This window comes from Pseudomonas sp. SA195 (genome assembly GCF_054131565.1).
The window spans coordinates 2113281-2170951 of sequence record NZ_CP096392.1 but is presented as its reverse complement, the minus strand read 5'-3'; the positions used below and the strand labels follow the sequence as shown (position 1 = coordinate 2170951).

At 62.3% G+C, this 57671-nt stretch carries 54 protein-coding genes and 2 pseudogenes (2 of these 56 cut by a window edge); 38 read left to right on the top strand and 18 right to left on the bottom strand.

Going from position 1 to position 57671, the window contains the following annotated elements:
* Positions 1-250 carry the 5' end (the start) of a pectate lyase family protein gene (locus M1D78_RS10085; RefSeq protein WP_437419394.1) on the bottom strand. The gene continues 1106 nt to the left of window position 1, outside the view, so 250 of the gene's 1356 nt are visible here — the first part of the coding sequence; the start codon lies at positions 248-250; its stop codon lies off the left edge, out of view.
* A 255-nt stretch (positions 251-505) separates the two neighbouring features.
* Between M1D78_RS10085 and M1D78_RS10080 the strand changes: the two genes are divergently transcribed.
* The 5 genes from M1D78_RS10080 to M1D78_RS10060 all read left to right on the top strand — a co-directional run bounded on the left by M1D78_RS10080 (position 506) and on the right by M1D78_RS10060 (position 3669).
* Positions 506-1138, top strand: coding sequence for a 3'-5' exonuclease (locus M1D78_RS10080; RefSeq protein WP_437419395.1), 633 nt, complete (start codon positions 506-508; stop codon positions 1136-1138).
* 86 nt (positions 1139-1224) lie between these two features.
* The gene (locus M1D78_RS10075; RefSeq protein WP_437419396.1) at positions 1225-1764 is read left to right on the top strand and encodes a DUF421 domain-containing protein; all 540 of its coding nucleotides are present in this window, start codon (positions 1225-1227) and stop codon (positions 1762-1764) included.
* Positions 1765-1780: 16 nt separating this feature from the next.
* Entirely contained in the window at positions 1781-2209 is a 429-nt protein-coding gene (locus M1D78_RS10070) for a VOC family protein (protein WP_437419397.1), read from the top strand.
* A 143-nt stretch (positions 2210-2352) separates the two neighbouring features.
* On the top strand, positions 2353-2673 hold the full coding sequence (locus M1D78_RS10065) for a PAS domain-containing protein (protein ID WP_457933561.1): 321 nt from the start codon (positions 2353-2355) through the stop codon (positions 2671-2673).
* A gap of 201 nt (positions 2674-2874) precedes the next feature.
* Positions 2875-3669 (top strand): methyl-accepting chemotaxis protein, encoded by a 795-nt coding sequence (locus tag M1D78_RS10060; RefSeq protein WP_457933588.1) that lies wholly within the window; start codon positions 2875-2877, stop codon positions 3667-3669.
* Positions 3670-3676: 7 nt separating this feature from the next.
* On the opposite strand, the gene M1D78_RS10055 is transcribed toward M1D78_RS10060, so the two are convergent.
* From M1D78_RS10055 to M1D78_RS10045, 3 genes are all read right to left on the bottom strand, one after another.
* Complete coding sequence (locus M1D78_RS10055) at positions 3677-4678, bottom strand: potassium channel family protein (RefSeq protein WP_437419398.1); 1002 nt, start codon at positions 4676-4678, stop codon at positions 3677-3679.
* Between the two features lie 87 nt (positions 4679-4765).
* Complete coding sequence (locus tag M1D78_RS10050) at positions 4766-5080, bottom strand: EthD family reductase (RefSeq protein WP_437419399.1); 315 nt, start codon at positions 5078-5080, stop codon at positions 4766-4768.
* Positions 5081-5195: 115 nt separating this feature from the next.
* On the bottom strand, positions 5196-5633 hold the full coding sequence (locus M1D78_RS10045) for a cupredoxin domain-containing protein (protein ID WP_437419400.1): 438 nt from the start codon (positions 5631-5633) through the stop codon (positions 5196-5198).
* 153 nt (positions 5634-5786) lie between these two features.
* Here M1D78_RS10045 and M1D78_RS10040 point away from each other — a divergent pair, with 153 nt between their 5' ends.
* The 6 genes from M1D78_RS10040 (at position 5787) to M1D78_RS10015 (ending at position 10915) form a co-directional block, all read left to right on the top strand.
* Positions 5787-6986, top strand: coding sequence for an ABC transporter substrate-binding protein (locus M1D78_RS10040; protein WP_437419401.1), 1200 nt, complete (start codon positions 5787-5789; stop codon positions 6984-6986).
* A complete protein-coding gene (locus M1D78_RS10035; protein ID WP_437419402.1) occupies positions 6983-7465 on the top strand; it encodes a tetratricopeptide repeat protein in 483 nt (160 codons plus the stop codon). The genes M1D78_RS10040 and M1D78_RS10035 overlap by 4 nt, the downstream gene beginning before the upstream one ends.
* Positions 7466-7496: 31 nt before the next feature.
* Positions 7497-8474, top strand: coding sequence for a YVTN family beta-propeller repeat protein (locus tag M1D78_RS10030; RefSeq protein ID WP_437419403.1), 978 nt, complete (start codon positions 7497-7499; stop codon positions 8472-8474).
* Positions 8471-9199, top strand: a complete 729-nt coding sequence (locus M1D78_RS10025; RefSeq protein ID WP_437419404.1) for an ABC transporter ATP-binding protein — start codon at positions 8471-8473, stop codon at positions 9197-9199. The genes M1D78_RS10030 and M1D78_RS10025 overlap by 4 nt, the downstream gene beginning before the upstream one ends.
* Before the next feature lie 35 nt (positions 9200-9234).
* The gene (locus M1D78_RS10020) at positions 9235-10026 is read left to right on the top strand and encodes an ABC transporter permease (RefSeq protein ID WP_437419405.1); all 792 of its coding nucleotides are present in this window, start codon (positions 9235-9237) and stop codon (positions 10024-10026) included.
* 223 nt (positions 10027-10249) lie between these two features.
* Entirely contained in the window at positions 10250-10915 is a 666-nt protein-coding gene (locus M1D78_RS10015; protein ID WP_437419406.1) for a response regulator, read from the top strand.
* Between the two features lie 550 nt (positions 10916-11465).
* Here the strand turns inward: M1D78_RS10015 and nahK are convergent.
* The 5 genes from nahK to M1D78_RS09990 form a co-directional block, all read right to left on the bottom strand.
* Complete coding sequence (nahK, locus tag M1D78_RS10010) at positions 11466-14114, bottom strand: hybrid sensor histidine kinase/response regulator NahK/ErcS' (RefSeq protein WP_437419407.1); 2649 nt, start codon at positions 14112-14114, stop codon at positions 11466-11468.
* Positions 14032-15186: a nitric oxide-sensing protein NosP gene (gene nosP / locus M1D78_RS10005; RefSeq protein WP_437419408.1), complete on the bottom strand. Its 1155-nt coding sequence runs from the start codon at positions 15184-15186 to the stop codon at positions 14032-14034. Before nosP ends, nahK begins: the two co-directional genes overlap by 83 nt.
* 219 nt (positions 15187-15405) lie before the next feature.
* Positions 15406-16593: a porin gene (locus tag M1D78_RS10000; RefSeq protein WP_437419409.1), complete on the bottom strand. Its 1188-nt coding sequence runs from the start codon at positions 16591-16593 to the stop codon at positions 15406-15408.
* A 271-nt stretch (positions 16594-16864) separates the two neighbouring features.
* Entirely contained in the window at positions 16865-19396 is a 2532-nt protein-coding gene (pqqF, locus tag M1D78_RS09995; RefSeq protein WP_437419410.1) for a pyrroloquinoline quinone biosynthesis protein PqqF, read from the bottom strand.
* 71 nt (positions 19397-19467) lie between these two features.
* A complete protein-coding gene (locus tag M1D78_RS09990; protein ID WP_437419411.1) occupies positions 19468-20424 on the bottom strand; it encodes a MerR family transcriptional regulator in 957 nt (318 codons plus the stop codon).
* A gap of 94 nt (positions 20425-20518) precedes the next feature.
* Here M1D78_RS09990 and M1D78_RS09985 point away from each other — a divergent pair, with 94 nt between their 5' ends.
* From M1D78_RS09985 to M1D78_RS09965, 5 genes are all read left to right on the top strand, one after another.
* A complete protein-coding gene (locus tag M1D78_RS09985; RefSeq protein ID WP_437419412.1) occupies positions 20519-20914 on the top strand; it encodes a thiol-disulfide oxidoreductase DCC family protein in 396 nt (131 codons plus the stop codon).
* A 118-nt stretch (positions 20915-21032) separates the two neighbouring features.
* Positions 21033-21590 (top strand): GTP cyclohydrolase I FolE, encoded by a 558-nt coding sequence (folE, locus tag M1D78_RS09980; protein ID WP_437419413.1) that lies wholly within the window; start codon positions 21033-21035, stop codon positions 21588-21590.
* Positions 21587-21958, top strand: a complete 372-nt coding sequence (gene folX / locus M1D78_RS09975; protein ID WP_437420353.1) for a dihydroneopterin triphosphate 2'-epimerase — start codon at positions 21587-21589, stop codon at positions 21956-21958. The genes folE and folX overlap by 4 nt, the downstream gene beginning before the upstream one ends.
* Positions 21959-22064: 106 nt before the next feature.
* Complete coding sequence (locus M1D78_RS09970; RefSeq protein ID WP_437419414.1) at positions 22065-22511, top strand: PAS domain-containing protein; 447 nt, start codon at positions 22065-22067, stop codon at positions 22509-22511.
* A 320-nt stretch (positions 22512-22831) separates the two neighbouring features.
* A complete protein-coding gene (locus tag M1D78_RS09965; RefSeq protein WP_437419415.1) occupies positions 22832-25468 on the top strand; it encodes an EAL domain-containing protein in 2637 nt (878 codons plus the stop codon).
* Positions 25469-25501: 33 nt separating this feature from the next.
* Here the strand turns inward: M1D78_RS09965 and hemH are convergent, their stop codons facing one another.
* Positions 25502-26527, bottom strand: a complete 1026-nt coding sequence (hemH, locus tag M1D78_RS09960) for a ferrochelatase (protein ID WP_437419416.1) — start codon at positions 26525-26527, stop codon at positions 25502-25504.
* Positions 26528-26588: 61 nt separating this feature from the next.
* A complete protein-coding gene (locus tag M1D78_RS09955; protein WP_437419417.1) occupies positions 26589-27500 on the bottom strand; it encodes a TIGR01777 family oxidoreductase in 912 nt (303 codons plus the stop codon).
* A 120-nt stretch (positions 27501-27620) separates the two neighbouring features.
* On the opposite strand from M1D78_RS09955, the gene M1D78_RS09950 reads away from it, so the two are divergent.
* The 6 genes from M1D78_RS09950 (at position 27621) to M1D78_RS09925 (ending at position 34257) form a co-directional block, all read left to right on the top strand.
* On the top strand, positions 27621-27836 hold the full coding sequence (locus tag M1D78_RS09950; protein WP_437419418.1) for a TIGR02450 family Trp-rich protein: 216 nt from the start codon (positions 27621-27623) through the stop codon (positions 27834-27836).
* Between the two features lie 129 nt (positions 27837-27965).
* Complete coding sequence (locus tag M1D78_RS09945) at positions 27966-28928, top strand: YbgA family protein (protein ID WP_437419419.1); 963 nt, start codon at positions 27966-27968, stop codon at positions 28926-28928.
* Between the two features lie 3 nt (positions 28929-28931).
* Positions 28932-29867: a MerR family transcriptional regulator gene (locus M1D78_RS09940; protein WP_437419420.1), complete on the top strand. Its 936-nt coding sequence runs from the start codon at positions 28932-28934 to the stop codon at positions 29865-29867.
* Positions 29864-31291: a deoxyribodipyrimidine photo-lyase gene (phrB, locus tag M1D78_RS09935; protein WP_437419421.1), complete on the top strand. Its 1428-nt coding sequence runs from the start codon at positions 29864-29866 to the stop codon at positions 31289-31291. Before M1D78_RS09940 ends, phrB begins: the two co-directional genes overlap by 4 nt.
* 107 nt (positions 31292-31398) lie before the next feature.
* On the top strand, positions 31399-32646 hold the full coding sequence (locus M1D78_RS09930; RefSeq protein ID WP_437419422.1) for an NAD(P)/FAD-dependent oxidoreductase: 1248 nt from the start codon (positions 31399-31401) through the stop codon (positions 32644-32646).
* Between the two features lie 114 nt (positions 32647-32760).
* Positions 32761-34257, top strand: coding sequence for a methyl-accepting chemotaxis protein (locus M1D78_RS09925; protein ID WP_437419423.1), 1497 nt, complete (start codon positions 32761-32763; stop codon positions 34255-34257).
* Positions 34258-34326: 69 nt separating this feature from the next.
* On the opposite strand, the gene M1D78_RS09920 is transcribed toward M1D78_RS09925, so the two are convergent.
* Positions 34327-35667 (bottom strand): sensor domain-containing diguanylate cyclase, encoded by a 1341-nt coding sequence (locus tag M1D78_RS09920; protein ID WP_437419424.1) that lies wholly within the window; start codon positions 35665-35667, stop codon positions 34327-34329.
* A gap of 259 nt (positions 35668-35926) precedes the next feature.
* Between M1D78_RS09920 and M1D78_RS09915 the strand changes: the two genes are divergently transcribed.
* On the top strand, positions 35927-36688 hold the full coding sequence (locus tag M1D78_RS09915) for an SIR2 family NAD-dependent protein deacylase (RefSeq protein WP_437419425.1): 762 nt from the start codon (positions 35927-35929) through the stop codon (positions 36686-36688).
* 53 nt (positions 36689-36741) lie between these two features.
* Here the strand turns inward: M1D78_RS09915 and M1D78_RS09910 are convergent, their stop codons facing one another.
* The gene (locus tag M1D78_RS09910) at positions 36742-38724 is read right to left on the bottom strand and encodes a UvrD-helicase domain-containing protein (protein ID WP_437419426.1); all 1983 of its coding nucleotides are present in this window, start codon (positions 38722-38724) and stop codon (positions 36742-36744) included.
* Between the two features lie 251 nt (positions 38725-38975).
* Between M1D78_RS09910 and M1D78_RS09905 the strand changes: the two genes are divergently transcribed.
* Both M1D78_RS09905 and M1D78_RS09900 read left to right on the top strand, forming a co-directional pair.
* On the top strand, positions 38976-39995 hold the full coding sequence (locus M1D78_RS09905) for a UV damage endonuclease UvsE (RefSeq protein WP_437419427.1): 1020 nt from the start codon (positions 38976-38978) through the stop codon (positions 39993-39995).
* 92 nt (positions 39996-40087) lie between these two features.
* On the top strand, positions 40088-41764 hold the full coding sequence (locus M1D78_RS09900; protein ID WP_437419428.1) for a putative bifunctional diguanylate cyclase/phosphodiesterase: 1677 nt from the start codon (positions 40088-40090) through the stop codon (positions 41762-41764).
* Between the two features lie 83 nt (positions 41765-41847).
* On the opposite strand, the gene M1D78_RS09895 is transcribed toward M1D78_RS09900, so the two are convergent.
* Both M1D78_RS09895 and M1D78_RS09890 read right to left on the bottom strand, forming a co-directional pair.
* Entirely contained in the window at positions 41848-42069 is a 222-nt protein-coding gene (locus M1D78_RS09895) for a hypothetical protein (protein WP_423705071.1), read from the bottom strand.
* A 210-nt stretch (positions 42070-42279) separates the two neighbouring features.
* Positions 42280-43422: an aminotransferase class V-fold PLP-dependent enzyme gene (locus M1D78_RS09890; RefSeq protein ID WP_437419429.1), complete on the bottom strand. Its 1143-nt coding sequence runs from the start codon at positions 43420-43422 to the stop codon at positions 42280-42282.
* Between the two features lie 757 nt (positions 43423-44179).
* Here M1D78_RS09890 and M1D78_RS09885 point away from each other — a divergent pair.
* The 7 genes and pseudogenes from M1D78_RS09885 to M1D78_RS09855 form a co-directional block, all read left to right on the top strand.
* Positions 44180-45574 (top strand): annotated as a pseudogene (locus M1D78_RS09885) (glycoside hydrolase family 5 protein); the annotation flags it as partial.
* Positions 45575-45751: 177 nt separating this feature from the next.
* A complete protein-coding gene (locus M1D78_RS09880; RefSeq protein WP_437419430.1) occupies positions 45752-46840 on the top strand; it encodes an endonuclease/exonuclease/phosphatase family protein in 1089 nt (362 codons plus the stop codon).
* Between the two features lie 119 nt (positions 46841-46959).
* Positions 46960-47757 carry a TlpA family protein disulfide reductase gene (locus M1D78_RS09875; protein WP_437419431.1) on the top strand — a complete coding sequence of 266 codons (798 nt, stop codon included), beginning with the start codon at positions 46960-46962 and terminating at the stop codon, positions 47755-47757.
* Between the two features lie 117 nt (positions 47758-47874).
* Positions 47875-48303 carry a DUF2141 domain-containing protein gene (locus tag M1D78_RS09870; RefSeq protein WP_437419432.1) on the top strand — a complete coding sequence of 143 codons (429 nt, stop codon included), beginning with the start codon at positions 47875-47877 and terminating at the stop codon, positions 48301-48303.
* 222 nt (positions 48304-48525) lie between these two features.
* Positions 48526-48798: an HU family DNA-binding protein gene (locus M1D78_RS09865; RefSeq protein WP_243605615.1), complete on the top strand. Its 273-nt coding sequence runs from the start codon at positions 48526-48528 to the stop codon at positions 48796-48798.
* Positions 48799-49229: 431 nt separating this feature from the next.
* Positions 49230-50201, top strand: coding sequence for an aldo/keto reductase (locus M1D78_RS09860; protein ID WP_437419433.1), 972 nt, complete (start codon positions 49230-49232; stop codon positions 50199-50201).
* A gap of 199 nt (positions 50202-50400) precedes the next feature.
* On the top strand, positions 50401-51456 hold the full coding sequence (locus M1D78_RS09855) for a hypothetical protein (RefSeq protein ID WP_437419434.1): 1056 nt from the start codon (positions 50401-50403) through the stop codon (positions 51454-51456).
* Positions 51457-51517: 61 nt separating this feature from the next.
* Here M1D78_RS09855 and M1D78_RS09850 read toward each other — a convergent pair whose 3' ends face one another.
* Both M1D78_RS09850 and M1D78_RS09845 read right to left on the bottom strand, forming a co-directional pair.
* Entirely contained in the window at positions 51518-52186 is a 669-nt protein-coding gene (locus M1D78_RS09850; RefSeq protein ID WP_437419435.1) for a DUF1294 domain-containing protein, read from the bottom strand.
* A gap of 97 nt (positions 52187-52283) precedes the next feature.
* Complete coding sequence (locus M1D78_RS09845) at positions 52284-53114, bottom strand: undecaprenyl-diphosphate phosphatase (protein ID WP_437419436.1); 831 nt, start codon at positions 53112-53114, stop codon at positions 52284-52286.
* Between the two features lie 273 nt (positions 53115-53387).
* On the opposite strand from M1D78_RS09845, the pseudogene M1D78_RS09840 reads away from it, so the two are divergent.
* The 6 genes and pseudogenes from M1D78_RS09840 to M1D78_RS09815 form a co-directional block, all read left to right on the top strand.
* Positions 53388-54116: pseudogene (locus tag M1D78_RS09840) on the top strand (cache domain-containing protein); the annotation flags it as partial.
* Between the two features lie 171 nt (positions 54117-54287).
* Positions 54288-55022, top strand: coding sequence for a methyl-accepting chemotaxis protein (locus M1D78_RS09835; RefSeq protein WP_457933587.1), 735 nt, complete (start codon positions 54288-54290; stop codon positions 55020-55022).
* A gap of 363 nt (positions 55023-55385) precedes the next feature.
* A complete protein-coding gene (locus tag M1D78_RS09830) occupies positions 55386-55655 on the top strand; it encodes a hypothetical protein (RefSeq protein ID WP_437419438.1) in 270 nt (89 codons plus the stop codon).
* 129 nt (positions 55656-55784) lie between these two features.
* Positions 55785-56066: a hypothetical protein gene (locus M1D78_RS09825; protein ID WP_437419439.1), complete on the top strand. Its 282-nt coding sequence runs from the start codon at positions 55785-55787 to the stop codon at positions 56064-56066.
* Between the two features lie 123 nt (positions 56067-56189).
* On the top strand, positions 56190-56354 hold the full coding sequence (locus tag M1D78_RS09820; protein ID WP_437419440.1) for a hypothetical protein: 165 nt from the start codon (positions 56190-56192) through the stop codon (positions 56352-56354).
* A 96-nt stretch (positions 56355-56450) separates the two neighbouring features.
* Entirely contained in the window at positions 56451-57557 is a 1107-nt protein-coding gene (locus M1D78_RS09815) for a DNA topoisomerase IB (protein ID WP_437419441.1), read from the top strand.
* Here M1D78_RS09815 and M1D78_RS09810 read toward each other — a convergent pair.
* On the bottom strand, positions 57551-57671 hold the final stretch of the coding sequence (locus tag M1D78_RS09810) for a sensor domain-containing diguanylate cyclase (RefSeq protein WP_437419442.1). The gene runs 836 nt beyond the window's last position; the window shows 121 of its 957 coding nt (coding positions 837-957); its start codon lies beyond the right edge, outside the window; the stop codon is at positions 57551-57553. The two genes, M1D78_RS09815 and M1D78_RS09810, sit on opposite strands and share 7 nt — an antisense overlap.

The window sequence follows — 57671 nt, the reverse complement described above, 5'->3', positions numbered from 1 at the left end:
CCGCCTCGTCGAGCGCGGCCTTCATTTGTGCGCGCGTCGTAACGTCGTAGACGCGTTCTGGCCGAGCATTGGCGCCCCCGGTCGTACCGGCGCCCATAGAAGCAAAACCGTCACGCGCAGGCAGCGTTTGGCGCTCCAGCGGCACCTTGCCGTGCCCGCCACCGAAATGCGCGACCGAAGCCGCAGTGACACCCATCGGGACGAGCCCGACACCCGCCGACAGCGCGATAGCCGATACAACCTTTCGCATGTTCTTATCCTTATTCTTGGATTGTTGTCATACCTCACAATCCACCTTTCCGCTAGAAAAGCTGGATATGAGGCCAATCCGAGTCTAGGCGGCACTTGAGCGGGGTCAAGGATACATATGACGTCATACCTTTCTCACTGTGGTTAACCGACGAAAGGTGATGCGACAGCAAGCAAACCAGACGGGAATTCATTGCGAAACCCGGCTAGGCTACAGCGCCAAGGCCGTCCGATCGGCCACCATTCGAGTGCCCCGATGCCCCTGATCCGCATACCCCTGATCGCTGATATGGACACCCTGCCCCGCCTGGACGGCTTGCCGAGCGAACGAATCGTCATCCCGGAAACCCCGGCCAGCCTGACCGCTGCCGTGGAAGCGCTCATGGCGTGGCGTCACGTCGGTTTCGATACCGAATCCAAGCCGACCTTCCGCCCCGGAGAGCTCACGACCGGGCCGCACCTGATCCAGCTCGCCACGCCTGAGACGGCGTATCTCTTTCAGGTAGGCACCGACGGCAGCATCGAGGCGGCGCGCACTGTGCTGGAGTCGCCGGAGGTCCTGAAGATCGGGTTCGGCCTCGGCTCGGATCGGTCACGCCTGCGTAACCGGCTCGGGATTGACCTCAAGCCTTTCATCGACCTGGGCACCACGCTTCGCTACGAGGGCAAAAAGGGCCAGGTCGGCCTGCGTAGCGCCGTGGCGGGCGTGCTCGGTGCGCGAGTCAGCAAGTCGCGCAGTGTTTCCACGTCGAATTGGGCCAATCCTGTACTGAGCGAGGCTCAACGTCGCTACGCCGCGAACGATGCGTATGCGGCGCTGCTTGTGTTCCTGGCTTTAGGGGACGACCCGGAGCGGCTGCTCGCTGACCGAATCATGCCGGCGCCCTGACCGAACCGCGTATTGGAAGGCTCGCCAAACCTGCAACCCCTCGCCCGTGCGGGCGTCTACCCAGTAGATGAATTCGGGAGGTGAGCGTGGAAGGTATGTTTTTCAGCGGCTGGTCAACACTGGTCCGCACCTTGGTCGTCGGCGTGCTGGCGTACATCAACTTGATCGTGCTGCTGCGCCTGTCAGGACGTCGGACCCTGTCGAAGATGAACGCCTTCGATCTGATCGTCACCGTGGCGTTGGGCTCGACCTTCGCCACCATTCTGCTGAACCGCGACGTATCGCTCGCCGAAGGCACCCTCGCGTTGGCGCTGCTCATCGGCCTGCAATACCTGGTGACCTGGACAAGCGTGCGTGTCAGCTGGGTGCGCAAGGTCGTCACGGGGGAGCCGGCACTGCTGCTCTACCAGGGCTCGATGCTGCAGAGCGCCATGCGCGCCGCGCGGGTGACAGAGGATGAAGTGCACTCAGCCATCCGTTCGAGCGGCCTATCGGCGCTGGACGAGGTCGAGGCGGTCATTCTCGAAACCGACGGCAGCTTCAGCGTGGTGAAGGCTGGATCGGCTGACAGCCGCTCCAGCCTTGCCGGCGTGACGACACCCGGCCCCCGCGACATTCAGGTCTGACGCACGCGGTGAGCCCATGGACGTCTTGCTGAATATCGACGTAGCCGACCTGAAGCGCGGCATCCATTTCTACGAGGCGGCGCTTGGCCTGCGCCTGAGCCGCACCCTTTTCGACGGTAGCGCGGCAGAGCTGCTCGGCGCCCGGTGCCGCCTCTACCTGATCGAGCGGGACGCACATGATGCCGTAGCGGCAAACCCCGACCCTTGGGCCCGACACTGGACGCCCATTCACCCTGATTTCGTGGTGCAGGATATCGGTTCGGCCGCCGCGCGTGCCGTGACGGCAGGCGCCACGCAGGAAACCCCGATACGCACGTTCGGGTGGGGCAAGCTGGCTACTTTCGCCGACCCCTTCGGCAACGGCTTCTGCCTGATCGAATTTGTCGGCGAGCCTTACGAGGTGCCGGGCCCGGCCGGCACCTGCATTGATACGAAACGCGATTAACAGCCAACCACACCACAACTTCAGTGTTGACCGGCGTGTCAACACTGTCAGCGGCGCTTGGCGATGAACGGCATTTAAGAACGGTTTCGTTTCGCCGAAAAACGGAGGGAGCGGACTGCTCTTCCATTCATCGGGTACGAACCATGTTCAACAAGAAGCTGAAGCAGGAGCTGGCGGAGCTTCGCGAGGAAGTCGCGACCAATCGTCAGATCAAGGAATCCCTGTATCGGGAAATGATGGTGTTGGAAATCGACACCCAAGGTCGAATACAGCACCCCAACCCGAGTTTCCTCAGCGAAATGGGCTACCGCCTCGAAGATCTCGTGGGCCGGTCGCTGGACAGTTTCTTTTCCGATGAATTCAAGAAAGAGCCCAACTACACCAGCCTGAAAAACGCGATGCCGCGTGGCGAACACATCAGCGGTGCGTTTCGCGTGTTGCAGGCCAACGGCAAAGAGGCCTAGTTACGTTCGATTTGGCAGCCGATCAAGCATGCCGACGGCACGTTGCGTCAGTACACGCTGTGCGCCAACAACCTGACCCGCACCATTGCCACCTCGCGCGAGCATGAAAGCGTGATCAGCGCCCTGAAGCGTTCTACCGCCGTCATCGAATTCGACCTCGATGGCCACGTGCTGACCGCCAACCAGCAGTTCCTCGACGGCATGGGGTATCGCCTGGAGCAGATCAAGGGCAAGCATCACCGCATGTTCTGCGAGCGGGATGAGACCGAATCACCGTCGTACCGTGAGTTCTGGGCGCGCCTGAACCGCGGCGAGTTTGTCGTCGATCGCTTCAAGCGTGTCGACTCGCACGGCCAGCTCGTGTGGCTGGAGGCCTCCTACAACCCCGTTCACGATGTCTACGGCAAGCTCTACAAGGTGATCAAATTTGCCACGGTCATCACTGAGCAGGTCAACCGCGAACTGGCCGTGTCAGACGCCGCGACCATCGCTTACAGCACCTCTCAGCAAACCGACCTGAGTGCCCAGCGCGGCGCGCAAGTCGTCCAGCAGACGGTCGAAGTCATGCGCCGTATCGCCGACCAGATGCAGGATGCGTCGGACGGCATCGAAGCGCTGGACAAGCAGTCTCAGCTGATCAGCTCGATCCTCAAGACCATCAGCGACATCGCCGACCAGACCAACCTGCTGGCCCTGAACGCGGCGATCGAAGCCGCCCGCGCTGGCGACCAGGGTCGCGGCTTCGCGGTCGTGGCTGACGAAGTCCGGCAGCTTGCCGCTCGGAGCAGCAAGGCGGCGGAGGAAATCGTCGGGGTCGTTGGCAAGAACCAGGACTTGGCTCAAGCCGCCGTGCGCAGCATGTCGACTAGCCGCAGCCAGGCCGAAAGCGGGCTGGAACTCGCCAGCCAGGCCGGTGCAGTCATTGTCGAGATCCAGGATGGCGCCCAGCGCGTCGTGAGCGCGGTCGGCCAGTTCGCCAGTCAGTTGCATAGCTGACGGCGGCTCAATCGGTGCGGTCGTCGCCGTAGACGTCGCGCCATTGCCAACCGTCAGCTTCCAGCAGCGCACCGAGCAGTGCACGACGTGCCTCTTCTTCCCGGGATGGGCCGCTCGCCACGATCGGAATACCCGCCTCGCGTAACGCATCCAGGGAAACCGACGGCGGCGCCATGCTGGGTTGCTGCTTGGCCAGATAAGCCGAGCGATGCAGTTCGAGGTGCTTGTCCAACGCCGAGCGAAGCATCCGGCGCTTGAGCCCGTCTTGCGGCACCGCCGGCGCGACCCGGTCGAGCAGCCGCAGTGCTTCGTCGATCATCGCGATCGCCGGTATCACGTTCTTGCCGGCATGGCTGTTGTGAAAGCAGCGGATGACCGGGTACGCATGGTGGTTGAGCGTGTGCTCGACCAGCATCTGTCGCAGATCGGTCGCGTTGTCATAGAACGACGAGAAATCGCGCCCGTTCCAGCTGTTCACCAAGATCGCCTGAGGCGTCCCGCCCATGCTCGTGATGAACAGGCTGAGCTGGTTCTGCAGGCTTACCGCCGAGAGCACCGGCACGATGTAGGTGATCGCGGCCGTGATGAAAGTCAACCCGCAGAACGCCGCTGCACTGGTCAGCACCCGCCAACCGTCGCCCGCTGCGGCGTAGTCCCCCACGCCCAGTGTCGAAAGCGTGAAGCCCGCGTAATAGAACGTTTCCCACAAGTCGGCCGCAACGCCAGTCGTGTCGTCGACTACGGAGCCATGGCTGGACGCGAGCAGGAAGAACAGACTCAGCCATAGCGTCGCAATCCAGGCCAGAAGAACCGAAAGCAGTACGACCTGCCCAGCGTATTCGAGCAGCTTCGACGCGCCGCGCCGTTTTGCCGCTACGAAAAACACACGCCAGACTAGCCTTGCCGTCAGGTTTGTCAGCGTGCCGCCGCCGCGCGTGGAAAGTGTGGTTTTGGTGATGTCTGTGGCGACCAGCAGAAACAGCAAGACGCCCAACGAAAAAAGAAACATAAGCTGCCATATGGCCCAAGGATTCCCTGTTAAGGCAGGGAACCGGCCAGCAGAGTTCAGCCAGCCCGGCAGCCGGTACCGGTGTGCTTAGTGCCCGACCACCACCTCGCTGATCTGGCGAATCGGGGTCAGGTCGGTGTAGTTCGGGATGTCGGCAACGATTTCCTCGGCGTGCGGCGCAAAAGCGGCCTGGAACGCGTCCAGCGACTCGCAGAAGATATGGCACATCGCAATGTAGGGGGCTGGTACATCGGGCGCAGCGGTCAAGGCACGGTCAATGGTGTAGTAGAGACAGGCATCGCCCATGCGTGCTTTGAGCAATGGCAAATGGGTGTCGCGGTAGTACTCGTGATCGAATCGTGCCCCGGGCGTGTTGGGGTACATCACGCTGACTTTGATCATGCTGGCTCCTTGGCCGCCGGCCGCGCATCGGCCTGGACGGGCTGGGCTAAATGGACGGGCCTGGACTATGGCACAGCGGAACGGGGCGCGCGTGGGTCACGTTCGTGCACGGGCATCACTTGATCACGAACGCGCCTTCCATGCCCTTGTTTTGCAGCCCCTTGCAGTAGAAGGGAAAGCGTCCGGGCTTGATCGGCAGAAAGAAGATTTCCGCCTCGCCCGCCTCTTCGAATTCAAGCTCGACGAGCGTCACCGCCTTTATCTCCACGCCCCCTGCTTCGACCTTGCGCAAGTAAATTGCGTTGGCGAACTCCGGCGCCTGGAACGCGCATTCCTTCTGTCCGTCGGCGATCACCTTGAGCTGGTAGGCCACGCCCGTCTCAAGCTGATATTCCTTCTGTGATACCGAGTAGTCGCTCTTCTGCGAACCGAACTTGAGGTCCGGCAAGGGCTGGGTGCGCCGGGTCATGTCGCCGGCAGCAAGGACCTGGTCGAAGCCGATCAGGCTGCCGATCAACAGAAGGTTCAAGGCAAGGGTCTTGTAGGGAGGCATGGCGGTCGCTCGTTCTTGTTATGGACGGCCCTATGCTAGGAGGCGCAGCCGCGCACCGGTTTACTACCTTGGTACACAGCCACTGGTACTTTCTGCATATTTCCCCGCTCCGCCATGGTTCCTATGCTGGCCGCAACGCCATAGGAGTCGTCCATGCGCCCTCTTCTCTCATGTGCCGGGTTAGTCCGCACCGGCTGCCTTATCGCCCTCGTCTGCTGCGCCAGCATTGCCAGCGCCGCGCCTGAAGGGCTGGCGGTGCGCATCGGTTACCTGGCCTATCGACCCGACGCCGGCCCGCTGCTGTCGAACGTCATACCTGAGCCGACCGACGCCGGCCTGCGGGGCGCGGAGTTGGCCATCGCTGACAGCAACACGACCGGGCGTTTCCTCAAGCACAGCTACAGCCTGCAAAGCGTCGAAGGCGAGACACCCGAAGCGCTGCTCAAGGCCGCCGGTGCACTGCATGCCGAAGGCATGCGATTGTTCATCGTCAACGCACCGGGCACGAGTCTTCGGCAGCTGGCCGAGGCGATGCCCGATAGCCTCCTGATTAACGCTGGCAGCCCGGACGACAGCCTTCGCACAGCGCGCTGCCTGCCCAACGTGCTGCACACGCTGCCCAGCCGCAGCATGCTGGCCGACGCGCTGGCGCAGTTTCTCGCCGTACGACGTTGGAATCGCTGGCTACTCATCAGCGGGCCGACGGAAGGCGATCAGGCCTACGCCGTTGCACTCAAGCGCGCGGCCAAGCGCTTCGGTCACACGATCGTCGAGGAAAAGCCCTGGACCTTCGATACCGACCAGCGCCGCACGGCGCAGGCCGAGATGCCGCTGTTTACCCAGGCCGACGAATACGACGTGGTTGTGGTCGCGGACGAACGAGGCGACTTCGGCGAATACGTGCCGTACCAGACCTGGCTGCCGCGCCCCGTCGCTGGCACCCAGGGCTTGATGCCCACTGGCTGGCACAAGACGGTCGAAACCTATGGCGCGGCGCAGCTGCAAAAGCGTTTCGAGGCGCACGCCAACCGCTGGATGAACGACCGCGACTTCGCCGCCTGGATCGGCGTGCGCAGCTTGGCCACGGCGATTACCAAGCTTGGCTCAGACGCGCCTCGGGCGATCCGCGAGCTATCACTCAACGACTCCCTGCCGATCGACGGATTCAAAGGCCGCAAGCTCACATTCCGCTCCTGGAACGGCCAGCTGCGCCAACCCATCCCGCTGGTGCATCCGCGCGGGCTGGTGAGCAACTCGCCGCAAGAAGGCTTCCTTCACCCGACCAGCGAGCTCGATACGCTGGGCTTCGACCGCCCCGAAACGACCTGCCGACTGAGCGAGGCGACACCGTGAACCGCCTCGCCACCGCGCTGCTCCTCGCTCCGTTGGCGTTTACGACAGACGCGAGCGAGCTGGGTTACGACGCCTACATCGACAGCCCCAAGCGCATCAAATGCCTGTACGGCTATGTGACCGCCAAAACCGGAAACTTCGACGCAGCCCGGCAGATCTTCGAAGACTGCATCGCTCGCTGGGAGGACGTCTATTCGATGATCTGGCTCGCGCAGATGTACGAGTCAGGCTCAGGCGTCCCGAAGGATTTGAAAAAGTCCGCCGCACTGATGGAGCGCGGCGCGAATCAGCCTGACAGCGCCAGCTACGTCAGCCTGGCGCGCTACCACTGGGGGACCGCCCTCGCCGAGGGCCGTGGCGTGAAACAGGACCTCGCAGCCGCCCGCCACTGGTTGCACCGCGCAGCCGAGGACGGCGAACCGGAAGCCGAGGAATACCTGCTGCGGCTTGAAACGCCCCCCTCTCCCGAGGCCCGCTGACGGCCACCCACAACAACAAGAGAAACCAACGATGACCCGATCGCTCCTTGCCACTTGCATTGCCTCCACGCTAGCCGCCTCGCTCGCCTGCACGACCGCCCTGGCAGCCACCGCCTACGTCTCCAACGAAAAGGATGACAGCATCAGCGTGATCAACCTGGACACGCTGGAAACCGTCGAGACGCTCGAGGTCGGCCAGCGCCCGCGCGGCTTGACGCTGTCTCATGACAATAAGCTGCTCTACATTTGCGCCAGCGACTCGGACACCGTGCAGGTCATGGACCTGGCGACGCGAAAGATCATCAAGCAACTGCCTTCCGGCGCGGACCCCGAGCAGTTTGCCCTGCACCCGAACAACCGATGGTTGTACATCTCCAACGAGGACGATGCACTGGTCACCGTGGTCGATGTGGACAACGAAGAAGTGCTGGCGCAGATCGACGTTGGCGTTGAGCCAGAAGGCATGGGCGTGAGCCCTGATGGAAAGTGGGCGGTGAACACCAGCGAAACCACCAATATGCTGCACTGGATCGACACCGCAACCAACGAGCTGGTCGACAACACCTTGGTCGACCAGCGCCCGCGGCATGTCGAGTTCAGCAAGGACAGCACGCTGCTCTGGGCTTCTTCCGAAATTGGCGGGACAGTCAGCGTCGTTGATGTCCAGACGCGTGAAATCATCAAAACGCTGAACTTCAAGATCAAGGGCGTGCACCCTGACAAGGTCCAACCGGTAGGCATCAAGCTCAGCAGCGACGGCAAGTACGCCTTCGTCGCACTGGGTCCGGCCAACCACATCGCAGTGGTCGATGCGAAGACTTATGAAGTGCTCGACTATCTCCTTGTCGGCCGCCGGGTCTGGCACATGGCGTTCAACCTGGACGAAAGCCAGCTGTTGACCACCAATGGCGTCAGCGGCGATGTCTCTGTGATCGACGTCGACTCGCTCAAAGTGGTCAAGTCGATCAAGGTGGGCCGTTATCCCTGGGGCGTGGTGGTGGCGCCATGAGCACGCTGGAGGTCGAGGACCTCGGTTTCGCCTACGGCGCCCGGCAGGCCCTTCAAGGCGTCTCGTTCAGCACGGCGCCAGGCCGGTTCACGGCGTTATTGGGGCCGAACGGAGCCGGCAAGTCGACCTTGATCGCGCTGCTGACCCGCCTCTACGAACTGCAGCGGGGAGACATTCGCGTCGCCGGGTTCAGCCTCCGCGAGCGCCCACGCGAAGCGTTACGCCGCCTGGGCGTGGTGTTCCAGCAAAGCACACTGGACCTCGACCTGACCGTGGAACAGAACCTTCGCTACCACGCCGCGCTGCACGGAATGCCGCGAACATTGGCCAACGAACGCATCGCTCAGGAGCTGCAACGCCAGTATTTGCTCGATCGCCGCAAGAGCAAGGTTCGCGAGCTCAACGGGGGCCACCGTCGACGCGTGGAAATTGCCCGCGCACTGCTCCACAAGCCCAGCCTGCTGCTACTCGATGAAGCAAGCGCCGGCCTCGATCCCGCCAGCCGTCGCGCCCTCAACGAGCATGTCCGCATGCTGTGCCACGCCGAAGGGATGAGCGTGCTCTGGACGACGCACCTGTTCGATGAGGTTCAGGCGGATGACGCGCTACTGATCCTCGATCGCGGCCGTCTGGTTGCCCAGGGCCGTGCGGATGAGCTGTACGCCGCTGACGGCAATCTGGAACAGACTTTCACTCGCCTCACCTGCAATCCCGTCGCCGCCTGATGAGCCGCGGCCCAGCGTTTTCGGAGCAGCCAAGCATGACAGCCTACTGGGAGTGCCTGAGGGCAATCGTGGCGCGGGAGTGGCTGAGATTCGTCCAGCAGCGCTCGCGATTTCTGAGCGCGCTGGTCAGGCCGCTTTTATGGTTGGTCGTTTTTGCGGCCGGTTTTCGCGCCGCGCTGGGTATCGCCATCATCGAGCCCTACGACACCTACATCACCTACGAAACCTGGATCGTGCCCGGGCTGGCCTGCATGATCCTTCTGTTCAATGGCATGCAGGGGTCGCTGTCCATGGTGTACGACCGTGAGATGGGCAGCATGCGCGTCTTGCTGACCAGCCCGCTGCCGCGCAGCTTTCTCCTCGCGAGCAAGCTAATGGCAACGGCGCTGATCTCGCTGCTGCAGGTCTACGCGTTTCTCGGCATTGCCTGGCTCTATGGCGTACAGCCACCAGCGATGGGGCTGCTCGCTGCGCTGCCGGCGCTCCTGGTGGTCGCGCTGCTGCTCAGCGCACTGGGGCTGCTGTTGTCCAACGGCATCCGCCAGCTAGAGAACTTCGCCGGCGTGATGAATTTCGTCATCTTTCCAATGTTCTTCCTGTCCTCGGCGCTGTATCCGCTATGGAAGATGCGTGAGTCCAGCGAGTGGCTGTATTGGATTTGCGCCGCCAATCCATTCACCCACGCCGTGGAACTGGTGCGCTTCGCGCTGTACGAGCGGTTGAATCCATCGGCGCTCGGCATTTGTATTGGCCTGATGCTGTTGTTCAGCGTGCTGTCAGTGCTCAGCTTCAACCCGCAGCACGCCGCGCTACGCCGGGCGGCGTGAGCGTGACTCTACTACTTTGGTACTGCTTTTCTTGTCCATCGTAGGATTTCAAAAGCGCGCACTTTGCTCTGTAATGTGGCCGACCGAAGTACCAGGCGCGGTGGGCTGGCCGTGTAGAGTTGCCTGATCTACCCCGTCAAACCGCGCTCATGCCCCCTTGCTGCCCCGGAAGGACGCCCTACCGATTCGCCCCAGCATAATCACAACAATGAGGTGACCGGCTGTGTACAAGATACTGATCGCTGATGACCATCCGCTGTTTCGCGAGGCCATCCATAACGTCATCCGAGACGGCTTTCCCGGCAGTGAAATCCTCGAAACCGCCGATCTGGAGAGCGCGCTTGGTCTGACGCTCGAGCACGACGACCTCGATCTCGTTCTGCTCGACCTGAACATGCCCGGCATGCACGGCCTCAACGGCCTGATCAATTTGCGCAATGAGGCGCCCACGATCCCGGTGGTGATCGTCTCCGCCGAACAGGACAAGCAGGTGGTGTTGCAAGCCATCACCTATGGCGCCTGCGGCTTCATCACCAAGTCCTCACCACGCGCGCAAATGACCGAGGCTATCGAGCAGATTCTCAACGGCAACGTCTACCTGCCGTCAGACATCATCCGCAGCCAGAAGGCCAGCACCCGGCAGTCCCAGCACAACGAGCAGAGCATCCCACCGGAATTGCTCCAGGCGTTGACCCGCAAACAGCTCTTGGTACTCGAACGCATGACCAAGGGCGAATCGAACAAACAGATCGCCTACAACCTCGACATCGCTGAAACCACCGTCAAAGCCCACGTCTCGGCCATCCTTCGCAAGCTGAACGTGCACAACCGTGTCCAGGCCATCCTCTCGGCAGGCGATATCGACTTCACGGCCTATCTGCGCCGGTAGTTCACGGCGCACTGCTTTGTGGGTGACAGCTTCACAGCGATCAGGACTCGGCGTGGCTGCCGGATCGCCAGCAAGCTGGCTCCTACAGAATGGGATGGGTCTGAGACGAACTCTTTGCTGCACCACGGCTAGGGCTTTTCGTAAGGAGCGCGCTCGCTCGCGATCAGGGCTTCGGCGCGGCACCGGATCGCCAGCAAGCTGGCTCCTACGGAATGGGATGGGCCGGCGACGAACTCGTTGCTGCACCAAGGCTAGGGCTTTTCGTGGGAGCGAGCTCGCTCGCGATCGGGGCTTCGGCGCGGCCCCGGATCGCCAGCAAGCTGGCTCCTACAGAATGGATAGGTCTGAGACGAACTCTTTGCTGCACCAAGGCTAGTGCTTTTCGTAGGAGCGAGCTTGCTCGCGATCGGGGCTTCGGTGTGGCCCCGGATCGCAAGCAAGCTGGCTCCTACAGAATGGAATGGGCCTGAGACGAACTCTTTGTTGCAACACGGCTAGGGCTTTTCGTAGGAGCAAGCTTGCTCGCGATCCCGCTGCACGAGGCGGTTTCTCACGAATGCCCGTGCTCCATCATGTGGCACATCGCGGTCTTGAGTTTCATCGGGCGTACCGGCTTGTGCATGAGCATGTGGCCGAGCTCCCGGACCTGCTGCTTTAGCTCGTTACTGTAATTTGCGGTAATCATCAGCGCTGGAAGCGGGTTGGCGCGGCGTGCGTTGACTGTCTCGACCACATCGATCCCGGTGCAGCCGTTGTCGAGGTGGTAGTCGGCAATGATCAGATCGGCATCGGCGTGAAAGTTGTCGACCTGCCCCGCGAGATCCTGTTCGGACAGCGCGGTCACCACCCGGCAACCCCAACCCTCCAGCAGCGTGCGCATGCCGGCACAGATGGACGTGTCGTTGTCGAGCACCCAGACGCGCGCGCCTTTCAGGCGTTCGAGCAGCAGGTCGGTGGTGGTCGGCTCGACGGCAGTTTTGGGAGCGCGCTTGGCCAGAGGTACCTCAATCGCAAATTTCGAGCCCCGCCCAGGCACTGACGCGACCTGTATGCGATGCCCAAGAATCCGTGCGATTTTCTCGACGATGGCCAAGCCAAGCCCAAGACCGCGATCCTGATGCGGCCGCACGCCTTCGCCGCGTTTGAACTCGTGAAAGATCTCTTCAAGCTTGTCCTCTGGGATGCCGACGCCGGTATCCCAGACTTCGATCGACAGGCTCTGCCGGCGTCGCCGGCACCCCAGCACCACCCGGCCTTCAGGCGTGTAGCGAATCGCATTGGTCAGCAGGTTACGCAGAATGCGTGCGAGAAGTTGGATATCGCTGCGTACCAGCGCTGAACAGGGAATGAAATCGAGCTGCAGTTGCTCGCTACCGGCAATCTGGCGGAACTCCGCGGCGAGGTTGTCCAGCAGCTCCCCGACCGCAAAGGCGGCAATGTCCGGTTTGATAACGCCCGCATCGAGTTTGGAGATGTCGACCAGCGTGCCGAGCAAATTCTCGACGTCTTCCAACGAGTTGCTGATGTTTCGAATCAGCCCGCTGCTCGGCGCGCCAGGTTGCTCGAGCAATGCGGATGTGAACAGCCGAGCGGCGTTGAGGGGCTGCAGCAGGTCGTGACTGACTGCGGCAAGAAATTTTGTTTTGGACAGGTTCGCCAGCTCGGCTTCACGCTTGGCCTCGCGCAGGCGGGCTTCTGCATGCGCGCGCTCGTCGATCTCGCAGAGCAGCTGGTCGTTGAGGCTGGTCAGTTCAGCGGTACGTTCGCGGACGCGCTGCTCCAGATTTTGGTAGGCCTGGTGCAGCGCCTCCGCAGTGCGGCGGCGGTCAGTGATGTCCTGAATCAGCACGAAGATGCCGGCTACCTCACCGGAGTTTTGCCGGTTCGGTACGTAGGAACGCAGCATGTAGCGCTGCTGGCCTGAGTGGTTGCACTCGGCCATCTCGAAACTCACGCTCTCGCCGGACAACGCTCGCTCGATGTAGGGCTCGAGCTGGTGCCAGTGTTCGCCGCTGTGGATTTCGCGCAATGGCTGGCCGAGCATGCCGTCGCTCGGCCAGCGATACCACTCCTCATAGACCTTGTTAGTGAATTCGTAGGTGAGATCAGCCGATACGTAGGCGATCAGCGCTGGGACGTGGTCGGTGATAAGGCGTATCCAGCGCTCGCTTTCGCGCAGCGCTTCGGCATGACGGTAGCGTTCGGTAATGTCGGTGAAGGTGTTGACGAAACCGCCGGTGGGCAACGGATGAGTGCGGATTTCAAGCGTCCGGCCATCGAACAAGTGCTGCTCGAGTTCAGTCAGCGGCTGGCCATTTGCATCGTAGGTATCAGGCGTAAGTAGCCTCAATTCGCTGTCTGCCATCACCTCTTCGAACGGACGATGCGCCTCGATGGGCGCCAGCCCACAAAGCTCGAGGAAGCGACCGTTCCACAGTTCCAGGCTGCCATCGACGCTGACCATCGCGACGCCCTGCGATAGGTTGTCGACCGCACGTTGTAATAGGCGGGACTTCTGCGCCAGCGCCTGCTCGCGACGCATGGTTTCGCTGACCTTCACTTCGGTGATATCGGTGTAGAGCATCACGAGGCCGCCCTCACGGGTCGGACGTTCGCTGACCTGCACCCAGCGCCCGTTGTTCAGCCGATACACGGTCGGCTCGTTCGCCTTGCCACGATGCTCTTCCGCGATCATTCCGCTGCTCTCGGCCAGCCGCTTGAGCTCGGACAAGCGCGTGCCGCTGTTGATGCGAGCGCGCGTCCGGCTCCAGAGCGACTTGAAGCGTTTGTTGAACAGGACGATGCGCTGATCGTGGTCGAACAGTACAAAGGCATCGGAGATGCTTTCGATGGCGTCTACCAGATGCTGATGGGCCGTTTCTGCACGCAGCCGGGCATCGCTCAGCAAGCGGTTGCTGGCCTTGAGTTCCGCCATTGCCTGATTCAGCGCATCGGTCCGCTCGCGTACCTGCTCGGCCAATTCGACCGAATGCTGAAAAGCCGCATACGACGCATCTCGCCCGGTCGCGCTGGACTCGATACGTTCGATCAAGGCCGCGTTGATGCGCCTGAGCTTGTGGTTCTCCCGCTCGAGTTCGGCTTGCCTCTCGCGCAGCTCAGCGAGCACTTCGTTCTCCAACGCGCCCGCCTGGCTGGCCGATGGCGACGCCAGTGAAGGTCTGGTTGATGTGCATGCCATTGAACTGCTCTCCATAGGTGTTGAAGCCGATCACCTGCTGGCGCTTGAGAAAAGCTGAGGTGTCATCGGTGGAGCCGTTGCCTTCGATCTCCAGCCGCCGCAGAAAGCAGTCACAACCGATGGTCAGCAATGGCGCACCGAGGCGTTGCTCCAGACGCTCGAACAGCGCCTCGAGGTTGGGCATCAACGGGCCGGGGCGCATGGCGGTCAGAACGATGCCGTTCTCCACGGCGCAATAGAACGTCAGGCTGAGGTCCTCGTTGACCTTCTGGATCGAGCGCACGTAGTAATGCTCGTTGATACGCACGGCCAGCGGATGCGCCGCGAACAGCCGATGGTCAAGGTCGCGAACCTCTACGCCAATCAGCCGGGCATATTCCTCGGCAGCTGGCTCGGCGTTGAGCTCGTAGACGCGCCGTGCATGGCTGTCGGCGCGAGTGATGACCAGCTTCTCGGTGCGCGGCAGGATGTGGTGCGTGGTGAAAACTTCGAAGTCCAGCCAGGTGTTGATCAGCACGACGATGGCCGCACCACTGCGAAACTGACCGTCGTAGTAGACGTGCGTATTGGTCAGGTGGTTGTCGTCCCCGGCGGAGCCGCCGAAGTGGGGAATGCTGCCGAACGCAGCACTGAGCGCGGACAGTACGACCTCTTCCCGGCTTGAAAGACCGTCGAGCAGCGTCAGTGCGAAGCTGTGATCCTTGATAGGTGCGAGAGAATTGCTGCGACAGTCACTGCCCAGGCGCTCGACCAACTGCTGCGCGTCGATCAGGCTGAAGCGATCCATCTCATCGATGACCTCGCAGGAGATGGAAAAGCTACGATGATCGAAACCCACCGCAGTCACGCAGCTGCGACCATAGCCCTGTGCGGTGATTTCGCCAGCTGAGGTGCAGCCGACCATGCGCACGCCGCCGAAGTACTGATGCAGCGCTTCGCCGAGCGCGGGTAGGTCGTATTCCGCCGAGCAGAAGAACAGAACGAAACCGAGATGCGGATGAATGAGTTGGCGCGCCAGGTCTTGGGCGACGGTCTCGGCATTGCGGGCTTCGGACATCGCTGTGCGTACCATTGAGGATTCCTGCTGCAACACGCACCTACCCCGTCTATCCAAGTCGTATGACCTCATTCTTGGTCAGGGCATTGAGTACGAAAATGCTACTTCAGTACCGGCGGCGGCGTGCCAAGGTAGCAAAGCGACGAAACACCGCATTACGGAGCGTTTCTGCCTGTTCAAACAAAAAGGCGGACACTTCCGAGGAGGCGTCCGCCCTGGTCTTGCGCGGCGCGCTTAGAAACTCAAAGCGGCACCGATCGCATACGTGCGGGTGTCTTCGTCGAGCGCGTCGGTGTCCCGACCGGTCAGTTCGAACTGGTTCACTTCAGCAACCAGCTTCAGGTTGTCATTGATGGTGCGGAAGTACGCGATCCCGCGGGTTTCGTAGTCGGCAGCGGTGCCCAGGCCGTTGCCGTCGTCTTTTGTCTTGCCGGTGGAAAGAGCGATGCGGTTCTTGCCAAACGTGTAGGAGCCCTGCAGCAGGTACCCATCGCTGTCCACGTCTCGCAATTGCGCTTCGCCCGCGTTGTTGGTGTAGAACGGGTTGATGCCTTCGGCCTGAAAGCCTGAAGCCGTTACCGAAAAGCCACCCATCTTCGCCTGGATGCCGTAGCCAATACCCTGGGAATCAACCTCGTCGACACTGCTGTCGGTGTTCTTGGAGGTCTGCTGCATGCCATTGACCCAAGAGTAGATCTGCGCGCCGCCGACGTCGAACTGGTAGGTGACCTCGGTCTCGAAACGCGGGCTGTCCTGGTAGGCCTCGTCCAATGCGCTACTGGCATCGTTGGTGGTGTCGACCGGGTCCATGATGCCGACTGCGATACGCAGGCCGCTCATGATCGGTGAGCGATAGGTGACCTGCGACGTTGGAAAGGGATAGGGATAACCCGTGCCGATATTGCCGAAGGAAACGCCACCGAAATCGACCAGGCCCAATGTGTCGCTGACCTGGCCGTAACCGGCAAGCATCTCGTCGAGGAAGATATTGGAGCGCCCGAAAAGGCCGAAGTCCTTGCCGAACAGCACTTCACCCCACTGATCGTTAGACGCAGTGCCATAGAACTGGCGTACGTCGATGCCGGTCTCGGTGCCATTGGTGTCGCTGTCGTTGATCGTCACCCAGAAGGAGGAACGGCCGCCGACCTTCAGGTCATCGAGCTGCTTGGCGAAGTTGAAGCCGATGTAGTTAGGCAGGAAGCCCATCTTCACGCGGGACTGGTCACGGTCGAACTGCTCGCCGGCACGGTCGACATCGCTGCTGACGTAAAAGGTGTTGAAGTAGCCGTCCACCGAAAAGGTCGTGTCGTCATTGTCGTAGAGCTTGATTTCGGCAAAGGCTGACTGGCTAAGGGTCATGGCTACGGCGCTGGCCAGAGCCAGGGGCAACAGGGTGGTTACGGCTTTCTTCTTGTTGTGCATGGCGTTCTCCGCTGAAGGGACGACGGGCAGTCGTGTCGAGGCGGATTATCGAAAGCACCCCTGCGCCGCCATACGCTGCGATGGCGGCGTTTTGCTACTGCTTTGGCTGTGGTGGTCGTATCGCCTACCAACGAGGGGCCTGCGGCGCCTATGGAAGCAACGCTTCGGTATTACGCCGTTGCGCTTTGGGTGCGACCGGGGCCAGTCCGCTGCGGCAGGCGCCCGGGCTGGGGGCAGTATTGGAGAGTGCTTTTGCTAGAGCGGGCGCGCGCTAGTGCCAGTCTGTCGGCTGAGGCGCTGTAGACAGCACCAGCCGCCCTGCCTCGCGCAGCGATTGCAGCGCGTGAATCAGGTCCTGCGGGCTCAGCCGAGCCATCGCAGCCGAGACCGCTTCGACGTGATTCGGCGCCTGGCCGGCCAACATGGCTTGCCAGGCTCGTTCGCTGCGCCAGCGTAGTTCGGCGAGCGCTTCGCCCTGCTGCTCGGCCATCTCACCAGCGATTGCTACCAGGTCGTCCGATGGCCACTCGCGCAGCCTGAGACTGAACGCCTCGATGAACCTCTCGACCTGATGATGGATTTCAGTGGCCGCCGCCGTGGGTGACTGCACTGCGAAAAACACACCGGCCTGCCCGGCGAACTGCCCGAAGCGGCAGAGCACCGCATAGCCCAACTGTAATTCGCCGCGCACCCGGCGGAAGAACGCACCTTCCAGCAGCCGACCAAGGATGCGCCATGCCGCTTCCGATGGCGCATCGAAATCTGGCAGCGGGCGAAAGAGCACATAGGCCACCTCAACGCTTTCTGCCGGGCCTGGAACATGTAGCCAGCGATTCGTCCGAAATGGCGCGGCCGGAGGTACTGCACCGCTCGCCGGCTCACCTGGCAGACGCCGGATGATGGGCTGCAGTGTTGCCAAACAAATATCCGAGAAGCCGACGGCCAACCCGTCCCACGTGGCGTTGCGCCAGGGCGTGTCCAGGCGAGTCTCATCGGCAACGACAGGTTGCACATCTTGGCCGACCGCTTGGCCGACCGCTTCCGGCAGCCGGTCGAGCAGTTGTCGCAACAGCATCGCATCCTGGCCCAGGGTCGCGGCCCGTTGGGCGTGCTGCATGGCGTCCGCAACACCGCGTTCGCTCGCCAGGCCGAGCAGTGGTGACAGGTCGTTGAGGATGGCCGGAACGGCTTCTGCGAACCCCCGCAGGCTTAGCGTCCAGCTGCGCCCCAGGTTATCGAACCCCAGCGTTACGCCCGCCTGCCGCGCCGCCCAAGCCCGGCTGCGCAGCGCCTGGTCAACCGCATGCCAGTGAGCAGCGATTGGGGATGTCGTGAAGCACCAGCGCAGCATCAGCGCACCCTGCCCTGCTTCGTTCACAGGCCCGAAGGTACGCAGTGGCAGCGTATCGGTCGGCTGATCGCCTGCAACGAGCGGCTGGATCGGCAGCAGCCAAGGGTTGGGCTGTGGCACCTGCCAGTCCCAGTCCCAGTCCCGCATCGCCAAGGGCACGGGTGCCTCGCACGCCATGCGCAGCGGAAAGCCCTGGGTTTCGACTGGCTCGCCCCGATCAAACTCATCGTCGGCGACGGTCAGGATCACCGGATCGCTCGCCAGCATGCACTGCACGAGTTGGACCACAGGTTGAAGCGCCAGGGTCGCATCCCGCGACCAAGCGCCCGATTCGACCCAATGTCGGAGCAACTGCAATGGCTCGGCGCCCAGGAGGTAACGATGCGTTGCCGCCTGGTATTCCCCGCTGCACGTCGGCCAGCAGCCCGGGGTGATAAAAAAGCGCAACCAATCGACCACCGCGCCGGCGACAACAGCACGTTGCCGCAGCCCGGCATCGGTCAGTAGAGCCTCGATGACCAACAGGCCCTGCCCGTCGAAACGGTACGGCACTCGCAGCGACAAGGCCTGGCATAGATTCGCGTCACGCAAGCGCGCCAACAGCCCATTCGGTGCTTCGGACGCAACCCAACTGGCCAGGTAATCCTGTGCGCTGGTCGAGGGTGAGACTCCATCCACGACGAACCCGAGCAGCAAGCGCGGCTGGTCCTTCGAAAGATGCAAGGTCAGCCATCGATCCTCGCTGAGCGTGAGAGCGGGCGCGACTCGAGACACAGCTGGGCCTGGTATCAGCCTGGCCTCGGCGATATCAGCCAGGCGCTGCAACTCGACCCGGTCTTGCGGCCCAGCAAGCAGCAGCTCGATCTGCCCGGTTCGGTAGAAGCGATCTAGATAGCCGCGCAGGGCCTGCTGAAAGGCAGGTTCATCCACCGGAAGCGTATCGCGGTGGCCTGCATGGAAGCCCGCGGCCGGGTGCGCTGGGTCGATGGCCGTTGCCAGCGCGGCGTCGCAAAGCGTTTCCCTGTCCTGCGAGCGGGCAAGGAATTCAGCATGCAGCACGTCGCGCTCGCGGCGCTGGGCATCGATGTCCAGCGTTGGCTGCGCAAGCATGTCGAGCAGGCGCAGCAAGGCCTGTTCGAGATGCCGGGCGGGTACTTGGAAGAAAAAATCGGTATGGCGCTCGCGGGTCGTGGCGTTGAGTTGGCCGCCAACACCCTGCACGAAAGCCATCAATCCGTCGGCCGCGCCATAACGCGCACTACCCAGGAACAGCAAGTGCTCGAGAAAGTGTGCAAGCCCCGGATAGGCGGCAGGCGCATCGTGCGAGCCGGCGTGAACACGTACCAGCGCCGCGCCCTGCGCGCCGGTTAGCGCGGGCAATATCCGCACCCGCAGCCCCTGAGGCAGCTGGTTCTGGGGAGGGCAATGAAGACGATGTTCCGGTTGGCTCATGGGCAAACGCTCGGCTGTGAGCGGACAGCATCGCGCCAACCGCCCCGCTGCACAATTGGTCCTGCGGGGCGTCAGGTATCCAGGCGACCCGAGAGAAATTGCATCAGCCGCCGTTGCATCAGCTTGCCGGAATTACCGAGGCAGGCGATCGGCGAGCCACGTAACCCCTCCTCCGAAAATTCCGCCGCTTCGCCGGCCATCGCCAGCGGGCAATCGAGCGAAAGCGCCAGTCGCGAAAGCTGGCGCAAGATCAGCGCATTCGGCGGTACGTTGGAATAGAGCACCAGCGCTTGCGGCTGCACCTTTTCACATACCAAGGTGAGTTCATCGAGCGGCTGACCGACCGCCAGCGCATGCACCGATACGCTTTCGCTTGAGAGCAGCAGCCCGGCGACCAGCAGTTCGAGCTCACGGCACTGACCCGGAACCCCCGCAAGAAGCACGCGTTTCTCGGCTCGACCGCGTGACAGTTGCAGGCGCTGCAACACCCGAGCGCGCAGATAGGCATCGAGGAACAACCACTCGCTGCTTCGCCCGAATTCGTCGCGGCGCGACAGCAATTGCTGCCACAGCGGCAATAGCACTTCCTGAAACACAACGGGCACCGGGTAGGTAGAGAAGATCTGGCCATAGACCTGATCCAGGCGAACCTCGTCGAAACTGCTCACCGCGTGCTGTACCTGCACCTGCCACTCGCCCCATTCGCCCGCAACTGCTTCCTGCTGCTCTGGCGGTGCACTTGCCCGTGTTGCCGCATTGCGCGAAAGGATGCTACCCACCTTGCTGACCGCCACACCGCGTTCGGTCCAGGCCAGGATGCTGCGCACAGCTTCGATGTCTGCCATCGAATAAAGCCTGTGGCCACTTTCGGTTCGGGTCGGCTGGATCAGACCGTAACGCCGCTCCCACGCACGCAAAGTGACCGGATTGACGCCGGTCAGCCGCGACACTTCACGAATCGGGAACAGCTCTTCCTGCTTGAGGGACTCGTTGGCGAGCAGCTTGGAAGCACGGGCGAAATCAGTCATGACGCAGAGAGCTCATGCGAATTAATCGGCGCATTGTAACCCAGGCCTTGCCGGCATAGGCTGTACAAAAGCTATACAAACCGAGAGGTTCGACATGGTTCCCGCGCTCCCCTTGACCCTGTTCGTGGATGGTGCCTGCCCGCTCTGCGCGCGTGAGATCGCCTGGTTGCGCCGGCATGCCGATCCGACCCGGCTCAGGTTGTTGGACATCAGCGATCCGGACTTCACCGTCGAAGGCCGATCAACGGAAGCGCTACGGGCCAGGCTGCACGCCCGTAGCGCCAACGGGCAATGGCTGACCGGCTTGGACGCGACCTATTGGAGTTGGCGTGCGGCGGGGCTGGATACCTGGGCGGCGCCGCTCGGCTGGCGACCGCTGCGCCCCTTTCTCCTGATTGCCTACCGGTTGTTCGCCCTCGCTCGCCCTCATTTGAGCTGGCTGCCGCATCCTGACGGCAGCCGCCGATGTGACGACCGCTGCGAACGGTGAATGGCTCGCCGATCTCGCGAGTCTTTTCTTGTACAGCATGATTTAAAAGTATAACTTTCGCACAACCAACCATCGCCGAGCGCGCCTCAGCCGCGATCCGGCCCCTGAGGGTCTCGCCATGACCGAACTGTCCAACCATTACGAACACATTCTCGTCGGGCTCGGTGAAAACCCAGCGCGCGAAGGCCTGGTCGATACCCCCAAGCGCGCCGCCAAGGCGATGCAGTACCTGTGCAAGGGTTACAACGAACGTCTCGAGGACATCGTCAACGGCGCACTATTCGCCTCTACGAACGACGAGATGGTCATCGTGCAGGACATCGAGCTTTACTCGTTGTGCGAACACCACCTGCTGCCCTTCATCGGCAAGGCTCACGTGGCCTACATACCCACCGGCAAGGTGCTCGGGCTTTCGAAGGTTGCGCGTATCGCGGACATGTACGCGCGGCGCTTGCAGATCCAGGAAAACCTGACGCGGCAGATCGCCGAAGCCATCCAGGAAGTGACTCACGCTGCCGGCGTGGCTGTGGTGATCGAAGCCAAGCACATGTGCATGATGATGCGAGGCGTCGAAAAGCAGAACTCGGTGATGAACACGTCGGTCATGCTCGGGACGTTCCGGGAGTCATGCACCACGCGCATGGAATTTCTTCAGCTGATCGGGAAGGCTCGCTGATGGGCCTCGCACCGGGCATGGCGCGGATTCGCGTCAAGGACCTGCGTTTACGCACCTATGTTGGGATCAACGACGACGAAATCCGCAACAAGCAAGACGTGCTCATCAACATCGAGGTTGTCTACCCGGCGCGCGAGGCGGTGGTTGGCAACGATATCGACGACGCGCTGAACTACCGAACCCTGACCAAAGCCGTGATCGCCCATGTCGAAAACAACCGTTTCAGCCTACTCGAGCGCATGACTCAGGAGCTGCTCGATCTGGTGATGCGCGAGCCAAGTGTTCACGAGGCCTGTGTCGAGGTCGACAAGCCACACGCCCTGCGTTTCGCCGAGTCGGTATCCATCACCCTGAGCGCCAGCCGCTGACCTTCCGCCCAGCTTCATCTGGGCGGCCCGCCACCCGAACGAAAGCGCTGTGCCCGGCCTGTCGAACTTGTTCTAGAATGCCGCGAAACGCCCAAGAGACGCCCCGATGATCAATGCCAAGCTGCTGCAACTGGTAATCGAAGCCTCCAACGACGGAATCGTGGTTGCCGAACAAGAAGGCGAGGACAACATCCTCATCTATGCCAATCCCGCATTCCAACGTCTGACGGGCTACCAGGTCGACGACATCCTCTACCAGGACTGCCGCTTTTTGCAGGCGGACGACCGCAACCAGCCCGGGCTTGCCGCGATTCGTGAGGCCGTGCGCAACAACACGCCCTGCCGGCAGATCATCCGCAACTACCGCAAGGACGGCAGCGCCTTCTGGAACGAGCTGTCGATCACGCCTGTGTTCAATGAAGGTGACCAGCTCACCTACTTCATCGGCATCCAGAAGGACGTCACGCCCGAGGTCGAAGCACGCCAGCGTGTGCGCGAGCTGGAAGCCGAGGTCGAGCAACTCAAGGCGGAACTTGCCACGCTCAAGGGTTGAATTTGCTGCAGCACTGACGCCTCTGGTCGACGAAAATCTCGCGCCGCTCTGCCCCAGCCGACCACCGCATCAGGCCGACCCTTCTCCGGGCAGACCGATACTGCAGCTGATCGCCCATCGTCTGCTTCCAGGCTCAACGCGCTTTTCTTTTCGCCCCTCGCTTAAGCGATTCCCTACCTCGCCGATACGCTTGTTGTCACAACCCGTCACCTGGCCGGCTCGATTGCGCATTTGCTCAATTTGGGCATAAACGCGAATAATATCGAACCGCCACTACTGACACCCGCCACCGGACGGCACTTGGACCGGAAGCCTTTCCCTTGACCACTTACGCCTTCGTGGAAAACGCCGCGGTGTTGCTTGCGCTTTGCTGGCTGCTGTCCTTCAGTGCCCGGCATTGGGGCCAGAACCAGCAAACGCGCGCCCAAACGCTGGCGGGCGTCTGGTTTGGCTGTGCCTGCATTGTCGGCATGATGATGCCGATCGTTGCCGAAGCCGGGGTCATCTTCGATGCGCGCTCGGTGGTCCTGAGCACGGCCGCGCTGTTCGGCGGGCCGCTGGTGGCAGCCATTGCCGGCTTGCTCGCAGGCAGCTACCGCGCCTGGCTGGGCGGTGCTGGCGTCTGGGTCGGGCTGATCAATATCGTCATGCCAATCGGGCTCGGCCTCGTTTACCGCCATCTGCACCGCCGGGGCGCGATCGGTGTCGGCGCGTGGCAACTGTTTCTATTCGGTTTGTTGCTTCACGTCGGGGTGGTTTCGTCGCTTTGGTTGCTACCAGCCGGGCTGGCGCCGCCGACACTGAGCTTGGTCGGTGTTCCGATGCTGCTGGTATTGCCCCCCGCTGTGGTGGTGCTTGGCCTACTGCTGGCGGACATCCTGCGCCGCGACCAGATCGAACGGGCCATGAATCTCAGCGAAGCCCGGCTGCGAGCCATTACGCAGGCCGTTCCGGATGTGCTCGCTGTGCTCGACGAAGACGGGCGCTATCTGGAAGTAATCGCCAGCGATCCCGGTCTGCTGACCGTGCCTGCTGAAGAACTGGTCGGCAAGAACCTGTCCGACATCCTGCCGGAGCGCCAGGCCAGTCGCTTCGTGGCATTCATCCGTGGCACCCTCGACGGCCATGGCGCTGCCGTGCACGAATACTCGCTGCAAACACCCATCGGCAATCGCGTTTTCGAGGCTCGTGCCCATCGGCTGGCACATGCCGAATCCAGCAAGCCGGCAGTTGTCTGCCTGAGCCGGGACATCACCGAACGCGCCAGCGCCGAGCAGGAACGCCGCATCGCCGCGATCGCCTTCGAATGCCAGCAAGGCATGATCATCACCGACGCGCAAAACCGGATTCTGCGGGTCAACCAGGCATTCTCGGATATCAGTGGCTACAGCGCGGACGAGGCCATCGGCCAGGATACGCGCCTGCTCGCCTCAGGCCGCCACACGCGCGAGTTCTACCAAGAGATGTGGCATAGCATCGTGCAGAACGGGGCCTGGCAAGGCGAAATTTGGAACCGCCGCAAGAGCGGCGAGATCTATCCGGAATGGCTGACGATCAGCACGGTGCTCGACGCTCAGGGCCAGGTGACGCATTACGTGGCGGCCTTCACCGACATCACCGAACGCAAGGCCGCGGAAGAGCGCATCCACAACCTTGCGTTCTATGACGCGCTGAGTGGCCTGCCCAACCGTCGGCTGTTGATCGACCGCCTGCAGCAGGCTTTGGTGGGCTGCAGCCGCAGCCAGCGCTATGGCGCGCTCATGTTCATCGATCTGGACAACTTCAAGAACATCAACGACCTGCATGGCCATCAAGCTGGCGACCAGCTGCTCTGCATCGTCGCTGAGCGCCTGAGCCGGGAGGTGCGCAGCAGCGACACCGTGGCACGTTTGGGCGGTGACGAATTCGTGGTCATGCTGGAAGACCTCGACATCAACCCCGAATATGCGGCGGCACAGGCCGAGCACGTCAGCGAGAAGATCCTCTCGTCCCTGAAACATCCCTATCGGCTCGGTGAGCTGACCTTGCACAGCAGTGCCAGCATCGGCGTCGTCCTGTTCGATGAGAACGACAGCGATGCCGAAGAGCTGATGAAGCGCGCCGACATGTCGATGTACGAGGCCAAGCAGGCCGGCCGCGACGCCCTGCGCTTCTTCGACCCCCGTATGCAGCAGGCGGTGCAGGAACGGCTCAAGCTTGAAGAAGAGATACGCCACGGCCTGAAGCACGGCGAGTTCGTGATCCATTTCCAGCCACAGGTTGGCCTTGATTGCAGCCTGGTGGGCGCCGAAGTGCTGGTGCGCTGGCAACATCCGCAACGGGGCCTGCTGGCACCTGCCCACTTCATCGGCCCGGCTGAGCGCGCCGGGTTGATCCAGGCGCTGGACTTCGTCGTGCTGCGCCAGGCCTGCCAACAGCTAGCCGCCTGGAGTACTCATCCGGAGCGCTGCTGCCTGACCCTCGCGGTCAACCTCAGCGCGCACCTGCTGTACCAATCCGACTTCGTAGTGCGGTTGCTCGATTTGCTGGAGCAAACCGGTGCCGACCCGCACCTTCTCAAGCTGGAGCTGACCGAGTCACTCCTGCTCGATGACATGGACGAAGCCATCCTGCGCATGAAAACGCTAAAAGCGCACGGTATCCGCTTCTCCATCGACGACTTCGGCACCGGCTATTCGTCGATGGCCTATCTACAGCATTTGCCGCTCGACCAGTTGAAGATCGACCAATCCTTTGTCCGCCAGCTGGTCGAGGACACCAGCAGCCAGACGATTGTGCGGGCCACTTGCGCCCTTGCGTCGGGGCTCAATCTCGAGGTCATCGCCGAAGGGGTGGAGACCGAAGCGCAGCGGGAGCTGCTTGGCGTCAACGGTTGCAACCTCTTCCAGGGTTATCTGTTCAGCCGCCCGGTACCGCTGGCCCAGTTCGAACAGCTGCGATTCACCGTCGTGGCCTGAGCGTCGGGCCTCCGCCCAGGCCACGATGCTGGCTTACAGCGACAAAGGCGCCCGCCGGCACAATGTCACGAGCGCCTGCACCCACTGCTCATGTGTATTGAGGCAAGGCACGAGCTGTAACTGCTCGCCTCCCGCTTCGATGAATTGCTCGCGGCCGCGGTCGCCAATTTCCTCCAGCGTCTCGATGCAATCGGAAACGAAGGCCGGGCACATCACCAGCAACTTTTTCACGCCACTTGCAGCCAGCTCGTCGAGACGGGTCTCGGTGTAGGGCTCGATCCACTTCGCCCGCCCCAGGCGCGACTGGAACGACACCGACCACTGATCGGGACGCAACCCCGCGCGCTCAGCGAAGGCTGCGGCGCTCTGAATGCACTGCGCGCGGTAGCAGCTGGCGAGTACGGCGCCCTCGGCCCGCTGGCAGCAGTCATCACCCTTGAGGCAGTGCGAACCCGTGGGATCGGTCTTGTGCAAGTGCCGCTCGGGCAAGCCATGGAAACTGAGCAGCAGGTGATCGAAACCTTGCGCCAAATGGGGCTGAGCGCTGGCGACGAGCGCATCGAGGTATTCGGGCTGACCGTAGAACGGTTGTAGGATCGACAGCGTGATGTCCAGACGCCTTTCACGAATGACCCGCCGCGCTTCCTCGATCGCAGTGGTGGTGGTGCTATCGGCGAACTGAGGGTAAAGCGGCGCCAGCGTCACCTGGCGAATGCCTTGGCCTGCGAACCGCACCAGCGCACCTTCTATCGACGGTTCGCCATAGCGCATCGCCAGCTCGACCGGGCCTTCCTGCCAATATGGGCGAACCGCGTCGGTGAGCTGCCGGCTCAACACCACGAGCGGCGACCCTTCCGGCCACCAGATCGAGGCGTAGGCATGGGCTGACTGCTCGGGACGCTTGATCAGGATCAGCGAGACCAACAGGCGCCGAAGCGGCCAGGGCAGATCGACCACGTACGGGTCCATCAGGAATTGGTTGAGGTACCGGCGAACGTCGGCGACTTCGGTGGATGCGGGCGAACCCAGATTGACCAACAACAACGCCTGCTCGGTCATATACGACTTTCCTGACTACGGTTTGAAGAGGCCGGCCCTTCCTGCAACCGGCGCGGTATTTTCACACAGCGGACCGCGGCTTGCGCAGGTCCGCCAATGCCGCATCCAGCGTGGCAAAGCGGAACTGGAAACCGGCTGCCTGCAATCGGGCCGGATGGACGTTCTGCCCTCCGAGGATCAACCCGGCCAGCTCGCCCAGTGCCAGCCGAAGCATGGGCGCTGGCGCCACCATGAACGCGGGCCGGCCGAGGCTTCGGGCGTAGGCCTTGGCGAACGCTGCATTGCGTACCGGCTGCCGTGCGCAGGCATTGTAGGGGCCGGTCGCCGCTGGGAGCTGCAAGAGAAAATCTATGAGGTCGATCTGATCGTCGATGTGAACCCAGGGCATCCATTGACGCCCATCGCCCTGGCGACCACCGAGGCCGCATGCAAACAGCGGCTTGAGTCGCTGCAGGAAACCACCCTCACGCGAAAGCACCAACCCTGTACGTACCCGCACGACCCTGATACCCAGCGACTCCGCTCGCGTCGCGCTGGCTTCCCAAGCCTGGCACAGCTGCGATGCGAAATCGTCACTGGCCGGCTCGTCGTCTTCGCTCAGCGGCCGGTCACCACCGTCGCCATACCAGCCCACCGCCGAGCCGGAAACCAGCACGGCCGGCTTTTGCGCGCGCTGACCAAGCCAGTCGACGAGCGTATCGGTCAGGGTTACGCGGCTGTTCCATAGCAGCTCGCGACGTGACCCGGTCCAGGGCCTGTCGGCAATCGGCGCCCCGGCCAGGTTGATGACCGCATCGAGCGGCACGGCATCGAGCTCCTCCAGCGACGCGACGCCTCGAACCTGCTCCCCGCAGAGCCGTGCAACCTTCTCCGGCGAGCGACTCCAGACCCACAGCTGATGCCCCTGCGTAACCCACTTGTGGCACAACGCCCGGCCGATAAGGCCGGTGCCGCCGGTCAGCAATATGTTCATAGATCACCCTCTTGATGCCGCATGGCACCATTGCGGAATCATACATCTATACAGATACCAATTGTTGTACAGCTTTAGTGGCAAGGTTAGCCTAATGCGTTCCCTACTGCAGGTGTCCGTATGAACCGTTTCAACCCTGCCAAGCTCAACTTGTCCAAATGGACAGCCGTCCAACCGCGTCAGAAGGAAAAGCATTTCATCGTCATCGACCTGCTACGCGATGAGGCGGGCGTACTGTTGAAGGTTGAACTGCAAGCCGTGTACACCCAGCGTAGCGAGTGGCTGGACTGGCGCGACCTGCGCGATTCGTCTGTATGGCGCATGGGATGGTGCTGAGCGCATTGGCATGCTGACCGCCAGTCGCCAAAGCTGTACAACAGCTATTGACTTGTACAAGCGCAATCCTATGATGGCGACATGTTGTACAGGAATTACAAAGCTGTACAAGACGCAACGAGGTCGCTTATGCCCAACTCTGCTCGCACGCCCATCAAAGTCGGCATCAGCGCCTGCCTGCTCGGTAGCCCGGTACGTTTCAATGGAGGTCACAAGGAATCGCGGCTGTGCAGCGAAACGCTGGCGAAACACTTCGAGTTCGTACCGATCTGTCCCGAAGTAGCGATCGGGCTAGGTACGCCGCGCGAACCCATTCGGTTGGTGGGTGATCCAGTCTCGCCACGTGCAGTCGGTAGCGTACGGCCAGAGCTGGATGTGACCGATGCATTGCGGACCTACGGCGAGGACGTCGCCGAGGCGCTGCATGACATCAGCGGTTACGTGTTAATGCAGAAGTCGCCCTCCTGCGGTATGGAGCGAGTGAAGGTCTACCAGGAGAGCGGCCACCCGGTCAAAGGCGGCGCCAGCGGCGTATTCGCACAAGCACTGATGACGGCGCGGCCAGACCTCCCCGTCGAGGAGGACGGCCGCTTGAACGACCCGGTCCTCCGCGAGAATTTTCTGACTCGCATTTTCGCCTACGCCGACTGGCACCGCCTGCTCACCGCAGGGCTTACGCGCAAGGCGGTTGTCGATTTCCACTCGCGGTACAAGTACCAACTGATGGCCAATGACCCGGTGCAGTACAAAAATCTGGGCCGCCTGGTCGCCACCGTCGGTCACACGCCCCTTGAGGAATTTGCCCCGCAGTATTTCAGCCAGTTGATGATGGCGCTGAAGAAGACCGCGTCACGCGGCACCCATACCAACGTGCTGCAGCACCTAAGTGGCTATCTGAAAGACGATATTTCTGGCGACGACAAACGAGAGCTGCAGCACGTGATCAGCCAGTATCGCGAGGGCATCGTACCGCTGGTCGTGCCGCTGACGCTGCTGAAACACCACTTCCGTCATCACCCGGATCGCTACATCGCGAACCAGGCCTACCTGCAACCGCACCCTGAAGACCTCAGCCTGCGCAACGGCATCTAAACCATGACCCGATTTCTCGACGACCCCGAACTCGGCGGCGCGGACGGCTGGGTGCCGATCCGCGAAGTGGCGCGCATCACCGGCGTCAACCCCGTGACGTTGCGCGCTTGGGAGCGCCGCTATGGATTGATCGTTCCGCGTCGCACCGCCAAAGGTCACCGCCTCTACGATGAGAGCCATGTCCAGCGCATCCAGAGCATCGTCGGCTGGTTGAACCGTGGCGTGGCGGTAAGCCAGGTCAAACAACTGCTCGATGCTCGGCAAAGCGTCAATCTGGCCGAGCACAACCAGTGGGGCGGGCTGCATGACGAGATGCTGCAGGCGGTCGGCGGCCTCAACGAGCGTCAGCTCGACGACGCCTTCAACCGAGCGCTCGCGCTCTATCCACCGCGTACACTCTGTCAGCATCTGTTGCTGCCCCTGCTGCTGAGCATGGAGCAGCGCTGGCACTCACCCTTCGGCGCTGAGCTCGAACGCGCGCTGTTCCAGTCTTGGCTACGCACCAAGCTCGGCACGCGCCTGTATCACGCCAACCGCCAGCACCAAGGTTCGCCGCTGCTGCTGGTCAACCTCTGCGACCAGCGATTCGAGCCCGGCCTTTGGCTAAGCGCCTGGCTCGTCTCCAGCGCCGGCTGCCCGGTCGAAGTGCTCGAATGGCCGGTGCCACTGAACGAGCTGCCGCTTGCCCTGGAACGCATCGAGCCGCGTGGTCTGCTGCTCTATGCCAGCCAGCCGCTGGACAGCGGCTACCTCAAGCGCCAATTGCCTCGTCTCGCTGAAGGGGACGTACCGCTCATGCTCGCCGGGCCGGTAGCGAGCATCCACCAGGCCGAACTACGCGACCTTGCGGGGCTGACCCTTGCGATCGACCCGCTCGCCGCCCTCGAAGCCCTGCAGGCCAGCTTGCTGGTGGATGGCGCCAAAGGATATCTCGAATGAACCAGCTGCTCTGGCTGCGTACTGATCTGCGCGTTTCCGACAACACCGCGCTAAGCGCCGCGATGGAGGCCGGGCCGACGCTCGCGGTCTACCTCATCACTCCCGGTCAGTGGCTTGCCCACGATGACGCACCCTGCAAGGTCGATTTCTGGCTACGTAACCTCAGGGTGCTCTCGTCTCGGCTGGCCGAACTCAACGTGCCGCTGCTGGTCCGCCAGGTCGATGATTGGCGCGGCGTACCCGAGGTCATCGAAACAATCTGCGCGGAGCAGCAGGTCACCGCGGTGCACGTGAATGACGAGTACGGCGTCAACGAGCAGCGGCGTGACGACGCCGTCGAGGCACAGCTCGGCCGTGCAGGGATCGGCCTTCGCCGCTACCTTGACCAGCTCTTGTTCGCGCCCGGTAGCGTGCAGACCTTGTCAGGCGGTTGCTTCAAGGTCTTCAGCCAGTTCCGCAAGGTCTGCCATGCGCGCCTGAACCAGTCGCTGCCGGCGTGCCTGCCGGCCCCGTCCCGCCAGGCCCCGTTGCCTGTCGTTGCCGAGCACATTCCGGAGCGGATCGAAGGGTTCGCTGTGCCCAGCGACTATCTTCGGTCACTTTGGCCGGCTGGCGAGGCGTTTGCGCTGAGGCGCCTTCAGATCTTCATCGAAGACGACCTGGCCGATTACGACCAGCGCCGTGATGTACCCGCCGAAGCCGGCACCAGCCAGCTGTCGGCCTACCTGGCCGCTGGCGTGGTATCGCCCCGCCAATGCCTGCACGCGGCACTGATGAGCAACCGTGGCGAGCTCGACGGCGGCAACCCCGGCGCCGTGACCTGGATCAACGAGCTGCTCTGGCGCGAGTTCTACAAACACATCCTGGTCGGTTTTCCGTGCGTCTCCATGGGCCGGGCCTTTCGCCGCGAGACCGAGGCGTTACCCTGGCGCCATGCCGCGGACGATCTGGAGGCCTGGCAGCAGGGCCGCACTGGCATACCGATCATCGATGCTGCCATGCGGCAAATGCTGGCGACCGGCTGGATGCATAACCGCCTGCGCATGGTCACGGCGATGTTCTTGAGCAAGAACCTGCTCATCGACTGGCGCCATGGCGAACGGTGGTTCATGCGCAACCTGATCGATGGCGACCTCGCCGCGAACAATGGCGGATGGCAGTGGAGCGCCTCGACCGGCACTGACTCGGTGCCCTACTTCCGCCTGTTCAACCCGATCAGCCAATCCGAGAAGTTCGACCCCAGCGGCACGTTCATCCGCCAATGGCTGCCGGAGCTGGTCGAACTCGGTAAGCGTGAAATCCATGATCCTAGCCGGCTGAGCGGCCTTTTCGGGCCCGCTGATTACCCGCGAGCCATCGTCGATCTGCGCATGAGTCGCGAGCGGGCGCTCAATGCGTTTCGGAGCTTGGGAGAGGCATCGTGAGTCGCCGTCGCGCTCGCCGCGCCGCGACCTACACTTGTTCACGAGATCCCCGACCCGCCTGAAGTTGGCGCTGGCGCCCCTGGCGCAACGCTCAAGGACCGAACGCAATGAAGATCGCCATCATCGGCAGCGGGATCTCCGGCTTGACCTGCGCCTACCTGATCAACCGCCGCCACCAGGTGACGGTGTTCGAGGCCTCCAGCTGGATTGGCGGCCACGGGCGTGACATTGACGTGCGTATCGGCAACCGCAGCCATACCGTCAACACCGGTTTCGTGCTGTTCGAGGAAAGCAATCACCCGAATTTCACCCGCCTGCTGGACCGCCTGGGCGTGGCGTTCACCCCGGTCGAGACCAGCTTCTCGGTGAGCGATCCGGCAACAGGCTTCGAATTCAGCAATCGCAACCTCAACGCGCTGCTCAGCCAGCGCCGTAACGTCCTGTCCCTGTCCTTCTGGCATCTGCTTCGCGAGATCCAGCGTTTCAGGAGAGACGCTCTCGACGATTATGACCGGCAACGCATTGCGCCCCAGCTGACGCTCGGTGAATACCTGCGCCTCGGTGGCTACGGAGAGCGCCTGTTGCACCACTACCTCGCACCGATGGGTGCATTGGCCTGGCTGCTGTCCCCCGGCGAACTGATTGAGTTCCCCATGCAGCCTCTGGTTCGCTTGTTCAAGCAGCATGGCCTATTGGCCTCCAGCGAAGGTCCCCGCTGGTATGCCGTACAAGGCGGTACAAGCGGCTACCTGCCCGCGCTGACGCGCAGTTTCGCCGAGCGGATTCGCACCCAGTGCCCGGTGCAAGCGATCAGCCGTGACCCAGCGGGCGTGACCGTGATTAGCCCCCTGGGGGAGGAGCGCTTCGACAAAGTCGTATTCGCCTGCCACAGCGACCAGGCGCTCCGGCTGATCGACCAGCCCACCACCGCTGAACGCGAAGTGCTGGGCACGCTCGGCTATGTACAGAGCGAGATGGTCCTGCACACCGATACGCGCCTGTTACCACGCCGCGCTTCAGCGCGCGCCAGCTGGAACTACCGCCTCGGCAGCACGCCGGATCAGTTGCCCTCCATTACCTACAACCTCAACGTGCTGCAGGGCCTGGCACTGCCGGACCGCCTCTGCCTGAGCATCAACCAGGGCGCAGCCATCGACCCGGCGCGAGTCCTCCACCGTTTCAGTTGCTCGCGCCCGTTCTTCAGCCGCGCCTACACCCGGGCCCAAGCCGGTGCGCGCGACCTGCAAGGGATCAACCACAGCTATTTCTGCGGTGCTTACTGGGGCAATGGCCTGCACGAAGACGGCGTAACCAGCGCCATGCGTGTCGCGCTGGCGATCGATAAACAACGCTGAACGACCCGGCCATACGGACAGGCCAATGCTGCACATAGATGCCGACCGACGGGGCTACGCCCGCTCATCGGCACGCCGATAACTACACAGCGATTCCGCCCGGAGCAGTACGCGATGTCCGACACCTCACTCGATTCAATCGAACACTACCGTAAAGCCGACCGCATCATGCTCGGCGTGTTGTGGTTCCTCGTCATCTATGCCCTGGGCATCGGGGCGGTCTATGGCACCTGGATGCAGGCGCTGCTGGTCGGTGGCGGCACGGCGCTGGCCATGACGATGCTCAACGCCTTCATTGCCGGCCAGCGCCTGATGCGCTGCCTCGTAGGCGTCGCGTTCATGGTCATGTCAGGCCTGCACATTAACCAGGCCGAAGGGCTGATGGAGATGCACTTCGGCATCTTCGCCCTGCTGGCCTTCCTGGTGTACTACCGGGACTGGCTGCCGATCGTCGTAGCGGCCGGCACCATCGCCATCCATCACCTGGCGTTCTTTGCCCTGCAGCAGGACGGAGCAAGCGTGCACCTGATGCCCCACGGAAACTGGGCGGAGGTGTTCCTCCATGCCTTTTACGTCGTGGTGGAAAGCGCAATCCTGATCTACCTGGCCATTCGTGCCGAAAGCGAGGCACGCGAAGGCGAGGCCCTGCGCGGTACCGCCGCGGCCATCACCCGGGACGCCACCACGATCGACTTGCGTCAGCGCAGCAAGGCCAGTGGTCCCGTGGCGCAACGCTTCAACCACATGCTCGACCAGCTCAGCGAGCTCATCGGCGCGGTCGTTCACGACACTCAGGGGCTGGGCGGCACGGCCGGCAATCTGAACAAGGCGATGCAGCAGATGCGCGCCGGCGCCGACCGCCAACTCGCCGAGACGGCTTATATGGTGCAAGCCATGCAGCAAATGTCGACCGCCATCGAAGAAGTCGCCTCGCATGCCGACCAGGCCGCCCGGGCGACGCAGGCGGCCAATGCCAAAGCCGAACAGGGCCGAGTGGCCGTGGACACCAGCCGCGAGGAAATCGCCCTCTTGGCCCGACGCATCGACAGCACCGACGAAGTGATGCAGGACCTGGCCCAGCAGTCCGAACAGATCGGCCGTGTGCTGGAAGTCATTCGCAGCATCGCCGACCAGACCAACCTGCTAGCGCTCAATGCCGCGATCGAAGCCGCGAGGGCCGGCGAGCAAGGCCGCGGCTTCGCCGTTGTCGCGGACGAGGTGCGCAACCTGGCGCAGAAAACCGCTGCCTCCACCAGTGAGATTCAAGACATCATCAGCCGCCTGCAGCAAGGCAGCCGCAAGGCCGCCTCGTCCATGCAGGAAAGCCGTGACAACGTCTCGCGCTGCGTCGACGACAGCCAGCGCACCGCCGCGCTGCTGGAGTCGGTCGTGCAGGAGATGGCGTCGGTCAGCCAGATGAATGAACTGATCGCCTCCGCCACCCACGAGCAAACGGCCGTCTCGGCCGACGTTGCGCATCACCTGCAGACGGTGCAAGCGATCGCCGAACAGAACGCCACCGATGCTAACCAGCTCGATCGGGACGGCGACGGCCTCCATGCCTTGGCTGCCCGACTGAGCCAGCTCAGTGGCCGGTTCGCAGTGAACTGACGCGACGCCTCGGTCGAAAGGCCGAGCCAGTCACGCCGGGCGGGCCCCGTTTCAACGGGGCGCCTGCCATCACAGGCTGGCGACGCTGACCTGGTTACGCCCGCCTCGCTTCGCCATGTAGAGCCGCCGGTCTGCCTCTTCGAGCAACCGCCCCGCTGATGCGCCAGCATCTGGCGGCGAGACCGTGGCGCCGGGCAAGGTCGCAATGCCGATACTGGTGGTGATGCGCCCGGTCGGTGCCAGCTCATGCGGCAGCGCCGCAGCGAATAACCCTTCGCGTAGCCGCTCCGCAATGCGCTCGGCGGCGGCGCCGTCCAGCCCTGGAAGAATCACCGCAAACTCCTCGCCGCCGTAACGACACGCCAGATCGGCCGGGCGAAACACCCCGGCACGCAGCAGTTGCGCCAAGCGTCGCAAGCAATCGTCGCCGGCCTGATGGCCGTAGTGGTCGTTGTAGCGTTTGAAGAAATCGATATCGAGCAGCAACAGCGAGAGCGCATTGCCTTCCCGCCTGGCGCGCGCGACCTCAGCCTGCAGGGTTTCATCGAAGCGCCGCCGGTTCGGCAGGCCAGTGAGGTAATCGGTATCGGCCAGCTCGCTCAAGCGTGCATTGGCCTGTGCCATATGCTGGTTGGCTTCGGCCAGCTGCCGGCGCAGCCGGTGCTGCTCGGTGACATCCGTCATGGCCAGGGTCATTCCAATGACCTGGTCGACATCGTGGTCCTGCACCGCCTGGATGGTGAGCTGGTAATGGCGCCCGGCAAGTGTCAGTTCGATGTCGGCAATGGCCTCGCCCGCGGCCAACCGCGCAATGGTGCCGGGCACATCCAATTGGTCGGTGCCGAGGTGCTCGGCCAGGGCCTGCCCAGCCAGCGGCTTGCCATCGAACCCGAACAAACGGGCCAGCGCACGGTTGGCATTGACGAAGCGCCCCTCACGGTCTACCAGGCCTAGCGCAATCGGCGCAGCGGCATAGAGCGCCTCGAGCTGCACCAGCCGCGGGCTCAGCGAGCCGATCGCCGGAGTGATATCGCGGTCGATGCCGCGATAGCCGATGAAGGTGCCGTCGTCGGCGAAAAGCGGGATGCCGCTCGTCTCGAGCACCACCAGGCGTCCGTCGGCATGCAGGTTTCGGTTGATGAGCCCAGCGAAGGGCCGTTGCGCGGCAACGATCGCGGCGAACTGCGCACCGACGCGCTCGGCTTCCTGCGGCGGCATGAAATCGAACGGCGTGCGTCCAAGCACATGACTGGGGGCGTACCCGAGGATCTGCTCGCTATGCGCGGAGCAAAAGGTGTAGCGGCCTTGTGCGTCGACTTCCCACAGCCAGTCGCTGTTGTGCGCGATGATTTCCTGCAGGCGCCGGATTTCGCGCTGATAGGCTTCCGGCGAAGCGTGATGGCTGGACATAGGTGGGTTCGCCATGAGCGATGTGGAAGCGGCGCGGACTTTAGAGCAGCCGCCGGGCAGAGGCAACGCGCTTTTCGACCGATCCAACAGAGCTGAAGTGCCCAGCCGATCGAAGGTACTGGCTGAAACGTTTGAGCGCCCCAGGCGCGACCTCATGCCGCATATCGCCGTTGCCTGGCCAGGCCGGCCTTCGGCTGGAGCCGACCGTCACCAGGTGGTATTGCTGTCGACCTCTGCTACTGCCGCACAGGATGACGTCATGATCCCAACCCCTCTCGTCGACGCCCTTCGCCACGCCCGTCAGGTCGTGGTGTTCACCGGCGCTGGCGTATCGGCCGAAAGCGGCATCCCGACCTTTCGCGACTCGCTGACCGGCCTGTGGGAGCGCTTCGACGCCACCGCGCTGGCTACACCCGACGCCTACCGGGCCGATCCTTCGCTGGTCTGGGGTTGGTACGAGTGGCGCCGCATGAAGGTCTTGCAGGCTCAACCGAACCCAGCCCACCGCGCCATCGCGGCACTTGCGGGGCAGGTACCGCGACTGACGCTGATCACCCAGAACGTCGACGATCTGCACGAACGCGCCGGCAGCTCGGAGGTAATCCACCTGCACGGCAGCCTGCATCAGCCACGCTGTTTCGCCTGCGGCGCGCAACCAGACGCCCCGCTGCCCAGTCCAGACGAGCCCGAAGGGGGCCGTCGCCTCTCGCCACCGGCCTGCTGCCGCTGCGGCGGTCAGCTACGGCCCGGTGTCGTCTGGTTCGGCGAGAGCCTTCCGGGCGACGCGCTCGAGGCGGCATTCCAGGCGGCACGGCAATGCGACCTGCTGCTCTCTGTCGGCACGTCCGGAACGGTCTACCCAGCCGCCGAAGTGCCCGGCATCGCCTGGCGAGCCGGCGCGGTGGTCGCCCACGTCAATCCGCAGCCGCACGTCGAGCACACGGAACGGGAATACGCGTTGAAAGGCGCCGCCGGCGAATGGCTACCGAAGCTGCTCGAGCAGGCCTTTGGCCCGGGTTGAGGGCCATTCGAGCAATTGGCGCGGCATCCGATGGCGCGAAAATCATGCCTGCCTCAACCGCCCGATTTGCGCCCGGTAAGTAGCCGCGTCGCGCCCTGGGCCTTCTGCGTGTACCAGATGACCCGGCTCACGCCTCGGGTAATGGCGACGTAGGCCAATCGCAGGGTTTCATCGGCCATGGCCTGGTCATAGCTGTTGCGGAAGAAACCGCAGTAGGCGTACAGCGCATTACGCAGCGGGTGGGGTTCGGTGGGCAGGCAGTCGTCGACGATGATCGCAACTTCTGCCTGAAGCCCCTTGGCGCGGTGGATGCTGTAGGTCTTGACCGGCCAAGTGCGGTCCAGCTGCGCCTCGATCAGGCGCAGCGGATCGTTGCGCCGGCTGAGCACGAGCACGGCGTTGCGGTCGGCGCCTTCGCGCGAGGCGACGTGCTCGCACTGCGCCTGGATCTCGCGGATCAGATCCGGCAGGCGGGTCTTGAGATCGAACCGGGTGATCAATTTGACGCCATGGTCGCCGGGCTGCGTGGCTCGGTTTGCCTGGCTGGTCTTGTCCTGCTTGACGGCAACGCCAGCGAGCACGGCTTCGCCATCGCGAATCACCGGTTCGATGGAACGGTAGTTGGTGGTCAGCATCCGCATACGGCTGAGCGACTTCGCACCCTTGGCTGGGAAATATTTGTCGAAATCCATGAACAGCTCGGGCGAGCTCCCGCGCCACCCGTAGATCGACTGCCAATCGTCACCGATCGCCATCAGGCTGATCGGCGCGCCCTGCCGGGCAAGTGCGCCGTGCAGCGCCTGCAGCCACTGGACGATCTGCGGGGAGATGTCCTGGAACTCATCGATCAATAGATGAGTGAAGGGTTCAAGCACGGCCGAAGCGCCGGTGGCGCCTGCGCCATTGAGCCACTGCGTCAGTCGCTGGAAAGCAGCATTGAAGGTCATCAGCCCCTGCCCCTCGAGCAGCGCCTCGAAATGCGTCCAGAACAGTTGGAGCGCTTCGACGAAGGCACGCTCGGACGCCTTGCCGTTCAGCCGTGCTGGCTGCATCTGGTCGATGCGGATACCGATGCTCTCGATGAAGCCGGCCTGGCTGTAAAACACCTCGAACAGAGGCGCCGCGGTGCGCTCGCCGGCGAGCTTGAAGGCATCCAGCGGAGCCTTGGGTGTCGAGCGGCGCGTGTCGGGCTCAGCGGGTGCCGGCAGGCCGAGCAGTTCATGAATCAACTCGCGGAACCGAGTCTCCTCGGCATAGCAGCGCTGGTAGGCCTGTTTAAGCAGGCGCTGCTGAGCGGGTCGCAAGCGTGATGCGGTCAGCGGGTTGTCCAGCTCGGTCGGCGAGGCGCCCTTCTGCTCCAGCTGCTCGAACCACTGCGGCTTGCCCAGCACTTCGCGGGCCAGCACGGCCATCGCAGCATGGAAGGTCCGCACACACTGGCGCACGCGCTCGGCGTCAACGTCCAGGTTCCAGAAGGCGAGCACGCGCACCAACTGTGCGCGCAGCTCGGCGCAAGAGGCATTGGTGAACGAGATGACCGTCAGCCGCTCCGGCGGGATCTCGAGGTGGCACAGCATGAACACGACCCGCAAGACCAGGGTGGTCGACTTGCCGGAGCCGGCGCCCGCGAAGATGCGCGTGACAGGGCTATCCTCCAGAATCATCGCCCACTGCTCCTCCGAGGGCGCGCGGATCACACCCGCTTCCACCGCGCGCCCTACCCGCAGGCGCATGGCCTGGATTTGCTGGTCGCCGATGCTCAGGCGTGCCGGGCCATAGATCCCTTCGCCAGCGGCCTTGGCTGGGCGGGCCCGCGGCTTGGTCTCCGAGCGTTGCGCGGTCTTGGCGGTCCGCGCTGGTTTGGCCGCGCCCTTGGCACGCGGCTTCTTCGCGGTCGCGGCCGGCGGCTTGCGGGCGTCGGGCCAGCGGCGGAGGATCAAGTCTTCTTCGGAGCGGACATAGGCGGAGGTACGGGGAAAACAACGAGCCAGCGCACTGGAGACCAGCCGCTTGTAGCGCTTGACAGCAGACAGCATGAACAACCAACCGGAACGACACAGATGGGTCGCTATGGTACGGCTTTTCACCGCACGGCTGGGCGCCGATAGGCGGCACTACCACCTGGGGCCGGCTTGCGCGCTTTCAGCAAACTGCGCTGCGATTACGCGCCGAAACGGGAGCCCTGCGGGACGCACCTGCCGAGACCCTTTTTCGTTGCTGAATCGCACACTCGGCCCCTGGCGGACACTAAGATGGACAGCCTTCCGGACACAGCGCACAGGACTTTATGTACAGAATCGGTTTCGCCTGCATGTATCGCCACCCTGGCCACAGCGAGTCGCTAAAGGAGCTGGAGGCCATCGAGCGCGCCTTCAATCCCCGTTCGACCACCCTGCGCTGGCTCAAAAGCGTCGAGCAGGATGTCGCCCGAGAAAAACTCAACGGCATCATCGAACACAACCTTGCCGCGCAGCTGCGTCTGCTCGACTACGTCGCGACCTTGCCAGAACCGCTGCGCATGCTGCGCCTGAGCAGCGACCTGTTGCCTTTCTATAGCCATCCAGAAGCTGCAGATTTCTATCGTCAGGCAGACGTACGCCAGATGCTCGAACGCGAATTTGCCCGCATCGGCGACAGCGCCCGGGCGCTCGGCATCCGCCTGTCGCTGCATCCGGGGCAGTATTGCGTGCTCGGCTCCGACAAGCCCGAGGTGGTCGAGAACAGCCTCGCCGAGTTCGAATACCACGCCGACATGATCCGCATGATGGGCTTCGGCAAGCGCTTTCAGGACTTCAAGTGCAACGTGCACATTGCCGGCCGGCTGGGTGTGGACGGCACCCGAGCGATCTGGCCGCGCCTGTCGCAGGAGGCACGCAACTGCATCACCTTCGAAAACGAGGAGAAGACCTACGGCGTCGACGACTGCCTGCACCTTGCCGATCTCGCGCCCGTGGTGCTGGATATCCACCATTGCTGGATCAATGAGGATGATTACATCGACCCGCACGACGCGCGCGTCGCACGCATCATCGAAAGCTGGCGCGGCGTACGCCCGACCATGCACTACTCGCAGCCGCCAGAAAGCCTGATGGAACTGGGTTTTAGCGCGGACGCCAAGCTTGAGATGCCGACGCTGCTCGAGAAGGTCGGCAAGCGGGACCTTTACAGCCACAGCAAGCGCATGTGGAACCACTGGACGAACCTCTACGCCCGCGAATTCCTGGACCGTTTCGACATCATGTTCGAAGCCAAGGAAAAGAACCTCGCCACGCTGGACTACTACTGGGACTACCTCAACCCGGCCTGACGGGGGCAACGCACTTTCCCCCAGTTGCCGAGTCAGTTATTTGAAGCGCCAGTCCCGGCGCGAGCCAGCGGTCGCTTTGCGTGGTTTAGCCAATGACTGACGATAAATACCGGACCGCGGTGGATGCCGCGGCCATTTACTCCGAGACGGACCTGCAAGGCACCATCACGCACATCAACGACCAGTTCTGTGCCATCTCAGGCTACAGCCAGGACGAACTGATCGGTGCCAACCACCGTCTGCTCAATTCGGGCACGCATCCACCCGAGTTCTTTCGCAACCTCTGGCACACAATCTCCAGCGGCAACATCTGGAAAGGCGAAATCTGCAACCGACGCAAGGATGGCTCGCTCTACTGGGTCAGCAGCACCATCGTGCCGCTCAAAGACGACGCCGGGCACCAGGTCGAAAAGTACATCTCCATCCGTTTCGACGTGACTGAAAAGCAAGAGCTGCTCGAAGCCATGCAGTGGCGTGCTTCGCATGATGTGCTCACTGCCCTGCCGAACCGGGTCTACCTGCACGACCGGTTACACCAGACCATCGCCGCGGCGCACCGGCACGGGCATGTGGTCGCGGTATGCATGCTGGACCTGGACGGTTTCAAAACGATCAACGACCGCCATGGGCATGCCATCGGCGACATGCTGCTCGTCGAAGTCGCCAACCGCCTGCGGCGGGAGCTGCGTACTGAAGATCTGCTGGCACGCCTGGGCGGAGACGAGTTCGTCCTGCTCCTCGACCAGGTCGATGAACTGCATCTGCCGGCTGCGCTGCAACGCGCACTCGAGGTCCTCGCGGTGCCGTTTCATATCGATGGGCTGCTGCTCAACGTCTCAGGCTCCTTGGGCGTCACGCTCTACCCCAAGGACAACGAAGGCCCGGACACGCTCCTGCGCCACGCCGACCAGGCCATGTACGAAGCCAAGCAGAGCGGACGCAACCGGTATCGCTTCTTCGACGTCTCGATCAGCAAGGAGGCCAGGGAAGCCTTCCGTACGATTGAATGCATCCGCCGTGCGCTCAAGCGCAACGAGCTGGAACTGCATTATCAACCGAAGGTGAACCTGCGCAGCGGCAAGGTGATGGGGTTCGAAGCGCTGTTGCGCTGGCGGCACCCGAAGCTGGGTCTGGTACAGCCCGACGCCTTTCTACCCGCCATCGAACGAACCGACCTGATTATCAACGTCGGCGAATGGGTAATCGACCAGGCGCTACGCCAGATTGATGCCTGGGCGGCGATCGGCAAGCACTGGCCTGTCAGCGTGAACATTGCGGCGCGGCATTTCCAGTTGCCGGATTTCGTCGAGCGGCTGCAGCGCCTGCTGACGCGCCATCCCGACGTAGCGCCGCAGTCGCTGGATCTGGAGATCGTCGAGTCCACGGCCATCGACAACCTGGAGCACGTTAGCCAGTGCCTGACCGATTGCCAGAAGATGGGCGTGACCTTCTCGCTGGACGACTTCGGGACCGGCTTTTCTTCGCTCAGTTACCTCAAGCGATTGCCGGCACAGACTGTGAAGATCGACAAGTCCTTCGTTCGAGACATCCTGCATGACAAGGACGACCTGGCGTTATCGGAGGCGATCATCAAGCTGTCCCGCACCTTCGAGCGGGAGGTGGTGGCCGAGGGCGTCGAAACCGATCTGCAGGAAAGCATGTTGCTGGGGATGGGGTGTTACCTGGCGCAGGGCTACGGCATTGCTGCACCGATGCCGGCGGATCAAGTGGTCGAGTGGGCAGCCCATTACGAACTGAATCCGCGCTGAGGCGCTATCGTTAGAAGGCTGACATATGTGGCAACGGTATCAGCCTGCGCAAGCCAGCCGTGGCTCACGCAGGATCATGAGGGTCAGGAATTCCGTACGTGAATCGCATGCTCCTGTCGCCTGGCCAGGACGTCCGCAGTGATCAGCGCGAGCAACGGCAACACGCCAACCTTCAGGGCCAGTTCCCACGATCCGAGGAACCCAATCAGTACCGCTCCTACTACAACGATGGCAGCAATGCAGTGAGCGCAGAAGCGCCACAGTTCGAGTGCAACGACCTGAGATTTCTGGTTCGTCATAGTCATCCCCTCTTTCTTGTTGTAATAGCGTCGTACACCTTGAGCGTAGTCCGGCATAACGGCCGCGCAAGCACATTTTTGTTTCAGGAATGTGTCTAGCGCGCAGGTTACAGCGGTTCAAACAGGCGCCACAGCCAGGAACGCGGAGCATTAGGGCAGCGTCAGCCTGGCCGCACACCCTCGTCGATGGATACGCAGCGGCCAGATGAACGGTCATCAAACGTGACGAGAAGATTGGATTTGCGCCAGGGCTCGCTCAAGGATTTCTACCGTGCGATCCAGGTTCATGAGTTTCTCGAGGCCGAACAGGCCGATGCGGAACGTTTGGAAATCAGCCGGTTCGTCGCATTGCAGTGGCACCCCGGCGGCAATCTGCAGCCCGTGCCCGGCAAAACGGCGGCCCGTCTTGATCTGCGGATCATCGGTGTAGCAGACCACTACGCCGGGTGCCTGGAACCCTTCGGCCGCAACACTCGCAAAGCCACGGTCGGCCAGCAACGAGCGGACCCGGCGGCCCAGCTCGAGTTGCTGCGTACGAAGCGTCTCGAAGCCATATTCCCGGGTTTCTTGCATCACGTCGCGAAAGCGCGCCAAGGCATCGGTCGGCATGGTGGCGTGATAGGCATGCCCGCCCTGCTCATAGGCCTGCATGATCTGGAGCCACTTCTTGAGATCGCAGGCGAAGCTGCTGCTCTGAGTGGCCTCGACACGTGCCTGCGCAGCGGCGCTGAGCATCACCAGAGCGCAACACGGCGACGCGCTCCAGCCTTTCTGCGGAGCGCTGATCAACACGTCTACGCCGGCCTTTTGCATGTCCACCCAGAGCGCGCCAGAGGCAATGCAGTCGAGAACAAAAAGACCACCAACCTCATGCACGGCCTGCCCGACCGCGCTCAGATAGTCATCCGGCAGCAGCATCCCGGATGACGTTTCGACATGCGGGGCGAAGACGAGGTCTGGCTTGTCGCGGCGAATGGCTTCGAGCACATCATCGAGCGCCGGCGGTGCGAAGGGCGCTAACGCGCAGACCTCGGTCGGCTGAGCCTTGAGTACCTTCGCTTGCGCAGGAATCCGGCCCATTTCGAAAATTTGCGTCCACCGGTAGCTAAACCAGCCGTTGCGGATGACCAGGCAGGTGGCGTCGGTTGCCAATTGCCGCGCCACGGCCTCCATGCCAAAGGTGCCACTACCCGGCACGACCGCTACAGCGTGGGCGTTGTAGACATCCTTGAGCGTTGCGCGGATGTCGTTCATGACGCCTTGGAACGCGTGGGACATGTGGTTCAACGAGCGGTCGGTGAACACCACCGAGTACTCAAGCAACCCATCGGGATCGATGCTGGGGTATAGCGCTGACATGGCTGACTCCGAGGCAGGAAACCTTGACCGACCCTGCCTCAAGCCAAACCGCTTTACAAGCGCCGAACCCTTTCACACGGCCGCGCCCGGCACGCCCGCGAAGCACGGCTGCGTGCCGCCGCCCTTGCTCCGCGGTATCGCTCCGCTACGTACGTACCCATCCCCGCAACCCAAAAAGGCGAGCACCGTTCGTCAGAACATCCATTTGCGGTTTAGTGAGCCGATTAACGGTCCGTTCAAGAAATTGACGGCAGGATTGGCGACCCCCCTCGCAGTAGCTGGGCTGCAGCCCAATCGAGCAGACCAACCTAGGGAGCACCCAGCATCAATTTGATATCACGCAATACACAAGACGGATTACTGGCGCCTGTATCCAGTCGACCGATATTCCAATGATTGGTTTTGCAAATTATAAAGGCGCCGCGATTCGCGCCCTGCGACTCGCCCGGTGGTTCGTTTCGTTGTCGAGCACTGCCTGCGCTATGGCACAGCGATCAATCACCCTGTCTTCATCGGCACGTGCGAAGCGTGCCGATACGTGAACCCGGAGCACACCATGTCCCTGACCCACTTTGCGCACGGCTGGAAGCATCTGGCCCCTGCCGCCGCCCTTATCACCCTGCTCGGCGCCCTGCCGCTTGGGGTTACGGCACAGGCTGCCACCACACCTGCCAGCGTCTCGAGCATCGCTTACACCGCGCAGATCAAGAAGCTTACGAACAAGCAGTGGAACAACGGGTCCTGGCGGGCCTCGGCAGGCGTATCGCTTGCCGCCACCCCGGCGAACCTCAAAGCATTCAAGGCCGGCACCCGCGTCCGGCTCGCTGATGGGCAGATACGCACGATCAAGTCGGCCAAGTCCTCCGGCGGCGTGCTGACAGTGCTCATGACCGGTACCGTCATCAACGGTGCCCGCCTGGGTTATCCGAACGCCATCAGCGCCGTACCGGCGAGTACCAATACGGCGACCGCAACGACCACCGCCAAGAGCAGCGTTACCAACCCAACGAGTACGGCTACCCAGAGCGCTGCGGCCGTCACGACCAAGACCGCAGCCCCTGCTGTCGCCCCGGCGCCGAAGACGACCACGGTTAGCACGAGCACCACTGCCAAGGCCAACACCCTGACCTCGACGGCCAAGACCACCACGGCAGCCACGGCGCTTGCACCACAGGCCACCGCGACCACCCCGGTTCAGCTCGTCGGCGTTTCGCTGTCCGGCGCAGCCTTCGGTTCATCGGCCCTGCCAGGCAAGCACGGCACCAACTACATTTACCCCGCCGAGTCCTACTACAAAAAATACGCTGAACAAGGCCTGAAGCTCGTCCGCCTGCCCTTCCTGTGGGAGCGTATCCAGCCGACGCTAGACACCGAACTCGATGCCGCACAGCTGGCACTGCTGACCCAATCGCTCGACTTTGCGCAGAAGCACGGGGTAAAGGTCGTGCTCGACATGCATAACTACTACCGCTACTACAAGCAGGCCATCGGCTCAGCTAACGTGCCGGTCCAGTCGTTTGCCAACACCTGGAAGCGTATCGCCCAAAAGGTCGGCAAACATCCCGCGCTGAGCGGTTATGGCCTGATGAACGAGCCCAACACCAACGGTCTTTGGCCGGCGACAGCCCTAGCGGCAGCCAAGGCGATCCGCCAGGTGGACAAGGTCAACTGGATCTATGTTGCCGGCGACCGTTATTCCAGTGCCTGGCACTGGCCACAGTCGAACACGCAGCTCATTAGCGACCCTTGGATGCGCGACGCCAACAACAAGCTGATCTTCGAGGCGCACATGTACCTCGACCGCGATACCTCGGGCATGTACGCCGACAAGACCGAAACCTTCGCGCCGGACCTCGGCATCAAGCGCGCCAAGCCGTTTGTGGATTGGCTACGGGCCAACAAGCTGCGCGGCTATATCGGCGAGATCGGCGTGCCCAACTACGCACCGGATGCCATCCTCGCGATGGACAACCTGCTGGGCTACCTGCGCGAGAATTGCGTCCCGATGACCTATTGGGCAGCCGGCCCTTGGTGGGGCAGCTACATCCTCTCGCTTGACGTAACAGGCGGCGCTCCGCAGCCGCAGCTGCCTGTCCTGGTCAAGCACGCCAAGGCGCCAAACAGCTGCGCCGCGATCGGCCAGCCGCTTTAAGCGCAGGCCAATCTGCACCACAAAGGCCTGTCACCGAAGGGTGGCGGGCCTTTTTCATTTCCACAAGGCACCCGCCCAAGCGGAACCAACGCGCCGCTATCAGGACGAATTCATACACGATGCCGCAGCACTTCACGGCCAGCATGACGTAGGCCGTTCCCGATCCCGGAGATGGATATGAAAGAGGAGATTCTGTTGGTGCTGACCGCCGTAATGGTCGTGCTGACGGTCTTACCCCTGTGGAAGAACCCCGTTTGGTGGGTACGTGGGCTTGATTTCCCCCGCCTGCAACTCTGTTGTCTCGCCTTTGCCCTGCTGCTCGCTCAAGCGGTGTTGCTGTCCTATTCCAAACCATTGCAGCTGATCATTTCAGCGGCGTCGGTCGGCTGCCTGCTCTACCACGCCTGGTGGATCATTCCCTACACCCGCCTCTGGCCGCGCGAGGTCAGCCCGGCAAGCGACAGCCCGGACGGCCCGCGTATACGGGTGATGTCCGCGAACGTGTTGACCCCCAATCGGCAGGCCGACCGGCTGCTCGCCCTGGTCAGGGAGCACCGCCCTGATGTCTTGGTCACGCTTGAGTCCGACAGCTGGTGGGAAGCCCAGCTCGACGCCCTGACGCCCGAGTACCCCTACAGCCTTCGGTGCCCGCTGGATAACCTCTACGGAATGCACGTGTTTTCTCGTTGGCCGCTAGAAAACGCTGAGACGTGCTTTCTCGTCGAAGATGATGTGCCCTCCATGCATGCGTGCCTGCGGATGAATGACGATCTGTCGATCCGCATGCATTTCCTCCACCCCACTCCGCCGAGCCCGACCGAAAACGATGAATCCACCGATCGGGACGTCGAGCTGCTGATCGTTGCCAAAAGCGTACGAGACGACCAGCAAGCAGTGCCCATCATCGTTGCCGGTGACCTCAATGACGTCGCCTGGTCAGGCAACACGCGTCTGTTCCGCAAGATCAGTGGTTTGCTCGACCCAAGAGTCGGGCGGTGCATGGTCAACAGTTTCCATGCTAAGCATTGGTTTCTGCGCTGGCCGCTGGATCATTTCTTCCACAGTCACCATTTCAGGTTGGTCGGTATCCAGCGGCTGCCGGCGTTCGGTTCTGATCACTTTCCCGTTTTGATCGAACTGCAGTACGCGCCGACTGGCGACCAGACGAGCCTGCATGCCGATCCCGACGACGAGCAACTCGCCGAGGAAAAGATCGATCAACGCCCCGCGGACGAATCGGACGTGCCCGAGCCGGACAGGCGCTGAACGTATGCTCCATACCTGGCCGCAAGCGGCCATGCGCATCATTCGGCAATGCCCAACGTCACCGGGCGGACGCGCGCGGTAAAGTGCACCTCCCAGCCGTCACGAGTACGCCACCGCTCATGCTTACCCTGTCACTTGGGCCGTTGACCTTCGGCATCCCCCATCTTGTCCTTCTCGTATCGCTGCTTCTCGCTTCGCTCGCCGGCTGGTTGAGTGGGCGGCGATACGGCAAGAATCCTGAACGCCAGCTGTTCCGGCTGTTGCTTCTGGCGCTACTGGTGGCACGGCTCGCGTTCGTTATTGCCTATGTCGATGACTTCGAAAGCATCTGGCAGGTGTTCGACATACGCGACGGTGGCTTCATGGCCGGGCCGGGGATCCTGGCCGCGTTGCTCGCGGGCGGCTGGATGATGTGGCGCGAGCGCAGCGCACGAGCACCGTTGGCAACGGCCATGGCAGTGGGACTGGGTAGCTGGTTGCTCATGAGTTTCGCCGGGTATTCCCTGGAGCGCGGGACCCGGCTGCCAGACGTCACGCTTCTCGACGGCACGGGTACGCCCGTCGCGCTCGCCGATTTCGCGGGCAAGCCGATGGTCATCAACCTGTGGGCCACCTGGTGCCCGCCCTGCCGACGGGAGATGCCGGTGCTGGCAAACGCACAGGCCGAGCGGGACGACCTGGTGTTCCTGTTCGTCAACCAAGGAGAAGGCGTCGGCGAAGTCGAGCGATTCCTGCAGGCCCAAGGCCTGACACTCCGCAACAGCCTGTTCGACAGCAGCGGGCAGCTTGGTCACGCGGTGGGCTCTCAGGCGTTGCCCACCACGCTGTTCTATGACGCCGAGGGCCGGCAGCTCGGCAGCCACCTTGGCGAGCTCTCCACCGCGAGCTTGTCCAAGGCGCTCGAAGGGCTGCAATGACCGGCGTGACGGTGAAAAACGCCACCGATTTGGATTAACCTGCCGCCACAGCGGGCGCGACGGCACCAGCGCACCTCGAACGACAACCACCGACTCGGCAGGCAAGGGAGCAATTCAATGAAGCGATTCGCGGCACTGATGCTAGCAATGACAATCCTGAGTGGCGCGGCATGGGCCGATGGCCAAACACTGACCGTCAGGCTCAACGGCATCGAGCATGACCGGGGCGAGATGAAGGTCGCGCTGTTCTCCGACCCGAAGACCTTTCGCAAAGCCGATCAGGCATTCGCAACGCAAGAGTCAAAGGCGCGCGCCGGTACGCTGAGCGTCGTTTTCGAGAATGTCCCGGCCGGTGAATACGCGATCATGGCTTATCACGACGAAGACGGTAACGGCGAGATGAACCGGCGGCTCGGCATGTTTCCAACCGAAGGCTACGGGCTCTCTAACAATCCCAAGGTCATGGGCCCACCAGCATTCGAAGACAGCCGCTTCGAAGTGAGCAGTGACCAGCCGACCGAGCTCGACATCGACATCCGCTACTGATTAGGTAGCTGCCGGCCGGCGGGCCAGACCACTTCGCCAATGGTCACACTGCGTTTGAACCGATGCCATGGAGCGACTGTCCAGTGCTGAAGCGTCCGAACCAACCGCAATCTCGGCGCGGGCCTCAACGCGGTTTTTTTGCGAAAAGAGGAAATTTGCCGCAGGCGACGGAGCGAGACGCTGCTTATACTGACCCCCCTATCCCAACCAGGAGCTACACCTGTGAATAAAGCCGAGTTGATTGAAGCGATCGCAGCCTCCGCCGATGTTCCGAAAAGCACTGCCACCCGTGTGCTGGATGCCTTCACCGAAAGCGTGACGAACAGCCTACAGAACGGTGACAGCGTAACGCTGGTCGGCTTCGGCACGTTTGCCGTCAAGGAACGCGCCGCCCGCGACGGCCGCAACCCGCAGACTGGTGCGACGATCAAGATCTCCGCGGCGAAGCTGCCAGGCTTCAAGCCGGGTAAGTCGTTGAAAGACGCGGTGAACTGACACCGCCGGAAATCGGGCCGCTTGCGTCCTCCTCGGACGCAGCGCCTGCTGTGCAGACGCCGCTACGGCCCGCTCCCCCCTCGCCATACCCTGCCCGCCGATAGAGCACTGCCAGCGCCGGCGCACCATGACCAGGCGTTATTGGCTCACAGCAGATCCCCCACTGCTGACGAGATACCTAACCACCCCGAACGGGCCGCAGCCCTGCGCGTACTTCTGCGCCGTTAGCAATGGCTAGTACCGGCCTGGCATCCGCTTTGCTTTAGCTTTCATGCCAGGAAGCTGCGGCTCAGGGACGAGTTCATGCTTCTCACCGCATCAGTCGTCGCTAAGCACCCGCCAACGCCACACTTCACAGGAACAACCCGCCCCCAGCCGCCCTCCCATGCAAGACCATGCCGATTACGGCTCGATCTGCAAAAGGAGGCTTCATGCGTATCACTCTTCCACGCCTGGGTTTCGGTGGCGCTCCGCTGGGTAACATGTTCACACCGCTCGACGAAACCACCGCGGATGCCACGCTCAAAGCGGCCTGGCAGGCAGGTATTCGCTACTACGACACTTCTCCGCACTATGGAGCAGGCCTTGCCGAGCAGCGCTTCGGCCGGCTGCTCAGCAGCAAGCCCCGTGACGAGTTCATGCTCAGCACCAAGGTCGGCCGCCTGCTGCAGCCGGCGAGTACGCCAGAGAACGCCAAACCCTTCGTGGATGAGCTGTCCAACAAGCGCGTTGTCGATTATTCGGCCGACGGCGCCCGTCGTTCTATCGAAGACAGCCTCGAACGCATGGGCGTGGACCGCATCGATGTCGTGTTCATCCATGACGTCTCGGAGGACCAATGGGGCGACCAATGGACGGAGTACTTTCAACAGGCCATGCACGGCGCGGCCAAGGCGCTGACCCAATTACGCGAAGAGGGCACCATTCGCGGCTGGGGCCTGGGCGTCAACCTTGTCGAACCCTGCCGGATGGCGCTGGAGCAGGCCGATCCGGACGTATTCTTGCTCGCCGGGCGCTACTCGCTGCTCGATCACCGCGAAGCACTCGACACCCTCTTTCCGCAATGCGTTGAACGCGGTGTCGGCATCGTCATAGGGGGTCCGTTCAACTCCGGCGTCCTGGCCGGTGGCGCTCACTACGACTATGCAGAAGCCCCCGATGCGATACGCAGCAAGACCGAGCAACTCGAAGCCGTCTGCAAGACGTTCGACGTCGACCTGCGTGCGGCGGCGCTGCAGTTTTGCCTCGCCCATCCGGCGGTTCTTTCCGCCATTCCCGGTACCAGCAACCCGGCACGCCCTGCGCAGTACGTCGAACAGAGCGAAGCGCAAATCCCTGCCGAATTCTGGCGGGAACTTAAAACCAGACAGCTGCTGCCGGATGACGCGCCCGTCCCAGTCTGATTCGGTCTGCCTACGCGGGCGAGCCCCACCGGTCAGCTCGCCCCCGCGTTTACAAGGCATTAATCCACCAGTCATCCCTAATAGGCTGAACGATTTATTTCCGCTTCGTTAATGCCGGACTACAACTCCATCTCCCCTGTTACCAGACGGACTATGGAAAATGCGTACAACAAGAACAGTACTCGCAGTTGCAGTCTCGTTGCTCATCGCCAACCAAGCCATGGCGGTCAGCGAAATCACGCAGGATCAAACCGGTACGGATAACGTCGCCGACGCGACGCAGAGCGGCGATAGCAATCTCATCAGCCAGACCCAGGACGGCACGGCCAATATTGTCCGGACTGTGCAAAACAGTTATGCGATGAGCGCGATCAGCAACCAGACGGGTACGGCCAATATGGCCTTCATAGATCAGGCCGGTAACGAAGGCCAGGTCGAGATCGACCAGAGCGGCGAGTTCAACCTTGCTACCGTCGCCCAGTTCTCCGAAGAGGTAGGCCATCTCGCGGCCATTACGCAGTTGGGCGAGAACAACATCGCCTATGTCGAGCAACTTGATGGCGTCGCCAACAGAGCGATCATTAACCAGGACGGTGAGGCCAACGCAGCGGAAGTCTTCCAGGAAGGCAATTCCAACTTCTATGAGGGCACGCAGACGGGCAGCGGAAATATCGCTCAGATCAGTCAGGACTGGTTTGCTACCGCCACTACCGAACAGAACGGAACCGGCAACCAGATCTACCTTACTCAAGAAGGCTTCCCCTATGGGGCCACTGCGTCCATACGCCAGGATGGCACCAACAACCGGGCCGACGTCGAACAGCCCATGCACGGGCGTTATCCGGTCGGTTCGGTGGATCTGGAACAGCTCGGTACCGACAATGTCGCCGAGGTCGTTCAGAACACGGGCGACGGCTCCATGACATACACCCAGGACGGAACGGGCAATACGTTGACGACTCTGCAAACGGGTCGCTCAAACTCCATTTCCGGAATCACCATCGGTGACGAAAACAGTGTCGATATCCGGCAGGCGTATGACTCCAACAGCGTGACCATCAGCCAGGACGGCACACAGAACGAAATAGATGTCATCCAGGAAACCTATGGCAGCACTGCCGACATCCAGCAGACCGGCTCGCAGAACATTGCCTCGCTACTCCAAACTGGCGGGTTTGACTCTGTTGGCGGCTTCGATGCAACCATCATCCAGAACGGAACGGGCAACACCGCAACCATTACCCAAGGGCCATGATTCACTTCTGAGCGATGCCACCCAGGCCGCCCGCAAGGGCGGTCCCCTCTTCGGCAGAGCTTCAGCCTGCCAGCCAGGCGGCCAACCGATGCAAGTAAAGGTAATCAAGCCAGGCAACCTGGTGCGCCAGTACGATTATCCAAAACACCACCTGGAACGGGAGCTTGCGAGTCTTGTGACGTAAGACCTGTTGTGCGACGAAAGCTCCCGGCCATCCAGCGAACAGTTCCAGCAGATGCAAGCGTGCCTCAGGGATGCGCCAGCGGCTACGTTGTGCGCTGCGCTTGTCATGCAGATAGAATCCGAACGCCAGCACGCTACCTAGGGCATAGGCCTGCCATGGCCAGTCGTGGCCATGCCGGCTCATCCGCAGCATGCCAAGTGCGGGCAGCAACCCAAGCAAGGCGAGCACGAGCAAACCAGGGGGCAGTCGCCATCGTGTATCGCTACGTCGCGCGCGCGGTGACGGCTGCTCGGAGCTGTTGCCGGGCTTGCGGCGTATCCTGGGGTCATCTAGGGACATCGGCGCGTCGAGGCGGATAGGGGATGCGCGAAGCCGCCCTGCCCCGTCGGGTTCTGCCAGATAGAGGACACGACCACCCTCGGCCGGTCGGCGCGTACCTCGCATGGCTGAAATATGGGCGAATATTTCCGGCCCACCGCTTGCTGGCCGGATGAAGCCAAACCCCTTTTCATCGTTCCAGCTTCGTAGCTGACCCCGCAGTTCCATCTCGATACCTGAGTATGAAAAGCGGCGAGTCTAGCGCCAGCGATGGCCGCTGGCATCCCGATGCAGCGCAGCGCTCCTCCAACGTATCAGGCGATGGTCAACCCGTCGCGGTGTGCCAGTCGATCAGGCTGAACTGCCAGGTCGCGAGGATAACCAGCCCGAAAATGATCCGATACCACGCGAATGCGGCGTAGCTATGGTTGCCGATGAACTTCAGCAGTGCTCGCACGGCGAGCATGGCGAAAATGAACGAGGTGACGAAACCGATCGCGAACACGGGCAGGTCAGCTGGCTGGAACAGGTCCCGGTACTTGTAACCGGAATACACCGCCGCGCCGACCATGGTCGGCATCGCCAGGAAGAATGAAAACTCGGTGGCCGCCTTGCGCGACAGCCCGAACAACAGCCCGCCGATGATGGTTGCGCCGGACCGCGAAGTGCCGGGAATCAGCGCCAGACATTGTGCGCAGCCGACCTTCAACGCATGCGTCCATCGCATGTCGTCCACGGTCTCTGCCTGCACGGCGTGCTGCCGCTTCTCAGCCCAGAGCATGATCACACCGCCGATGACCAGCGCCGTGGCGACCGTGATGGGGTTGAAGAGGTATTCGTGAATCAGATCGGCAAAGGCGACACCCAGCACTACGGCCGGGAAAAAGGCGACCAGCAGGTTAAGGGTAAAGCGCTGGGCTTGCTGCTCACGCGGTAATCCGATCACCACGTTAAATATCTTCTGTCGGTACTCCCACACCACCGCGAGAATGGCGCCGAGCTGAATGATGATGTTGAAGGCCAATGCACGCTCGCCCCCAAAACCGATGAGGTCGGCGACGATAATCTGGTGGCCGGTACTGGAAATCGGCAGGAACTCGGTCAGGCCCTCCACCACACCCAACAGCAACGCCTGAAAAGCAGTCCAAAGCTCCATCTAGTCCTCAATGGCGGTGCCATCACCGCAGCTTATGTCCAACGAAGGTATATGTCAGATAGCCATCTGAGCGCTGTTCTGACTCGATTACCGCCAGTAAATTCAACGAGCTGCGACGACGCCCCTCATCTTTTTCTGAGCGCTGCCGAAACGCTGTATTGATGGCGATGACCACCCAGCCTTGCCTCGCCCGCCCGAAGGCAGCCCCCGGTCACCGCGCTCCAGAACTCGAATAATAAATAAGATCCCGCATTAACAGGAGCTTACAAGCCTATGAATCTGCTAAGAAACCTTCCGATCAGCAAACGCCTTTGGCTGATCCCCCTGGTTGCCGTCGCCATGCTGTTCGTATTGGGCTTGTTGATGATCCAACAGGTACGCAGCGACCTGTACAAGGGCAAGCAGGTGATGACTCAGAACATCGTCGAGACGGCACGCGGCGTGTTGGATCATTACCAGCAGCTCGAAGCCAGCGGTAGCCTGACCACAGCGGAAGCCAAGAAGGCGGCCATGGATCAGATCCGCATCCTGCGTTACGGCCACAACGACTATTTCTGGATCAATGACATGCAACCGGTCATGGTGATGCACCCCATGAAGCCGGAGCTGGAAGGCAAGGACCTGTCGCAGACCAAGGACCCGAACGGCAAGGCGCTGTTCAATGAAATGGTCAAGGTCGCGCAGCAGCACGGCGCCGGCCTGGTCGACTACCAATGGGCCAAACCCGGTGAAGAACAGCCCGTGCCAAAGATTTCCTATGTCCAGCTGTTCAAACCCTGGGGCTGGATCATCGGCTCGGGCATCTACGTCGATGACGTGGAAGCCGAGTTTCGCAATTACCTGGTCCGGTTTTCACTGATCGGCCTGGCGATCGCCGCCTTGATGGCCGTGTTGGTGGCGGTCCTGATTCGCAGCATTACCCAGCCACTACGGCGCTCGATGCAGGCGATGGCCAACATCGCCAGCGGCGAGGCTGACCTTACGCGCAGCCTTGAGGTGTCTGGTAACGACGAGCTGACCGCCCTCAGCCGTGACTTCAACGCCTTTACCCAAAAGCTGCGCCGCGTCATCAGCGGGTTGCTAGAGACCGCTGGCGCGCTGGAGCAGTCGTCAACTGCCCTCGGTGGGGTCGCCAGCCAGGCCCATTCGCAAAGCCAGCAGCAATCGCAGCAGATGGACTTGGTAGCAACCGCCGTCAACGAAGTCACTTACGCGGTTCAGGAAGTGGCCAAGAATGCGGAGCATGCTGCCACCGAAGTCGGCGAGGCAGAGCGCCAAGCAGGCCAGGGTCAGCACAATATCGAAGTCAGCCTGCAGCAAATCGGCCAGTTGTCGAGCACCATTGGCGAGGCCGTCGGCGTGATCCAATCGCTGGCTGACGAGACGACCAAGATCGGCTCGGTGCTGGAGGTCATCGGCTCCATCGCCGACCAAACGAATTTGCTGGCGCTAAACGCTGCCATCGAAGCCGCGCGAGCCGGTGAACAGGGTCGTGGCTTCGCCGTCGTGGCCGATGAGGTCCGCCTGCTGGCGCAGCGCACCCAGACGTCAACCGCCGAAATCCAGACGATGATCGAGCAGTTGCAGAAGAACTCCGGTGCTGCGGTCGCCGTGATCACCGAAAGCAATCGCGCGTCCCAGGCCACGGTCGAACAGGCCAGCCAGGCGGGCGAGAGCCTGGCGCAGATCGCCCAGGCCCTGCGCAACCTGTCCAGCTTGAATGCATCGATCGCAAGCGCAACGCTGCAGCAGACGCATGTCGTGGAAGACATCAACCAGAACGTCACTCAGGCCGCGAGCCTGGCGCTCGACAGCACCCACGCCGCCGAGCAGTCCGACGCCGCAGGCAAGCAGCTTGGTGAGCTTGCCGGCCAGCTGAGTCGGACGCTGAAGCAGTTCAAGGTTTAAGCCAAGCTCGGACGATCGGGCTTCTCGACCGGCCAGGGCTCCCCGGCCGGTTTTTTTTGCTTGCGAGATGCGGCTTTTCGTCACGCGGTGCGACCCGCCACTAAGCGATTCGGTGTACTTCGTGCACCGGCTGATCCGTGCAAATGGCTCTACGACGAGGCTTACAGCGCTACAAGGCCAAGGCGTCACCCGCTCACGACACCCTACAACTTTTGGCTAATTGCAAACTCACCAGCAAATTGCGAACTCACCGTGTGACTTATCGGTCCCCTGTGTACATCAATGGAATGTAAGGCCGACGCCGAACACCTGACGGCATGGCCAATTCGTTGTTTTGAGCATTCACACAGAGAGACATGCCCCATGACCAGCCCCCTTCGCTTCAACGATGCCCTTCTGATCACCGACCGCGCGTTCAAGCCCTTCCAATGCGTCGCCTGGACCTTGATGGAAGGTAACGGTGAGCTCAGCATTACCGTCGTGGACGGCAGCGAATCCCGCCCGGTCGGCCATTGCAAGATGCCGAGCAGCGTCTACTCCGACCCGGTCAAGCTGGGCCAGCAACTGGAACAGACCCGCGCCGACCTGACCCGCCAAGGTATTCACTTCGCCCCGTGGCACATGCCTGTCTGATCCCATCACGCATCTTTCGGGGCCCGGTTGCCGCAACGCACTGGGCCTCTTCGTTCCTGTATCCCGCGCGGCGACCCATTCGCCTGTTTTACGGTCCTATTGATTGAGCCGTCAAAACAGGAGCACCCCATGAAAGGCGCCGAAGCCTACGTCAATGATCAGTGGCACAGCAGTGGTTTGGCGGATCTTCCGCAGAGCCGCGATGCCCACACCGTCACCCTGAACTTCATCATTCCGCGCGATGCGCAGACGACCGGGCTCATCACGCATATCCGCGACGTTGCGCAGCGCAAGCTGGGCGAAGCCTACGAAGGTCGACAGGTCACGCATAAGCCGGTGGTCGGGTCGGTAGTGGGTGATGGCAGCGGCGACGGCATCCAACTGGCGTTCGATATCGCTGCCGCGAGCTAAGGCAATGGTTGCGCAGTGGCCTGATGGCTGGCACGAACCCGCGCGGCCCGCGCCTGTCACTCATAGAGACGACGCACGACGCAACCGCGGCGTGCTTTTCGCTGACCCACCAGGAGTGCAGACATGATAGGCGACTACTCTTCGATCAATGACCATCTCGAAGCAGCCCGGCTGCTGGCCGACAAGGCCGAAACCAAGGCGGACCCGGCGGTCTACCGCGAAGCCATCGACGAACTCGTCGCCGCCATTCGCATCCTGATGCGCAACACCAGCGAGAGCGAAAAGTAATCGCCGCTTGGTATTCCAGGTATGGCATGCCGGGTCCCGGCCCAGCATGCCACCTGATCGACGCCTCTCTCTTCTCGCACGGCGGACGTTCCCGGCATGCTGACCGACAAGCCCAACCTGGCCGTATCTGAAGGCACGCCTCCCATCCCCGATGATGAACGCGCGGACGTTGGCACGGTTCTTTGCCCAGACCTACCGGACGACCTGCGTTACGTGGACGATAGCGGTCCCGGCATCAGCCGGCGGGTGCTGCGAGGCAAGTTCGCCTATTTTCTTCCCTCCGGCGAGCGCATCCGCGACTCGGCCGAGATCGACCGGATCAACAAGCTCGCAATACCGCCCGCCTACACTCAGGTCTGGATTTGCCCAGACCCTTGTGGGCACATGCAAGCCACCGGTCGCGACGCGCGTGGGCGCAAACAGTACCGCTACCACCCGCGTTGGCGTGAAGTCCGCGATAGCGACAAATATCAACACATCCTCGCGTTCGGCGCCGCCTTGCCGACGCTGCGTGCTCGGTTGGAAGCCGACCTCGCTCGACGTGGCATGCCGCGCGAGAAGGTCATGGCGCTGGTCGTCCATTTGCTGGAGTCCACGCTGATCCGCGTCGGTAACTCACGCTACGCCCGCGAAAACCGTTCCTACGGCCTGACGACGCTTCGCAGCCGACATGTCGATGTGCGAGGGGCAGCGATTCGGTTTCACTTCCGCGGCAAGAGCGGCGTTGAACACCGGGTCACGCTAAAGAATCAGCGGCTGGCCCGAATCATGCGCCGTTGCCTGGAACTACCCGGCCAGCACCTGTTTCAGTATCTGGACGATGACGGCCAACGGCATGCAATTAGCTCGAGCGACGTCAACCAGTACCTGCATGAAGTGACGGGCGCCGATTTCTCGGCCAAGGACTATCGCACCTGGGCCGGCAGCACGCTGGCGCTCGACGCCCTGCGCGGCTGCGAGCATCAGCCGGAATCGGTAGCGCGGCGAAATCTTGCCGAGACGGTTCGCCAGGTCTCCCGGCAGCTGGGCAACACCCCTGCCGTGTGCCGCCAGTGCTATATCCATCCTGCCGTGATCGAGGCGTTTTCGAACGGTGAACTGCAGGCACTCGGCAAAGCGCGCAAGCGCAAGTGGCTGAGCGCTGAGGAGGTGACGCTACTGAAGTTGCTCGACAATCGCCGCAGCGATGAAGTGGCTCACTGACCGTGTAGCGTCACTCGGTTACGACCGCCAGCTTTGGACGCATAAAGAGCGTTGTCCGCCCACTCGATCAGCTGCGCGTAGCCGTTCGTGGGCAGGCTCAGGTCCGCAACGCCC

Bases quoted from the DNA above. Each gene is read 5' to 3' on its own strand.
- M1D78_RS09900 (WP_437419428.1), top strand. From the start codon at position 40,088: ATGACTGACGATAAATACCGGACCGCGGTGGATGCCGCGGCCATTTAC.
- M1D78_RS10060 (WP_457933588.1), top strand. From the start codon at position 2,875: ATGGGGTATCGCCTGGAGCAGATCAAGGGCAAGCATCACCGCATGTTC.
- M1D78_RS09830 (WP_437419438.1), top strand. From the start codon at position 55,386: ATGACCAGCCCCCTTCGCTTCAACGATGCCCTTCTGATCACCGACCGC.
- M1D78_RS09915 (WP_437419425.1), top strand. From the start codon at position 35,927: ATGATCCCAACCCCTCTCGTCGACGCCCTTCGCCACGCCCGTCAGGTC.
- M1D78_RS10000 (WP_437419409.1), bottom strand. From the start codon at position 16,593: ATGCACAACAAGAAGAAAGCCGTAACCACCCTGTTGCCCCTGGCTCTG.
- M1D78_RS09910 (WP_437419426.1), bottom strand. From the start codon at position 38,724: ATGCTGTCTGCTGTCAAGCGCTACAAGCGGCTGGTCTCCAGTGCGCTG.
- pqqF (WP_437419410.1), bottom strand. From the start codon at position 19,396: ATGAGCCAACCGGAACATCGTCTTCATTGCCCTCCCCAGAACCAGCTG.
- M1D78_RS09845 (WP_437419436.1), bottom strand. From the start codon at position 53,114: ATGGAGCTTTGGACTGCTTTTCAGGCGTTGCTGTTGGGTGTGGTGGAG.
- M1D78_RS09905 (WP_437419427.1), top strand. From the start codon at position 38,976: ATGTACAGAATCGGTTTCGCCTGCATGTATCGCCACCCTGGCCACAGC.
- M1D78_RS10020 (WP_437419405.1), top strand. From the start codon at position 9,235: ATGACAGCCTACTGGGAGTGCCTGAGGGCAATCGTGGCGCGGGAGTGG.
- M1D78_RS09820 (WP_437419440.1), top strand. From the start codon at position 56,190: ATGATAGGCGACTACTCTTCGATCAATGACCATCTCGAAGCAGCCCGG.
- M1D78_RS09870 (WP_437419432.1), top strand. From the start codon at position 47,875: ATGAAGCGATTCGCGGCACTGATGCTAGCAATGACAATCCTGAGTGGC.
- M1D78_RS09990 (WP_437419411.1), bottom strand. From the start codon at position 20,424: ATGACTGATTTCGCCCGTGCTTCCAAGCTGCTCGCCAACGAGTCCCTC.
- M1D78_RS09930 (WP_437419422.1), top strand. From the start codon at position 31,399: ATGAAGATCGCCATCATCGGCAGCGGGATCTCCGGCTTGACCTGCGCC.
- M1D78_RS09880 (WP_437419430.1), top strand. From the start codon at position 45,752: ATGAAAGAGGAGATTCTGTTGGTGCTGACCGCCGTAATGGTCGTGCTG.
- M1D78_RS09860 (WP_437419433.1), top strand. From the start codon at position 49,230: ATGCGTATCACTCTTCCACGCCTGGGTTTCGGTGGCGCTCCGCTGGGT.
- M1D78_RS10050 (WP_437419399.1), bottom strand. From the start codon at position 5,080: ATGATCAAAGTCAGCGTGATGTACCCCAACACGCCCGGGGCACGATTC.
- M1D78_RS09955 (WP_437419417.1), bottom strand. From the start codon at position 27,500: ATGAACATATTGCTGACCGGCGGCACCGGCCTTATCGGCCGGGCGTTG.
- M1D78_RS09815 (WP_437419441.1), top strand. From the start codon at position 56,451: ATGCTGACCGACAAGCCCAACCTGGCCGTATCTGAAGGCACGCCTCCC.
- M1D78_RS09950 (WP_437419418.1), top strand. From the start codon at position 27,621: ATGAACCGTTTCAACCCTGCCAAGCTCAACTTGTCCAAATGGACAGCC.
- M1D78_RS09920 (WP_437419424.1), bottom strand. From the start codon at position 35,667: ATGTCCAGCCATCACGCTTCGCCGGAAGCCTATCAGCGCGAAATCCGG.
- M1D78_RS09890 (WP_437419429.1), bottom strand. From the start codon at position 43,422: ATGTCAGCGCTATACCCCAGCATCGATCCCGATGGGTTGCTTGAGTAC.
- phrB (WP_437419421.1), top strand. From the start codon at position 29,864: ATGAACCAGCTGCTCTGGCTGCGTACTGATCTGCGCGTTTCCGACAAC.
- M1D78_RS09825 (WP_437419439.1), top strand. From the start codon at position 55,785: ATGAAAGGCGCCGAAGCCTACGTCAATGATCAGTGGCACAGCAGTGGT.
- M1D78_RS10030 (WP_437419403.1), top strand. From the start codon at position 7,497: ATGACCCGATCGCTCCTTGCCACTTGCATTGCCTCCACGCTAGCCGCC.
- folE (WP_437419413.1), top strand. From the start codon at position 21,033: ATGACCGAACTGTCCAACCATTACGAACACATTCTCGTCGGGCTCGGT.
- nosP (WP_437419408.1), bottom strand. From the start codon at position 15,186: ATGGTACGCACAGCGATGTCCGAAGCCCGCAATGCCGAGACCGTCGCC.
- M1D78_RS10070 (WP_437419397.1), top strand. From the start codon at position 1,781: ATGGACGTCTTGCTGAATATCGACGTAGCCGACCTGAAGCGCGGCATC.
- M1D78_RS09945 (WP_437419419.1), top strand. From the start codon at position 27,966: ATGCCCAACTCTGCTCGCACGCCCATCAAAGTCGGCATCAGCGCCTGC.
- nahK (WP_437419407.1), bottom strand. From the start codon at position 14,114: ATGGCATGCACATCAACCAGACCTTCACTGGCGTCGCCATCGGCCAGC.
- M1D78_RS09850 (WP_437419435.1), bottom strand. From the start codon at position 52,186: ATGGAACTGCGGGGTCAGCTACGAAGCTGGAACGATGAAAAGGGGTTT.
- hemH (WP_437419416.1), bottom strand. From the start codon at position 26,527: ATGACCGAGCAGGCGTTGTTGTTGGTCAATCTGGGTTCGCCCGCATCC.
- M1D78_RS10040 (WP_437419401.1), top strand. From the start codon at position 5,787: ATGCGCCCTCTTCTCTCATGTGCCGGGTTAGTCCGCACCGGCTGCCTT.
- M1D78_RS09875 (WP_437419431.1), top strand. From the start codon at position 46,960: ATGCTTACCCTGTCACTTGGGCCGTTGACCTTCGGCATCCCCCATCTT.
- M1D78_RS09940 (WP_437419420.1), top strand. From the start codon at position 28,932: ATGACCCGATTTCTCGACGACCCCGAACTCGGCGGCGCGGACGGCTGG.
- M1D78_RS09895 (WP_423705071.1), bottom strand. From the start codon at position 42,069: ATGACTATGACGAACCAGAAATCTCAGGTCGTTGCACTCGAACTGTGG.
- M1D78_RS10025 (WP_437419404.1), top strand. From the start codon at position 8,471: ATGAGCACGCTGGAGGTCGAGGACCTCGGTTTCGCCTACGGCGCCCGG.
- M1D78_RS10080 (WP_437419395.1), top strand. From the start codon at position 506: ATGCCCCTGATCCGCATACCCCTGATCGCTGATATGGACACCCTGCCC.
- M1D78_RS09925 (WP_437419423.1), top strand. From the start codon at position 32,761: ATGTCCGACACCTCACTCGATTCAATCGAACACTACCGTAAAGCCGAC.
- M1D78_RS09970 (WP_437419414.1), top strand. From the start codon at position 22,065: ATGATCAATGCCAAGCTGCTGCAACTGGTAATCGAAGCCTCCAACGAC.
- M1D78_RS09835 (WP_457933587.1), top strand. From the start codon at position 54,288: ATGGACTTGGTAGCAACCGCCGTCAACGAAGTCACTTACGCGGTTCAG.
- M1D78_RS10055 (WP_437419398.1), bottom strand. From the start codon at position 4,678: ATGTTTCTTTTTTCGTTGGGCGTCTTGCTGTTTCTGCTGGTCGCCACA.
- M1D78_RS10065 (WP_457933561.1), top strand. From the start codon at position 2,353: ATGTTCAACAAGAAGCTGAAGCAGGAGCTGGCGGAGCTTCGCGAGGAA.
- M1D78_RS10045 (WP_437419400.1), bottom strand. From the start codon at position 5,633: ATGCCTCCCTACAAGACCCTTGCCTTGAACCTTCTGTTGATCGGCAGC.
- M1D78_RS09985 (WP_437419412.1), top strand. From the start codon at position 20,519: ATGGTTCCCGCGCTCCCCTTGACCCTGTTCGTGGATGGTGCCTGCCCG.